At 69.7% G+C, this 56,593-nt stretch carries 53 protein-coding genes and 2 riboswitches (1 of these 55 only partly in view); of the genes, 26 read left to right on the top strand and 27 right to left on the bottom strand.

Annotation, left to right across the window (positions count from 1 at the left end; all coding sequences use genetic code 11):
* The first annotated feature begins 133 nt into the window (after window positions 1–133).
* A complete protein-coding gene (locus ABIC47_RS18685) occupies window positions 134–469 on the top strand; it encodes a hypothetical protein (protein WP_354482962.1) in 336 nt (111 codons plus the stop codon).
* A 268-nt stretch (window positions 470–737) separates the two neighbouring features.
* A complete protein-coding gene (locus tag ABIC47_RS18680; RefSeq protein WP_354482960.1) occupies window positions 738–1,082 on the top strand; it encodes a hypothetical protein in 345 nt (114 codons plus the stop codon).
* A 56-nt stretch (window positions 1,083–1,138) separates the two neighbouring features.
* Here ABIC47_RS18680 and ABIC47_RS18675 read toward each other — a convergent pair whose 3' ends face one another.
* Entirely contained in the window at window positions 1,139–3,001 is a 1,863-nt protein-coding gene (locus ABIC47_RS18675; RefSeq protein WP_354482957.1) for an ABC transporter ATP-binding protein, read from the bottom strand.
* A gap of 50 nt (window positions 3,002–3,051) precedes the next feature.
* Here ABIC47_RS18675 and ABIC47_RS18670 point away from each other — a divergent pair, with 50 nt between their 5' ends.
* The gene (locus ABIC47_RS18670) at window positions 3,052–3,678 is read left to right on the top strand and encodes a PH domain-containing protein (protein WP_354482954.1); all 627 of its coding nucleotides are present in this window, start codon (window positions 3,052–3,054) and stop codon (window positions 3,676–3,678) included.
* A 32-nt stretch (window positions 3,679–3,710) separates the two neighbouring features.
* Here ABIC47_RS18670 and ABIC47_RS18665 read toward each other — a convergent pair whose 3' ends face one another.
* From ABIC47_RS18665 to ABIC47_RS18655, 3 genes are all read right to left on the bottom strand, one after another.
* On the bottom strand, window positions 3,711–4,721 hold the full coding sequence (locus ABIC47_RS18665; protein ID WP_502910270.1) for an ABC transporter permease: 1,011 nt from the start codon (window positions 4,719–4,721) through the stop codon (window positions 3,711–3,713).
* Window positions 4,721–6,253 carry an ABC transporter permease gene (locus tag ABIC47_RS18660; protein ID WP_354482952.1) on the bottom strand — a complete coding sequence of 511 codons (1,533 nt, stop codon included), beginning with the start codon at window positions 6,251–6,253 and terminating at the stop codon, window positions 4,721–4,723. Before ABIC47_RS18660 ends, ABIC47_RS18665 begins: the two co-directional genes overlap by 1 nt.
* 192 nt (window positions 6,254–6,445) lie before the next feature.
* A complete protein-coding gene (locus ABIC47_RS18655) occupies window positions 6,446–8,233 on the bottom strand; it encodes an ABC transporter family substrate-binding protein (protein WP_354482949.1) in 1,788 nt (595 codons plus the stop codon).
* 230 nt (window positions 8,234–8,463) lie between these two features.
* On the opposite strand from ABIC47_RS18655, the gene ABIC47_RS18650 reads away from it, so the two are divergent.
* Window positions 8,464–9,258 carry a CPBP family intramembrane glutamic endopeptidase gene (locus tag ABIC47_RS18650; RefSeq protein ID WP_018191496.1) on the top strand — a complete coding sequence of 265 codons (795 nt, stop codon included), beginning with the start codon at window positions 8,464–8,466 and terminating at the stop codon, window positions 9,256–9,258.
* 106 nt (window positions 9,259–9,364) lie between these two features.
* Here the strand turns inward: ABIC47_RS18650 and gcvP are convergent, their stop codons facing one another.
* Genes gcvP through gcvT form a run of 3 tightly spaced genes read right to left on the bottom strand, consistent with a single transcriptional unit; the run spans window position 9,365 to window position 13,861 of the window.
* A complete protein-coding gene (gene gcvP, locus ABIC47_RS18645) occupies window positions 9,365–12,280 on the bottom strand; it encodes an aminomethyl-transferring glycine dehydrogenase (RefSeq protein WP_354482946.1) in 2,916 nt (971 codons plus the stop codon).
* Between the two features lie 16 nt (window positions 12,281–12,296).
* Window positions 12,297–12,671, bottom strand: coding sequence for a glycine cleavage system protein GcvH (gcvH, locus tag ABIC47_RS18640; protein WP_018191498.1), 375 nt, complete (start codon window positions 12,669–12,671; stop codon window positions 12,297–12,299).
* A gap of 2 nt (window positions 12,672–12,673) precedes the next feature.
* The gene (gene gcvT, locus ABIC47_RS18635; RefSeq protein WP_018191499.1) at window positions 12,674–13,861 is read right to left on the bottom strand and encodes a glycine cleavage system aminomethyltransferase GcvT; all 1,188 of its coding nucleotides are present in this window, start codon (window positions 13,859–13,861) and stop codon (window positions 12,674–12,676) included.
* A 63-nt stretch (window positions 13,862–13,924) separates the two neighbouring features.
* A riboswitch (glycine riboswitch) is annotated at window positions 13,925–14,030 on the bottom strand.
* Window position 14,031: 1 nt separating this feature from the next.
* A riboswitch (glycine riboswitch) is annotated at window positions 14,032–14,120 on the bottom strand.
* A gap of 214 nt (window positions 14,121–14,334) precedes the next feature.
* Here gcvT and ABIC47_RS18630 point away from each other — a divergent pair.
* The 11 genes from ABIC47_RS18630 (at window position 14,335) to ABIC47_RS18580 (ending at window position 25,473) form a co-directional block, all read left to right on the top strand.
* Window positions 14,335–15,063 (top strand): NUDIX hydrolase, encoded by a 729-nt coding sequence (locus ABIC47_RS18630; RefSeq protein ID WP_354482942.1) that lies wholly within the window; start codon window positions 14,335–14,337, stop codon window positions 15,061–15,063.
* Window positions 15,060–16,355, top strand: coding sequence for a quinolinate synthase NadA (gene nadA, locus ABIC47_RS18625; RefSeq protein ID WP_354482939.1), 1,296 nt, complete (start codon window positions 15,060–15,062; stop codon window positions 16,353–16,355). The genes ABIC47_RS18630 and nadA overlap by 4 nt, the downstream gene beginning before the upstream one ends.
* 1 nt (window position 16,356) lies before the next feature.
* The gene (gene nadB, locus ABIC47_RS18620; RefSeq protein ID WP_354482936.1) at window positions 16,357–17,955 is read left to right on the top strand and encodes an L-aspartate oxidase; all 1,599 of its coding nucleotides are present in this window, start codon (window positions 16,357–16,359) and stop codon (window positions 17,953–17,955) included.
* On the top strand, window positions 17,949–18,803 hold the full coding sequence (gene nadC / locus ABIC47_RS18615; RefSeq protein ID WP_354482934.1) for a carboxylating nicotinate-nucleotide diphosphorylase: 855 nt from the start codon (window positions 17,949–17,951) through the stop codon (window positions 18,801–18,803). Before nadB ends, nadC begins: the two co-directional genes overlap by 7 nt.
* Entirely contained in the window at window positions 18,800–19,942 is a 1,143-nt protein-coding gene (locus ABIC47_RS18610; RefSeq protein WP_354482931.1) for a cysteine desulfurase family protein, read from the top strand. The genes nadC and ABIC47_RS18610 overlap by 4 nt, the downstream gene beginning before the upstream one ends.
* A 140-nt stretch (window positions 19,943–20,082) precedes the next feature.
* Window positions 20,083–20,772, top strand: a complete 690-nt coding sequence (locus ABIC47_RS18605; protein WP_354482928.1) for a hypothetical protein — start codon at window positions 20,083–20,085, stop codon at window positions 20,770–20,772.
* 118 nt (window positions 20,773–20,890) lie between these two features.
* Window positions 20,891–22,378: an MDR family MFS transporter gene (locus ABIC47_RS18600; RefSeq protein ID WP_354483058.1), complete on the top strand. Its 1,488-nt coding sequence runs from the start codon at window positions 20,891–20,893 to the stop codon at window positions 22,376–22,378.
* 153 nt (window positions 22,379–22,531) lie between these two features.
* Window positions 22,532–23,101 carry a carboxymuconolactone decarboxylase family protein gene (locus ABIC47_RS18595; protein WP_018191507.1) on the top strand — a complete coding sequence of 190 codons (570 nt, stop codon included), beginning with the start codon at window positions 22,532–22,534 and terminating at the stop codon, window positions 23,099–23,101.
* Window positions 23,098–24,132: an ADP-ribosylglycohydrolase family protein gene (locus ABIC47_RS18590; protein ID WP_354482925.1), complete on the top strand. Its 1,035-nt coding sequence runs from the start codon at window positions 23,098–23,100 to the stop codon at window positions 24,130–24,132. Before ABIC47_RS18595 ends, ABIC47_RS18590 begins: the two co-directional genes overlap by 4 nt.
* Window positions 24,125–25,054: a PfkB family carbohydrate kinase gene (locus tag ABIC47_RS18585; RefSeq protein WP_354482922.1), complete on the top strand. Its 930-nt coding sequence runs from the start codon at window positions 24,125–24,127 to the stop codon at window positions 25,052–25,054. The genes ABIC47_RS18590 and ABIC47_RS18585 overlap by 8 nt, the downstream gene beginning before the upstream one ends.
* A gap of 23 nt (window positions 25,055–25,077) precedes the next feature.
* Window positions 25,078–25,473: a DUF488 domain-containing protein gene (locus tag ABIC47_RS18580; RefSeq protein WP_354482919.1), complete on the top strand. Its 396-nt coding sequence runs from the start codon at window positions 25,078–25,080 to the stop codon at window positions 25,471–25,473.
* Between the two features lie 117 nt (window positions 25,474–25,590).
* On the opposite strand, the gene ABIC47_RS18575 is transcribed toward ABIC47_RS18580, so the two are convergent.
* The 3 genes from ABIC47_RS18575 to aceA all read right to left on the bottom strand — a co-directional run bounded on the left by ABIC47_RS18575 (window position 25,591) and on the right by aceA (window position 29,631).
* Complete coding sequence (locus ABIC47_RS18575; protein ID WP_354482917.1) at window positions 25,591–26,418, bottom strand: LysM peptidoglycan-binding domain-containing protein; 828 nt, start codon at window positions 26,416–26,418, stop codon at window positions 25,591–25,593.
* A gap of 136 nt (window positions 26,419–26,554) precedes the next feature.
* Window positions 26,555–28,198 carry a malate synthase A gene (gene aceB, locus ABIC47_RS18570; RefSeq protein ID WP_354482914.1) on the bottom strand — a complete coding sequence of 548 codons (1,644 nt, stop codon included), beginning with the start codon at window positions 28,196–28,198 and terminating at the stop codon, window positions 26,555–26,557.
* Between the two features lie 116 nt (window positions 28,199–28,314).
* Complete coding sequence (gene aceA / locus ABIC47_RS18565) at window positions 28,315–29,631, bottom strand: isocitrate lyase (RefSeq protein WP_354482912.1); 1,317 nt, start codon at window positions 29,629–29,631, stop codon at window positions 28,315–28,317.
* A gap of 125 nt (window positions 29,632–29,756) precedes the next feature.
* Here aceA and ABIC47_RS18560 point away from each other — a divergent pair, with 125 nt between their 5' ends.
* Window positions 29,757–31,244 carry a helix-turn-helix domain-containing protein gene (locus ABIC47_RS18560; protein WP_354482909.1) on the top strand — a complete coding sequence of 496 codons (1,488 nt, stop codon included), beginning with the start codon at window positions 29,757–29,759 and terminating at the stop codon, window positions 31,242–31,244.
* A gap of 89 nt (window positions 31,245–31,333) precedes the next feature.
* Here the strand turns inward: ABIC47_RS18560 and ABIC47_RS18555 are convergent, their stop codons facing one another.
* From ABIC47_RS18555 to ABIC47_RS18530, 6 genes are all read right to left on the bottom strand, one after another.
* Window positions 31,334–33,265: a cellulase family glycosylhydrolase gene (locus ABIC47_RS18555; RefSeq protein ID WP_354482907.1), complete on the bottom strand. Its 1,932-nt coding sequence runs from the start codon at window positions 33,263–33,265 to the stop codon at window positions 31,334–31,336.
* A 37-nt stretch (window positions 33,266–33,302) separates the two neighbouring features.
* Window positions 33,303–34,142: a carbohydrate ABC transporter permease gene (locus tag ABIC47_RS18550; RefSeq protein ID WP_354482904.1), complete on the bottom strand. Its 840-nt coding sequence runs from the start codon at window positions 34,140–34,142 to the stop codon at window positions 33,303–33,305.
* Entirely contained in the window at window positions 34,135–35,121 is a 987-nt protein-coding gene (locus tag ABIC47_RS18545; protein WP_020077269.1) for a carbohydrate ABC transporter permease, read from the bottom strand. The genes ABIC47_RS18550 and ABIC47_RS18545 overlap by 8 nt, the downstream gene beginning before the upstream one ends.
* A gap of 78 nt (window positions 35,122–35,199) precedes the next feature.
* Entirely contained in the window at window positions 35,200–36,504 is a 1,305-nt protein-coding gene (locus tag ABIC47_RS18540; RefSeq protein WP_020077268.1) for an ABC transporter substrate-binding protein, read from the bottom strand.
* A 320-nt stretch (window positions 36,505–36,824) separates the two neighbouring features.
* Window positions 36,825–37,856 carry a LacI family DNA-binding transcriptional regulator gene (locus ABIC47_RS18535; protein ID WP_354482901.1) on the bottom strand — a complete coding sequence of 344 codons (1,032 nt, stop codon included), beginning with the start codon at window positions 37,854–37,856 and terminating at the stop codon, window positions 36,825–36,827.
* Window positions 37,857–38,007: 151 nt separating this feature from the next.
* Window positions 38,008–39,654: a PucR family transcriptional regulator gene (locus ABIC47_RS18530; RefSeq protein ID WP_354482898.1), complete on the bottom strand. Its 1,647-nt coding sequence runs from the start codon at window positions 39,652–39,654 to the stop codon at window positions 38,008–38,010.
* A 182-nt stretch (window positions 39,655–39,836) separates the two neighbouring features.
* Between ABIC47_RS18530 and ABIC47_RS18525 the strand changes: the two genes are divergently transcribed.
* From ABIC47_RS18525 to ABIC47_RS18510, 4 genes are all read left to right on the top strand, one after another.
* Entirely contained in the window at window positions 39,837–41,333 is a 1,497-nt protein-coding gene (locus tag ABIC47_RS18525; RefSeq protein WP_354482895.1) for a CoA-acylating methylmalonate-semialdehyde dehydrogenase, read from the top strand.
* A gap of 14 nt (window positions 41,334–41,347) precedes the next feature.
* The gene (locus ABIC47_RS18520) at window positions 41,348–42,766 is read left to right on the top strand and encodes an aspartate aminotransferase family protein (RefSeq protein WP_354482893.1); all 1,419 of its coding nucleotides are present in this window, start codon (window positions 41,348–41,350) and stop codon (window positions 42,764–42,766) included.
* A 108-nt stretch (window positions 42,767–42,874) separates the two neighbouring features.
* Window positions 42,875–43,969 (top strand): NYN domain-containing protein, encoded by a 1,095-nt coding sequence (locus ABIC47_RS18515; RefSeq protein WP_354482890.1) that lies wholly within the window; start codon window positions 42,875–42,877, stop codon window positions 43,967–43,969.
* Between the two features lie 56 nt (window positions 43,970–44,025).
* On the top strand, window positions 44,026–44,976 hold the full coding sequence (locus tag ABIC47_RS18510; RefSeq protein WP_354482887.1) for an NADP-dependent oxidoreductase: 951 nt from the start codon (window positions 44,026–44,028) through the stop codon (window positions 44,974–44,976).
* Between the two features lie 31 nt (window positions 44,977–45,007).
* On the opposite strand, the gene ABIC47_RS18505 is transcribed toward ABIC47_RS18510, so the two are convergent.
* The 3 genes from ABIC47_RS18505 to ABIC47_RS18495 are packed head-to-tail and all read right to left on the bottom strand — an operon-like array spanning window position 45,008 to window position 46,015.
* Entirely contained in the window at window positions 45,008–45,298 is a 291-nt protein-coding gene (locus ABIC47_RS18505) for a DUF4287 domain-containing protein (protein WP_018191525.1), read from the bottom strand.
* A 2-nt stretch (window positions 45,299–45,300) separates the two neighbouring features.
* On the bottom strand, window positions 45,301–45,636 hold the full coding sequence (locus ABIC47_RS18500; RefSeq protein WP_020077261.1) for a DUF7882 family protein: 336 nt from the start codon (window positions 45,634–45,636) through the stop codon (window positions 45,301–45,303).
* A gap of 1 nt (window position 45,637) precedes the next feature.
* Complete coding sequence (locus ABIC47_RS18495) at window positions 45,638–46,015, bottom strand: DUF7882 family protein (RefSeq protein WP_089876497.1); 378 nt, start codon at window positions 46,013–46,015, stop codon at window positions 45,638–45,640.
* 85 nt (window positions 46,016–46,100) lie between these two features.
* On the opposite strand from ABIC47_RS18495, the gene ABIC47_RS18490 reads away from it, so the two are divergent.
* From ABIC47_RS18490 to ABIC47_RS18480, 3 genes are all read left to right on the top strand, one after another.
* Entirely contained in the window at window positions 46,101–46,346 is a 246-nt protein-coding gene (locus ABIC47_RS18490; RefSeq protein WP_089876499.1) for a hypothetical protein, read from the top strand.
* A gap of 27 nt (window positions 46,347–46,373) precedes the next feature.
* A complete protein-coding gene (locus ABIC47_RS18485; RefSeq protein WP_354482883.1) occupies window positions 46,374–47,774 on the top strand; it encodes an MFS transporter in 1,401 nt (466 codons plus the stop codon).
* 490 nt (window positions 47,775–48,264) lie between these two features.
* A complete protein-coding gene (locus ABIC47_RS18480; RefSeq protein WP_354482881.1) occupies window positions 48,265–48,942 on the top strand; it encodes an alpha/beta hydrolase family protein in 678 nt (225 codons plus the stop codon).
* A gap of 9 nt (window positions 48,943–48,951) precedes the next feature.
* Here the strand turns inward: ABIC47_RS18480 and ABIC47_RS18475 are convergent, their stop codons facing one another.
* Window positions 48,952–49,413 carry a DUF8821 family protein gene (locus ABIC47_RS18475; protein ID WP_354482878.1) on the bottom strand — a complete coding sequence of 154 codons (462 nt, stop codon included), beginning with the start codon at window positions 49,411–49,413 and terminating at the stop codon, window positions 48,952–48,954.
* Window positions 49,414–49,524: 111 nt separating this feature from the next.
* On the opposite strand from ABIC47_RS18475, the gene ABIC47_RS18470 reads away from it, so the two are divergent.
* The gene (locus ABIC47_RS18470; protein WP_354482876.1) at window positions 49,525–50,064 is read left to right on the top strand and encodes a sugar O-acetyltransferase; all 540 of its coding nucleotides are present in this window, start codon (window positions 49,525–49,527) and stop codon (window positions 50,062–50,064) included.
* Window positions 50,065–50,204: 140 nt separating this feature from the next.
* Here the strand turns inward: ABIC47_RS18470 and ABIC47_RS18465 are convergent, their stop codons facing one another.
* The gene (locus ABIC47_RS18465; protein ID WP_354482873.1) at window positions 50,205–50,705 is read right to left on the bottom strand and encodes a hypothetical protein; all 501 of its coding nucleotides are present in this window, start codon (window positions 50,703–50,705) and stop codon (window positions 50,205–50,207) included.
* Window positions 50,706–50,829: 124 nt separating this feature from the next.
* Between ABIC47_RS18465 and ABIC47_RS18460 the strand changes: the two genes are divergently transcribed.
* Entirely contained in the window at window positions 50,830–51,480 is a 651-nt protein-coding gene (locus ABIC47_RS18460; protein ID WP_354482871.1) for a hypothetical protein, read from the top strand.
* A gap of 265 nt (window positions 51,481–51,745) precedes the next feature.
* Here the strand turns inward: ABIC47_RS18460 and ABIC47_RS18455 are convergent, their stop codons facing one another.
* From ABIC47_RS18455 to ABIC47_RS18440, 4 genes are read right to left on the bottom strand one after another with little or no spacing between them, the layout of a single operon-like run.
* Window positions 51,746–52,138, bottom strand: a complete 393-nt coding sequence (locus tag ABIC47_RS18455) for an ADP-ribosylation/crystallin J1 (protein WP_354482869.1) — start codon at window positions 52,136–52,138, stop codon at window positions 51,746–51,748.
* Between the two features lie 38 nt (window positions 52,139–52,176).
* The gene (locus tag ABIC47_RS18450) at window positions 52,177–52,602 is read right to left on the bottom strand and encodes a DUF6228 family protein (protein ID WP_354482868.1); all 426 of its coding nucleotides are present in this window, start codon (window positions 52,600–52,602) and stop codon (window positions 52,177–52,179) included.
* A gap of 43 nt (window positions 52,603–52,645) precedes the next feature.
* Entirely contained in the window at window positions 52,646–53,125 is a 480-nt protein-coding gene (locus tag ABIC47_RS18445) for a hypothetical protein (protein ID WP_354482865.1), read from the bottom strand.
* Window positions 53,126–53,136: 11 nt separating this feature from the next.
* Window positions 53,137–53,385, bottom strand: coding sequence for a hypothetical protein (locus ABIC47_RS18440; protein ID WP_354482863.1), 249 nt, complete (start codon window positions 53,383–53,385; stop codon window positions 53,137–53,139).
* 100 nt (window positions 53,386–53,485) lie between these two features.
* Here ABIC47_RS18440 and ABIC47_RS18435 point away from each other — a divergent pair, with 100 nt between their 5' ends.
* Entirely contained in the window at window positions 53,486–53,950 is a 465-nt protein-coding gene (locus tag ABIC47_RS18435; protein ID WP_354482860.1) for a hypothetical protein, read from the top strand.
* Here ABIC47_RS18435 and ABIC47_RS18430 read toward each other — a convergent pair.
* Together ABIC47_RS18430 and ABIC47_RS18425 are read right to left on the bottom strand one after the other, a co-directional pair.
* Complete coding sequence (locus tag ABIC47_RS18430; RefSeq protein ID WP_354482858.1) at window positions 53,909–54,412, bottom strand: DUF4279 domain-containing protein; 504 nt, start codon at window positions 54,410–54,412, stop codon at window positions 53,909–53,911. The two genes, ABIC47_RS18435 and ABIC47_RS18430, sit on opposite strands and share 42 nt — an antisense overlap.
* A gap of 86 nt (window positions 54,413–54,498) precedes the next feature.
* Window positions 54,499–56,593: the 3' portion of a winged helix-turn-helix domain-containing protein gene (locus ABIC47_RS18425; RefSeq protein ID WP_354482856.1), read on the bottom strand. 140 nt of this gene lie beyond the right edge of the window; 2,095 of the gene's 2,235 nt are visible here — the last part of the coding sequence; its start codon lies off the right edge, out of view — the gene reads right to left on this strand; the stop codon is at window positions 54,499–54,501.

The raw sequence follows: 56,593 nt of genomic DNA, 5'->3' as shown, positions 1-56,593 counted from the left end.
TGTCAGCGAGCCCTTCAGCCCTGCACGGACAGTTCAATGCATGCATTGCAAATATTGACATTCCGCAGATTCAACTGAGATATATGTAATGCGGACGTTGTCCGCCATACAGATGGGAATGAAATTGGCAAAGATGAAGAAGGCGCTGATCGCAACCGCCGTGGCCGCCTCCGTACTGACGGGGTCCGTCCTCACCGCAGCACCGGCGAGCGCCATGTGGAACTCTGGTTCCCGCACGAACTCGTGTGGCGCGGGCAAATCAGTGCAGGTCAACTGGAAAAGCACCGGCAATGTCCGGCTTTTCAAGTACTCGAACAACACCGGCCTCGCTACCGAGAAGCTCGTGCGTGAAGTGTTCGCCAACGGCTCGTATGCATACAACAGCGGCCTCTCGACCTTGACTTGGCAGTTCGGCACAGCGCCGGGAAACGTCACCAGCTACAGCGTGACCTGCGTCGGCCAGTTCTGACACGCAAAGGAGGGGGTCGCGGAGTCTTGGCGATCCCCTCCGACCGGCTTACCTGCGCGCGCACCCTCAGTCGACTCTCATAGTCCGACGAGAGGATGCCCATCGTGTTGCGAGTGTGCTCGCCTCTTTTTCCCCGGCCGGCGAGCCGCTCGGATCGCCGGATCATAGGGTAGACGACGCGTTCTGCATAGGATTGATCTCCTCCGTCCGCCATGAAATACAGGTAGTGGCATCGCAAGATCGAGGTGCCAGGACAGAGGGGAATCCGATGAAGAAGCTAACACGGGCTATTTCTACCGCGGCCGTCACCGCCGCACTGGTGGCGGGCAGTGCTGTCGCTGCTGCGCCAGCGAGCGCGATGTGGTACTCCGGGGCGAGGACCAATTCATGCGGGGCTGGCAAGTCGGTACAGGTCAACTGGACGAGCACGGGGGACGTCCGTCTGTTCACCTACTCGAACAACACCGGCTTGGCGAACGAGACACTGGTGAGAGAGGTGTACTCGAGCGGTTCTTACGCGTACAACAGTGGGCTCACGACGCTCACCTGGCAGTTCGGAACATCATCGGGGAACGTTTCCAGCTACTACGTGTCGTGCGTCGGGCAGTTCTGACGAAATAGAGCGAGGGCAGCCCGCTAGGGCTGCCCTCGCTCTCACGTCCTGAAGATCTACAGTCCCTGAGCGACCGGCGGCTCCGGCTGCTGCGGCTCCGGAACGGCCGTCGGCGTCGGCTCCATGTCGTCGGAACCGGCGGCGAGCAGCTCCAGGCGCAGGGCGCGACGGGCGCGCTGCTGCTCCGGGTCCGGAAGCGGCACGGCGGCGAGCAGTCGCTGCGTGTACGCCTCCTTCGGGTAGCGGAGGATCTCGTCGCGCGTGCCCACCTCGACCAGGCGGCCGTGGTGCATCACCGCGATGCGGTCGGCGAGCACGTCGATGACGGCGAGGTCGTGAGTGATGAACAGACAGGCGAAGTTCATCTCCTTCTGGAGGGTCTGCATCAGCTGCAGCACGCGCGCCTGCACCGACACGTCCAGCGCGCTCGTCGGCTCGTCGGCGATGAGCACCTGCGGCTTCAGCGACAGGGCGCGGGCGATGCCGACGCGCTGCTTCTGGCCTCCCGACAGCTCGTGCGGGAACCGGCTGCGGTAGGCGCGCGGAAGCTCGACGCTGTCGAGCAGGCGGTCGACCTCCTTCGAGAGCTCCGCGCCCTTGAGGTTCTTCGCGAGGCGCAGCGGCTCGGCGATTGAGTCGGAGATCTGGAGGCGCGGGTTCAGCGACGACGACGGGTCCTGGAACACGATGCCGACGTTACGGTGCAGCTTGCGGATCTCGTCCCGGCTCGGGCTGCTGATGTCCTGCCCGGCGACGACGAGCTGACCCGAGTGGATGGGAAGCAGGCCGATCGCGGCGCGGCCCAGGGTCGTCTTGCCGGAGCCCGACTCGCCCACGAGGCCGACGACCTCGCCCTCGTGGATCTTCAGGTCGATGTCGCTCGCCGCGCGGAACGCGGGCACGCGGCCGTGCTTCGGATACTCGATCGCGACGTTGCGGAAGTCGACGACGACCTCGCGCTTGTCCATCTCGGCCTTCTCGTGCTCGGCCTGCGCCGCCCGCTCGTTGGCGCGGATGCGCTCGGTGAACGACGCGTCCGGGTTCTCCGTGCCGGCGGCGAGGGCGGCCGTCGTGTCGATCTCCTCGTCCTCGCGCTGGCCGAGGTGCGGAACGGCGTCGAGCAGGGCGATCGTGTACGGGTGCTTCGGCTCGGCGAAGACCTCCGCCACCGTCCCCGACTCGACGATGTCGCCCTTGCGCATCACGACGATGTTGTCGGCCAGGTCGGCCACCACGCCCATGTCGTGGGTGATCAGCAGGATCGCGCTGTCGAGACGGTCGCGAAGACTGCGCAGCAGCTCCAGGATCTCGGCCTGGACCGTCACGTCGAGCGCGGTGGTCGGCTCGTCGGCGATCAGCAGCTTCGGGTCGCACGAGATCGACTGGGCGATCATCGCGCGCTGGCGCTGGCCGCCGGAGAGCTGGTGCGGGTACGAATTGAACGCCTTCTTCGGGTCGGGCAGCTCGACCATGGCGAGCAGCTCGAGCGCACGCTCCTTAGCCTCGTGCGGCGACATCCCGAAGTGGATGCGCAGGGTCTCGACGATCTGGAAGCCGACCGTGTACACGGGGTTCAGCGCCGTCATCGGCTCCTGGAAGATCACGGCGACCTGACGACCGCGCACGCGCCGCATCTGCGGCTGGCTGAGGCCGGTCAGCTCGCGGCCGTCCAGCTTGATGGAGCCGCGGACGCGCGAGTTCTTCGGCAGGAGGTCGAGGATCGCCATCGAGCTCGCACTCTTGCCCGAACCGGACTCACCCACGATCGCGAGCACTTCGCCCGCCTTGATCTGGTAGTTCAGGGTCTTCGCGGCGGGCACCCAGACGCCGTCCACACCGAAGTCGACGGAGAGGTCGTTCACCTCGAGGACGGGGCCGCCGGCCTGCGCCGTCGCCCGGACCGGGTTGGTCTCGGTCATGATTCGTGGTTCCTTTCGGGGGCGTTCCGGCGGGATGAGAGCATGGACACATGCCCTACGTCTCCCCCGCCGAACGCGAGGTTTTCGTGTCCCGGTTCAACCGGGTCCTTGCCGTTCTGATCTGGGCGGCCGCTGCCGCCCTGACCATCGGCCTGCTGTTCAGCGTCCACGACGCCCGACTGCTCTACATCGTGCCGGGCGCGCTGTTCGCGTTCGTCGCGTGGGCGATGCTCTGGCGCCCGCAGCTCACGGTCGCCAACGAGGGCATCACGGTCGTCAATGTCACGCGCACCGTCCGCATCCCGTGGGAGGCGCTGATCGCGGTCGACACCAAGTACGCGCTCACGCTGTACACCCCGGGCCGCAAGATCCCGGTGTGGGCCGCTCCGGCGCCCGGCACCGGCAGCACGCTCCGCGCCACCCGCAACGAGACGAAGGGCCGCATCGGCCGCCCGCGCGTCGAGGACAGCGTGCGCCGCCCCGGCGACCTGCTGAGCACCGAGTCCGGCGCGGCGGCCGAGGTCGTGCGCCGCCGCTGGGGCATGCTGCAGGACGCGGGAGCCATCGACGCGGGTCGTGCCGACGAGACGCCGGTCACGGTGCGCTGGCACCTGGTCGAACTCGCGGTGCTGGTGCTCCTGCTCGCGGGCACCGTCGCCGCGCTGCTCCTGGCCTGAACCGGCCGAGAGCAGCGCGACGCGGGCGGGCGTCACAGCACGTCCTCCGCGAGGGCCGCTCCGGTCTTCGGGCTCCGGCCGTCGCCTTCGCCCTCCTCCGGCTCCTGCTCCCGCATCTTGCGGAGGTTGAACCGGCGGTGGCGCGGGTCGAACGCGTCGCGCAGGCCATCGCCGACGAAGTTGACGAGCAGCGCGAGCGTCACGATGAACGCACCGGGCCACCAGAACAGCCACGGCCGTGTCTGGAACGCGGACTGGTTCGAGCTGATCAGGAGGCCGAGCGAGACGTCCGGCGGACGGATGCCGTAGCCGAGGTAGGACAACGCGGTCTCGAGCAGGATGGCCGAGGCCATGATCAGCGTCGAGGCCACGATGACGACGCCGATGGCGTTCGGCAGGATGTGCTTGAAGATGATGCGCGCGTCCGAGGCACCCGCCACGCGGGCCGCCTCCACGAACTCCCGCTCACGCAGGGAGAGGAACTCACCGCGGACCAGACGGGCGATGCCCATCCACGAGAAGAACCCGAGCATCAACGCCAGGAAGAACGCGCCGAGGCCGCCGAAAATATGCCCGACGACCGAGCCGATCACCAGCGCCGGGATGACGATGAACACGTCGGTGATGCGCATCAGGATCGCGTCGATAACGCCGCGGAAGTAGCCCGCGACCGCACCGACCACGACACCCACGACACTCGCGATGAGTCCAAGGACGACCATCACGAGGATGGAGTTCTGGACGCCGCGCATCGTCAGGGCGAAGTAATCCTTGCCGATGCGGTCCTGGCCGAACGGGTGGTCCCACGTGGGTGCCCCCTGCTGAACCTGGACGTTCAACTCTTTGTAGTCGTACTTCCACCAGCCGGGGATCGGCCCCAGCCCGATCGCTGAGATGGAGAACAGCAGGATGAGGATGAACAGGATGGCGCTGACGACAGCGACCTTGTTGGACAGGAATCGCTTCCAGACCAGTTTCCCCTGGCTAACCGGGGGCGTAGTCGGAGCTTCGAGTTCGTCGGCGATCCGGGTGTTGTCGGTCACTATCGGACCCTCACTCTCGGGTCGAGCGCGGCGTAGGAGAGGTCCGCGAGGAAGTTGAACAGGATTGCCATGATCGCGATCACGAGGAAGTAGCCCATGACCGGATTCAGATCGCCTCGATCGAGTCCACTCGCGAAGAGGAACCCCATTCCGGGGATTGCGAAAACGCGTTCCGTGATGATCGCCCCTCCGAGAAGAGCTCCCACGTCGAACGCGACGAGCGTCGTGATTGGGATGAGCATGTTACGGAAAGCGTGCCGCACAATCACAGTGCGCTCGGGCAGTCCTTTCGCCCGCGCGGTACGGATGAAGTCCTGGTTCAGCACCTCGAGCATCCCGGCCCGCGAGTAGCGGGTGTAGGACGCGAACGAGATGAGCAGCAGGGCGATCGTCGGCAGCACCAGGTGCGTGAACGTGTCGAGGCCGGTGACCCACATATCGCCCTCGAGGCCCGGGGTCGAGGACCCGACGGTCGCGATGGGACGGCCGTTGGTGTCCTGGAAGTACTGCGGCCACGCCTGCATGAAGCGGTCGACGATGATCAGGAAGCCCGAGACGATCGTGACGATCACGGAGATCCGCATGTTCTGCCCGCGGTCGTAGCCGCCGACGAACCAGCCGATGGCAAGGCTCACAATGATGGCCACGATCGCCAGGATCACGATCGTGCCGATCGTCGACACGTCGAAGAGCGGCTGGAGCGCGAAGTAGCAGACCAGGCTGACCGCTCCGGCGATGGCCGCCGAGATGAGCGCACGCCGGTTCTGCAGCCCCGAGATGAGGGCCGTCGCGCCGATCACGGTCGCGACGATCAGCAGGATCATGACCACCGGTCCGAGGCCCGGCACGAGGAACCAGTTCGTCGCCGACATGAGCAGCAGGACGCCCGCCGTCGCGACACCGGAGATGACGAAGGTCAGCAGGCGCCGCCTCCGGTCACCCCCGATGAGCGACTGCCAGATGAGTCCGGCCACCACCCCGATCAGCACGGCAACCCACCAGGGGATGGTCGGGTGCGCGAGGAAGTTGTTGAAGCCGATCGCGATGAACTCCTTGAGCAGAACCGCCACGAGGAACGCAGGAAGCGAGTACAGGAAGAAGCTGAGGAACGTGACGACGTTGTCGAGTCCGCTGTACTGCCGCAGGGCGGTGACGATGCCGATGGTGACACCGAGGAGGATCGCGAGGATGAGAGCGAGGGTGACCAGCTGCACCGTCGACCCGAGGGCCTGCGGGAGGATGTCGGTCACCTTGGCGTTGGAGACGGTGGACCCCAGGTCGCAGGCATTGGCGAACGGGATGAGGCACTTGGCCGCACCGCCCAGCCAGAGCAGCCAGCGCAGCGGCGGCGCGACGTCGAGCTGCAGGAGCTGGATGCGCGCGTTGATGAGCTGCGTCTTGTTGGGGGAATTGCTGCTTCGAAGGTCCTGCAGCGGGTCGGCGCTGTAGGCCACCAGCATGTACATCAGGAACGAAGCGGCGATGATGATGAGTACTGAGACCAGAAGGCGTCTCAGGATGAAACTCGCCATAGGTTGAAAACCTTCACTGACAGGACGCGCCGATCGGGGGTGCGGCGGAGGGGGGTTTGCCGCCAGGCGCGTATCTCACGGGGTGGACGGATCACATCCACCGACTACATGATACGGGGCGCCGGCCGGAACCGACGCCCCGCCGCAGGAGAGTGCCCGGGGTTCACCCGGGCACTCTCACTTGCGGAGCTGTTACTTCTTGGAGGACTTGACCGACCACTCCCAGAAGTTCCAGAACGGACCGGACTGCCCGCCGTTGTACTTGACGCCGTCAACCCGCGCGGTGGTCGCGAAGACACCCGGGAGCTGGAACAGCGGCAGACCGTAGCCGTCGGTGAAGGTCTGCTTGTCGATCTGGTACTCGATCTTCGTCAGCTCATCCTTGTCCAGGGTGGTCTGCGACTTGAGGGCCAGGTCGTTGGTGCCGGTGTAGCGGTTGTAGTTGCCGCCACCCTGCGAAGCGAACACCTGCGGCAGCTGCGTGGTGCCTGCACCCGGGCTGATCCAGCCGAAGAGCGAGGCGTCGTAGTCGCCACCCGGGAGCAGCGTGCTCCACTGGGGCGAGCCGGCGTCGACGACCTTGATGCCGGCCTTGGCGGCCGAGGCCGAGATCGCCTGGAACTCGTCGACACGGTTCGGGTTGTTGGTGTTGTAGAGAATGCGCACGGTCGGGGTGGCACCGGCGAGCAGCTGCTTGGCGCCGTCGATGTCGACCTTGTCGTACTTGTCAGAGCCGTTCTGCTTGACGCTGCCCTCGTACTGCTCCTGGTTCGGCAGGAAGATCTGCGAGTTCAGGACCTTCGCCTTCGAGTCGACCGGGGTGACGATCGAGTCGAGGATCTGCTGACGCGGGATCGTCTTGAGGAACGCCTCGCGGACCTTCTCGTCCTTGAACACGGGCGAGCCGAAGTTCAGGTCGAGGTGGTCGTACGACGCCTGCGCACCGGTGAGGATCTTCGCGCTGGTCTGCTTGAGCGCGGTGATCGTGTCGGCGGACGCCTGCGGGTTGATGATGTCGACCTCACCGTTCTGGAGAGCGGTGACCTGCGCGTTCGCGTCTGGGATGATGCGGAACACGATCTTGTCCACGTTCGGCTTCAGACCGCCGGCGTAGTACTTGTTCGGCGTCATCGTGAGCGACTGGCCGGGGGTCCACGACGAGACGACGAACGGGCCGGAGGAGACCAGCAGGTCCTTGTCGGTCGGGAACGCGGTCACGTCGTAGCCGGTGTTGACGAAGTCCGCCGCCTTCTTCAGCGTCGGGTCGGCCGGAGCCGGGTTCGCCGGGTCGCCCTTCGGCAGGCCCTTGAGCAGCTTCGTCAGGTCGGCGGCCGAGGAGAGGCCCGCCTTCTTGGCGACGATGTGCGCGGGCTGCGCGATCGGGTTGACGAGCTCCCAGTCGACGTACGGGGTGGCGTACTTGAGAGTGATCGTGCGGTTGTCGTTGCTGACCGTCGGGAAGTCGGTCGCGTCCACACCGGCGGTCGAGCCCGCGATCTGGAAGTACTGCGTGCCGCTCGTGACCTTGCCGTCGTCGTCGAACTTCGCCGAGTCGTAGTGGCCGGAAGCGATGGCCCACGCGAGGATCATGTCATCGGCGGTGACGGGCTCGCCGTCAGACCACTTGTCGTCCTTGTTCAGGGTGTACTTGACGGTCAGCGGGTCGTCCGAGGTCTTCTCGAACGTGCCGAACTTGTCGTCGTGGACGATCTTGTAGTTGTTGTCGATGTACTGGAAACCGGTCCCGTACGAGCCGTTGAGGTATCCGACCTGGCCGTTGGTGTCCAGGTTGCCCTGCGGCGTCTGCGAGTTGAACGAGGTGAAGTCGTTCACGACCGCCACCGTCACGGTGCCGCCCTTGGCAGCGGACGAGGTGCTGGTGCTCCCGGACGTGGTGCAGGCCGACAGCGCGAGTGCTGCGACGCCTGCGACGGCGACCGCGCTGACCGCGAACCTGCCCTTTCTTCCGTTGATGTGCAATGTTCCTCCTGTGCGAAGTGTGCGTCGGAACGGGCATGCGAGAAGCCTGGTCCGCGCGGGATAAGAATGACCCTAGGTATCGCTGCCAGTGATTGCAAAACAGCGCGGGAAAACGTTACAGAGTGGTAACTCAGTCGGAGGATTCGTGCACGATGCGCACAAAAACGGTGGATTTGATCGTGCAATGCAACGATTGAATGGTTTGCGGTCCGGGCTGGCAGGATGCCGGTATGGCTGACGCGCTGACCTGGGCCGGAGAGACCCCCGTGGAGCGCGCCGCGCGCCCCCGCCTCTGGTGGGAGGTCGCGATCGTGCTCGGCCTGTCGCTCGGCCAGTCGGCGATCTACTCCATCGTCACCATCATCGACCGTGCGACTCAGAGTACGCCCCTGGCGGACCAGAAGGCGGAGGTGAACCCCGCCCAGTCGAGCCGGGAGGTCTTCGACTTCCTGTACCAGGTGCTCGGCAATCTGTTCCCGCTGTTCGCCGTCGCCCTGGTGATCTACCTGCTCTGGCAGCCGCAGCGCAGCGGCTTCCGTCGCATCGGCTTCGACCTCACGCGTCCCGCCCGCGACCTCGGCGGCGGGGCGCTGCTGTTCCTCGTGATCGGCATCCCCGGCATCCTCTTCTACGCCCTCACCCGGCTGCTCGGGATCACGGTCACGGTGGAGGCGTCGACGCTCGACGCGCACTGGTGGACGGTGCCGGTGCTCATCCTCGCCGCGCTTCGTGCCGCGCTCCAGGAGGAGGTCATCATCGTCGGCTACCTCTTCACGCGCCTGCGCCAGCTGGGCTGGGGAACGTGGTCGATCATCCTGGGCGCCGCGGTGCTGCGCGGCAGCTACCACCTGTACCAGGGCTTCGGCCCGTTCGTCGGCAACGCGATCATGGGCATCGTCTTCGGCTGGTGCTACACCCGCTGGGGCCGCGTGATGCCGCTCGTCGTCGCCCATACGATCATCGACATCGTCTCGTTCGTCGGCTACCCCCTCGCCGTCGCCCTCTTCCCCCACATCTTCGCCTGACCCCCCCCCGTCGAGTCCGCAAACTTTGCACGGAATCGCGGGGCGAAGCGTGCAAAGTTCGCGGACTCGACGGTGGGGGTGAAGGGCGGAGGCGGTTAGGGGTGGGTCAGGCGAAGGCCTCGGGCGGCGGGCAGGCGCAGAAGAGGTTGCGGTCGCCGTAGGCCTGGTCGATGCGGCGGACGGGGGGCCAGTACTTCGCGCGGACGAGGGCGGGGACGGGGTAGACCGCCTGCTCCCGCGAGTACGGGTGCGTCCAATCGGACGAGACCGCCGACTCCGCGGTGTGCGGAGCGTTCCGCAGAGGGTTGTCGTCGGACGGCCAGTCCCCCGCCGCGACGGCGTCGGCCTCCTCGCGGATCGCGATCATCGCGGCCACGAAGCGGTCGAGCTCGGCGAGGTCCTCGCTCTCGGTCGGCTCCACCATCAGGGTGCCGGCGACCGGGAACGACATCGTCGGCGCGTGGAAGCCGTAGTCGATGAGCCGCTTGGCGACGTCGTCGACCGTGACCCCGGTGCGCTCGGTCAGCGGACGCAGGTCGAGGATGCACTCGTGCGCGACGAGGCCGTCCTCCCCCGCGTAGAGCACCGGGAAGTGCTCCCGCAGCCGTGCAGCGACGTAGTTCGCCGACAGCACGGCCGCTCCCGTCGCATCCTTCAGCCCCTCTGCGCCCATCATCCGGACGTACGCCCAGCTGATGGGCAGGATGCTCGGGCTGCCGTACGGGGCCGCCGAGACCGGCGCTCCGCCGTGCTCGACGCGGCCGCCGCCCGCGATCGGGTGCGTCGCGTCCTGCGCGAGCGGGTGGCCGGGGAGGAACGGCGCGAGGTGCGCCTTGGCTGCGACCGGGCCGACACCCGGGCCGCCGCCGCCGTGCGGGATGCAGAACGTCTTGTGCAGGTTGAGGTGGCTGACGTCGCCGCCGAAGTCGCCGAACCGGGCGTAGCCGAGCAGGGCGTTGAGGTTCGCGCCGTCCACGTACACCTGGCCGCCGGCGTCGTGCACAGCCTGGGTGATCGCTACCACCTCGTGCTCGTACACGCCGTGCGTCGACGGGTAGGTGATCATCAGAGCGGCGAGAGTGTCGGCGTGCTCCGCGATCTTGGCGCGCAGGTCGTCGAGGTCGACGTTGCCGAGCTCGTCCGTCGCCACGACGACGACGCTCATGCCGGCGAGCACCGCGGAGGCCGCGTTCGTGCCGTGCGCCGACTGCGGGATGAGGCACACGGTGCGCTGCAGGTCGCCGCGCGACCGGTGGTATCCGCGGATCGCGAGCAGTCCGGCGAGCTCGCCCTGGCTGCCGGCGTTCGGCTGCAGCGAGACGGTGTCGTACCCCGTGACGTCGGCGAGCCACTCCTCCAGCTGGTCGATGAGCTCCAGCGAGCCGGCCACGTCGGCGGCCGGGGCGAAGGGATGCAGCGCAGCGAACTCCGGCCAGGTCACGGCCTCCATCTCGGTCGCCGCGTTGAGCTTCATGGTGCACGAGCCGAGCGGGATCATGCCGCGGTCGAGGGCGTAGTCGCGGTCCTGCAGCAGGCGCAGGTAGCGCATCATCGCGGTCTCGGAGTGGTGCGTGTTGAACACCGGGTGGCTGAGGTATTCGGACTCGCGCGCGAGCACCGGGTCATAGGACGCCTCGCCGGAGAGCGTGAGCGCCGGGACGCCGTCGACCGTGCCGCCGAGCACCTCGATGAGGTCGCCGAGCGGGAAGTCGCCGTCGCGGAGGTCCTCCGCCGACTCCTCGTCGATGCTCAGCGAGACGAGACCGGCGTCGGTCGCATGCAGCAGCAATCCGCGGTCGTGCGCGCGGGCGACGACGGTGGCCGCGTCGTCCACCTCGACCTGCAGCGTGTCGAAGAACGAGCGCGACACGACCTCGACACCGGATGCGCGGAGCGCCTGGGCGACGGCGGCCGTCGTCAGGTGCACCTGGCGACCGATCGCGCGCAGCCCGGCGGGGCCGTGGTAGACGGCGTACATCGCCGCCATGACGGCGAGGAGCACCTGCGCGGTGCAGATGTTGGAGGTCGCCTTCTCGCGGCGGATGTGCTGCTCGCGGGTCTGCAGCGTGAGCCGGTAGGCGGGCTTCCCGACCGCATCCTGCGACACCCCGACCAGACGGCCGGGGAGCTGCCGCTCGAGGCCCTTGCGGACCGCCATGTAGCCGGCGTGCGGGCCGCCGAACCCCATCGGGACGCCGAAGCGCTGGCTGGTGCCGACGGCGACATCCGCTCCGAGCTCGCCGGGGGCGCGCAGCTGAGTGAGGGCGAGCAGATCGGCGGCGGCGACGATGACGGCCCCCGCCTCCTTCGCCGTGCGGATGACGGCGCTCGGATCCCACACCCGCCCGGAGGCGCCCGGGTACTGCACGAACAGGCCGAAGGCGTCGCTCAGCTCCGGGGCATCCGCCGGGAGGCTCGCCAGGTCGAGCACGACCAGCTCGATGCCGACCGCGTCCGCCCGGTTGCGCAGCAGCGCCAGCGTCTGCGGGAACGTGTCGACGTCGACGACGAAACGCGGCGACTTCGCCTTGGATGCGCGGCGCGCCAGCAGCATCCCCTCGACCACTGCGGTCCCCTCGTCGAGCATCGAGGCGTTCGCCGTGTCGAGGCCCGTGAGGTCGGAGACCATGGTCTGGAAGTTGATCAGCGCCTCCAGCCGGCCCTGCGAGATCTCCGGCTGGTACGGCGTGTACGCGGTGTACCAGCCCGGGTTCTCGAGCACGTTCCGCTTGATCACCGCGGGCGTGATCGTGCCGTAGTAGCCGAGGCCGATCAGGCTGCGGTTGACGGTGTTGCGGGCGGCCAGCGCGCGCAGCTCGCGGAGGGCGGCGCGCTCGCTCAGCGGAGCCGGAAGCACGGACTCGCGCCCGGCGTCCACGCGGATGGAGTCGGGGACGGCCGCGAGGACGAGGTCCTCCACGGAGGCCCACTCGCGGGAGGCGGCCGCGCCGATCGCGGACAGCATGGTGCTCTGCGCGTCGCCGTCGGTGCCGATGTGACGCGCTGGGAAGATGTCGGTCATGTGAGGTGGGGGAACCTTACTCGCCGGTCAGGGCGGCGTACTCGTCGTAGCTCAGGAGGTTGTCGGGCAGCTCGGTGAAGCGGACCTTCACCAGCCAGCCCTCGCCGAACGGGTCGGAGTTGACGAGTTCGGGGGCGTCGACCACGGCACTGTTGGCCTCGGCGACGGTGCCGTTCACCGGGGCGAACAGCTCGCCGACCGACTTGGTCGACTCGATCTCGCCGACCACGCGGCCGGCGGTGACGTCGCTGCCCTCCTCGGGCAGCTCCACGAACACGACGTCACCGAGCTTCTCGGCGGCGTAGGCCGTGATGCCGACGGTCGCGACGTCGCCATCGACCAGGAGCCACTCGTGCTCGGGCGTGTACTTCAGGTCTCGTTCTGCGGCCATGGCTAGCGCTTCTTTCTGCTGTAGAAGGGGAGGGCGGTGACGGTGAACGGGAGGCGGGTGCCTCGCACATCCACGTGGAGCACGGTGTTCTCGCGGGCGAAGCGGGGGGCGACGTAGGCCATCGCGATGGGCATGCCCAACGTCGGGGAGAGCGCGCCGGAGGTGACGACGCCGACCTCGGCGTCCTCGCCGGTCGTGTCGTCGTGCGCGAAGACCGGGTAGCCGGCGCGGGCGGCGCGCTTGCCCTCCCCGGCGAGGCCGACGAGCACACGGGCCTCCGGGTCCGGCCCCTCCTCGCTGGCGGCGCGGCCGACGAAGTCGGTGTCCTTCGCGAGGTTGACGACCCGGCCGAGTCCCGCCTGCGCCGGCATGGTGTCGAGGCCGAGCTCGTGACCGTACAGCGGCATCCCGGCCTCAAGGCGCAGGGTGTCTCGGCTGGCGAGGCCGGCGGGGACGAGGCCCTGCTCGGCTCCGGCCTCGAGCAGGGCATCCCACAGGGCGCGCGCGTTGTCGGGCGCGAGGTAGAGCTCGAAGCCGTCCTCGCCGGTGTAACCGGTGCGGGCGATGAGCACGGGATGCGTCTCGAACTCGGCCGGGAGCGACCAGTAGTACTTGAGGGCCGAGAGACGCTCCCCGAAGTCGGAGCCGCCGAGAGCCCCGGCGTCGGCCGACAGGCCCGGCGTCGCGAGCAGGATGGAGAGGGCGGCCGGACCCTGCACGGCGATCAGGGCGATGTCGTCGGACTCGTCGAAGACCTCGACGTCGAACGGCGCGGTGCGGTCGCGCAGCTCGGCGGCCACCGCATCCCGGTTCGACGCGTTCGCGACCACCATGTAGCGGTCGTCGCCGGTGCGGTACACGACGAGGTCGTCGACGATGCCGCCGGAGCGGGAGAGCAGGAGGCTGTACTTCGCCTGGTCGACGTTGAGGGCGGAGAGCTTGCCGGCGAGCGCATAGTCGAGCGCTTCGCCGGCCTCCGGGCCGAGGAGCACGATCTCGCCCATGTGCGACAGGTCGAACAGGCCGGCTGCGGTGCGCACGGCGTGGTGCTCGGCGAGATCGGAGGAGTACCGGACCGGCATCTGCCAGCCGGCGAAGTCGGTGAAGGAGGCGCCTGCCGCCGTATGGGCGTCGTGGAGCGGGGAGGTGCGCTCGGCGTTCGTACCGTCTGGCGTGCTCTGCGAGGTCATGAGTTCTCCGATCGCCGGCCGTCGGCCGGGGGCTGCGGGGGCGTCGCCGCTCCCGGGAAGAACTCCCCCTCTGTCATCCGGCCTGAGAGTTTCACCTCGCCTCCCCGGGGGGATGCGCGGCTTTCACCGTGGGCGAGGACGGCGGGCGCCATCCTGCTTTTCAGAGTGGCCAGTCCGATGCGGTACGCGTACCTGAGAGATTGTCGGGGAGGATTGCTCCTTCGGTGTCGCGCTCGCGCGACTCTCCCGCATCGACCTCGTTGGCCCGGTATTCGGTTGTCCGGCCAGCATATCCGCTCCCGCCGTCCCGTGCGCACGCGAAGATTTGCGCCATATCTCGGTAATGCGCCCGTCATAACAGAGATTTGGCGCAAATCTCAGCGAGTAGGGAGGCGTTTGGTGTTCTGGTCGAGATGACACTAAGATGATCAGCACGTTAGAGTCATGTTGACCTTTAGGTGACGGGAGCGGCCATGACGGCACGGCACGAACGCGCGAGTGCGATCCTCGCCGTGTCGACGGTCATCTTCGCGCTGCGCACCGACGACGAGACCGACGGCGTCCCGCAGGTGTGGCTGCCGCTCGTGCGCCGCATCCGCGAACCCTTCGAGGGACGCTGGGCCCTGCCGGGCGGACCGCTGCGGGTCGGCGAGGACCTCCCCTACGCCGCTGCCCGCACGCTCAACGACATCACCGGCCTGACGCCCAGCTACCTGGAGCAGCTGTACGCCTTCGGCGACGCCGACCGCTCCCCCGGCGCCGAGCGCGTCGTCTCCGTCGTCTACTGGGCGCTCGTCCGCAGCGAGGAGGCCGAGCGTGCCAGCGTCGGCGAGAACGTTCGCTGGTTCCCCGCGGACGACCTGCCCGTGCTCGCCTTCGACCACAACGTGATCGTCGAGTACGCCCTCTGGCGCCTCCGCACGAAGATGGAGTACTCCCGCATCGCCCACGCCTTCCTCGGCGAGCGCTTCACGCTGGCCCAGCTGCGCGGGGTGCACGAGGCCGTGCTCGGCCGCGCCCTCGACCCGGCCAACTTCCGCCGCACGATCGAGTCCTCGGGGGCCGTCGTCGCCACCGACGAGTACCTCACCGGCACGCCGCACCGTCCGCCGCGGCTGTACCGCTACAACGACCAGATCGACCTCGCCGACGCGGGGCCGCTCCCCCGCCAGCAGCATCCGTTCGAAGGAAGAAACGCATGACCATCGCTTCGGTCGACACCACCATCCGGCTCATCGCGTCGGGGCAGCTCGACGGCGACACCTGCACCCCCGACCTGGTGGAGGCGCCGTGGACGTTCGACAGCGCGACGCCCTCCTACGGGCCCGGCGCGTCGCTCGGCGACCCCATCCCGGCGAACGCGCCTCGGCAGGGCGAGCTGCCGGAGGAGTACCGCACCGCCACGGCCCAGGAGCTCGGCGACCGCATCCGCGCCGCCAAGGAGACCCTCGGCGACCGCGTCGCGGTGATGGGCCACTTCTATCAGCGCGACGAGGTCGTCCAGTACGCCGACTTCGTGGGCGACTCCTTCCAGCTCGCCAACGCGGCCAAGGCCCGGCCGGAGGCGGAGGCGATCGTGTTCTGCGGCGTCCACTTCATGGCCGAGACGGCCGACATCGTGTCGCGTCCCGAGCAGAAGGTCATCCTCCCCAACCTCGCCGCCGGCTGCTCGATGGCCGACATGGCCGACCTCGACTCGGTCGAGGAGTGCTGGGAGCAGCTGGAGGAGCTGTACGGCACCGAGCCGGACGCCGACGGCCGCGTCCCCGTCATCCCGGTCACCTACATGAACTCGTCCGCCGCCCTGAAGGCCTTCTGCGGCGAGCACGGCGGCATCGTCTGCACCTCGTCGAACGCGGCGACCGTGCTGGAGTGGGCGTTCGAGCGGGGGCAGCGCGTGCTGTTCTTCCCCGACCAGCACCTGGGCCGCAACACGGCGAAGGCCATGGGCATCCCGGTCGAGCGGATGCCGCTGTGGAACCCGCGCAAGGCGTGGGGCGGGACGGACGCCGAGACGCTGCAGGACGCCCAGGTCATCCTGTGGCACGGCTTCTGCTCGGTGCACAAACGCTTCACGGTCGGCCAGATCGAGCACGCGCGCGCCGAGTTCCCCGGCGTCCGCGCGATCGTGCACCCCGAGTGCCCGATGGATGTGGTGGATGCGGCCGACGAGTACGGCTCCACCGACTACATCGTCAAGGCGATCCAGGCGGCGCCCGCAGGCTCCACTTTCGCGATCGGCACCGAGATCAACCTGGTGCAGCGGCTGGCGGCGCAGTTCCCGCAGCACACGATCTTCTGCCTCGACGCGGTGGTGTGCCCCTGCTCGACGATGTACCGCATCCACCCCGGGTATCTCGCCTGGGTGCTGGAGGGGCTCGTCCGCGGCGAGGTGCTCAACCAGGTGACCGTTCCGGCGTCCGTCGCGGAGCCCGCCCGGGTGGCGCTCGAGCGGATGCTGGCGGCGCGGCCCGACACCACGATGGCGGCCTGACATGAGCCGCGTGGTCGTGGTCGGGAGCGGCATCGCGGGGCTGACCGCGGCGCTGCGAGCGCACACGCTCGGCCATGACGTCACGGTCGTGACCAAGTCGTCGTCCGTCGCCTCCGGAAGCACGCCGTACGCCCAGGGCGGCATCGCGGCGGCGCTCTTCCCCGACGATTCGGTGGAGGCGCACGTCGCCGACACCCTCCGCGCGGGGGCCGGGCTCAACGTCCGCGAAGCGGTGGAGGCGCTCTGCTCCGACGGCCCCGACCGCGTCCGCGAGCTGATCGCCCGCGGCGCGGCGTTCGACCGCGACGGCGACGCGCTCGCCCGCGGCCTCGAGGCCGCCCACTCCTCCGCCCGCGTGCTGCACGCCGGTGGGGATGCGACCGGCGCCGAGCTGGAGCGGGCGCTGGTCGCCGCGGTGACGGCGGCGCGCATCCCGGTCGTCGGGGGCGCGTTCCTCCGCGACGTCATCGTCGAGGACGGCCGGGCCGCCGGGGTGTCGCTGAGGGTCGACGGCGAGGCACTCACCATCGACGCCGACGCGGTGGTGCTGGCCACTGGAGGCTGGGGCCAGCTGTACGCGCACACCACCAACCCGTCGGTCGCGACGGGCGACGGAGTGGCGGCGGCCTGGCGCGCCGGGGCGATGCTCGCCGATCTGGAGTTCACGCAGTTCCATCCCACCGCGCTGTACGCGGGCGATGGCGCGGCGGGCGACGCGGGCGCAGGCGCGTTCCTCGTCTCCGAGGCCGTGCGCGGCGAAGGCGCGGTCCTGCGGAACGCCGCCGGCGAGCGCTTCATGCTCGATGCCCACCCCGACGCCGAGCTCGCGCCCCGCGACGTCGTCGCCCGCGGCATCGCGGTCGAGATGGCCGCGCAGGGCGGTCGCCCCGTGCTGCTCGACGCGACGGCGCTCGGCGCGGCGTTCCTCGCCCGGCGGTTCCCGACGATCGACGCCGCCTCGCGCGCCGCCGGCCATGACTGGGCCCGCCGTCCCCTCCCCGTCACCCCGGCCGCGCACTACGCGATGGGCGGCGTCGCGACGGACACCGAGGGGCGCACGAGCGTCCCCGGCCTGTTCGCCGTCGGCGAGGTCGCCTGCACCGGGGCGCACGGCGGCAACCGACTCGCCTCCAACTCCCTGCTCGAAGGTCTGGTGTTCGCCCACCGGGCGGCCGGGGCGATCGATGCTCCGTGGGCCGAGCCTCCCGCGTGGACGCAACGCGCGGTGCGGGTGGAGGCGGACGCCGCACGATCTGTCGCGGCCGGCTCGCCGCATCCCGTTCTCCGCACCTTCGACCGCGACCGGTTGCGCGCGCTGATGTGGGAGGCCGCCGGCGTGCACCGCGACGGGGCACGCCTCGCCGCGGCTGCCGACGAGCTCGCGGCCACCGCGATGCCTGACGCCGAGGCCGGGGCGAGGTCCGGAGAGGATGCGAACCTCCTCACCCTCGCCCGTCTCGTCGTCGCCGCGGCGCTCGCCCGCGAAGAGTCGCGCGGGGCGCACTTCCGCTCCGACTTCCCGCTCGCCGGCTCCGGCGAGCCCGCCCACACCGTCCTGCTCCCCCAGCCGACCCGTCTCGAGGTTCCCGCAGCATGCTGACCCGCCAGCTCATCCACACCGCCGTCCAGGCCGCCCTCGTCGAGGACGCCCCCTGGGGCGACGTGACCAGTCAGCTGCTCATCCCCGAGACGGCTCGCGCGACCGCGCGCCTGGTGGCCCGCGAGCCGGGCACCTTCGCGAGCGGCGAGGTCTTCGCGGCCGCGATGACGCTGACCGATCCGGCGATCGCCGTGACCGTGCACGTCGCCGACGGCGCGACGTTCGCGGCCGGGGATGCGCTCGCGACGGTCGAGGGACCGGCCCGCTCGGTGCTCCAGGCCGAGCGCGTCGCCCTCAACTTCGTCCAGCGCATGAGCGGCATCGCCACCCTCACGGCCGCGTTCGTCGCCGAGGTCGCCGGCACCTCCGCCCGCATCGTCGACACCCGCAAGACCACCCCGGGCTTGCGCGCGTTCGAGCGGCACGCCGTCCGCGCCGGCGGCGGCCACAACCACCGCTACTCCCTCTCGGACGCGGTGATGGCGAAGGACAACCACCTCGCCGTCCTCACCGCCCAGACCGGCCTGTCGGTCACGGATGCGCTGCTGCGGGTGCGCGAACAGCTGTCGCACACCACGCACCTGGAGGTCGAGGTCGACCGCATCGACCAGATCGAGCCGGTGCTCGCGGCCGGGGTGGACACGATCATGCTCGACAACTTCACCCTCGACGAACTGCGCGAAGGCGTCGCCCTGGTCGGCGGTCGGGCCATCGTCGAGGCCAGCGGCAACGTCAGCCTCGCGACCGTCCGCGCGATCGCGGAGACCGGCGTCGACGTGATCTCGTCCGGTGCGCTCACCCACAGCGTCCGGTCGCTCGACCTCGGACTGGACGTGGTGGTGGAGTGATCTACCTCGACGCGGCCGCCACCTCCCCGGTCCGCCGGGAGGTGTTGGAGGCGATGTGGCCGTACCTGACGGGCGACTTCGGCAACCCGTCGAGCCACCACGCCGTCGGCGAATCGGCCGCCCGCGGGCTCGCCGACGCCCGCTCGGCGGTCGCGGACTGGCTGGGCTGCCGCGCGTCGGAGGTGACATTCACCTCGGGCGGGACGGAAGCCGACAACCTGGCCGTGAAAGGCATTGCGCTGGCGAACCCGCGCGGACGCCACATCGTGACGACGCCGATCGAGCACGAGGCGGTGCTCGAGTCGGTGGACTACCTGGTGCGGCTGCACGGCTTCGAGGTGACCTTCGTGCCGGTCGGACCGGACGGCCTGGTCACGGCCGAAGCGTTCGCCGCCGCCGTACGGCCCGACACGACGCTGGCGAGCGTGATGCTCGCCAACAACGAGGTCGGTACGGTGCAGCCCATCGCCGAGCTTGCCGCTATCGCGCACGAGCACGGCATCCCCTTTCACACGGATGCAGTACAGGCGGCCGGTTGGCTGCCGCTCGACGTGCGGGCGCTGGGGGTGGATGCGCTGAGCGTCTCCGGCCACAAGCTCGGAGCGCCGAAGGGCGTCGGTGCGCTGTACGTGAGAGGGCGCATCCCACTGGAGCCGGTCATCCATGGCGGAGGTCAGGAGCGCGGCCGCCGGTCGGGAACGGAGAACGTCGCCGGCGCGGTGGCCCTGGCGACGGCTGCGCGGCTCAGCGTCGCCGGGCTCGAGGAGCGGGCGACGGCCGTTGCCGCAGCGCGGGACGCGTTCGTCGCCGCCGTGCTCGCTGAGGCGCCAGGCGCATCCCTGACCGGGCATCCCACGTCGCGGCTGCCCGGGACGGCGTCGTTCGTGTTCCCCGGGATCAACGGGGAGGCGGTGCTGCTGGAGCTGGAACGGCGCGGTGTCGTGTCGTCCAGCGGCTCGGCGTGCGCCGCCGGCAGCGAGGACGCGTCGCACGTGCTCCTCGCGCTCGGGTACCCGGAGGACGTCGCCCGCACGGCGGTGCGGTTCTCGTGGGGGCCGGAGGTGACGGCCGAGCAGCTCGCCGCGGTGGCGCCCGCCGTGGGCGAGGCGGTGCGGGCCGTGGCGGGGCTCGGCGGGTAGGGGCTGGTCCGCGGGAGCGCGGGATGATCCTCCCGCTCGGGGCGGAAATCAAGCGCCTATGGAACGCTTGAGGGTCGGCCTACCGTGCTCATCGACCGACGACCACCCGCCATGCGCGGGCGAACCGGAAGAGGCACGCCATGACCGATCGACCGTTGCCGCCCGAAGACCGGGCGGCCGCTGAGGCACCTGCCACCGCTGCGCCGCCGACGGCTCCCGTCGACGGCATCCACCCGGATGGGACGTACGGGGACGGGACGCACACCCTCCGTGAGGACGTGGTCGCCCGCGAACGCAGCGAGTTCGGCGGGATGAAGTTCGGATCGGCCTTCTTCGGCTGGCTCACCGCGACGGGCACGGCTGTGCTGCTGACCGCGCTGGTCGCAGCGGCCGGCGCAGCGGTCGGCCTCGGCACCGCGGGGAGCGCCGACCGCGCGATCGACCAGGCCAACGCCAATGCGTCGACGGTCGGGCTCGTCGGCGCGATCGCGCTCGTCGTCATCCTGCTCGTCGCCTATTTCTGCGGCGGATACGTCGCCGGGCGGATGGCGCGCTTCGACGGCGTCAAGCAGGGCATCGCGGTGTGGCTGTGGGCGGTGATCATCGCCGTGGTCGTCGCCGTACTGACCCTCATCTTCGGCAGCCAGTACAACATCCTCGGCAGCCTGAACAGCTTCCCGCGCATCCCGCTGGGCGAAGGATCCGTGACGCTCACCGGCATCATCACGGCCGTCGTGGTCGCGGTGGTGAGCCTCGCCGGCGCCATCCTGGGAGGCGTCGCGGGGATGCGGTACCACCGCCGGGTGGACCGGGCCGGCCTGGGGCGCTGAGCGGGCGTTTTATTCCCCAGTTCTGCGGTGAGCGAACTCATCCACAGTCCAGGTCACGGACACTCCCAGCGTCGGTGGTCCCCGATAAGTTGTACCGGTGACTGAGAAGACCTCACCAGTGCCTTCGGTCGATGCCGGCGCCATCGGGCAGCCGGCCGCGCCCGCCGCCGCGCCGCATATCGCCCCGCGCGACCAGCGCGTGATCTGGCTGCTGCTCGCGGCCACGTTCGTCGTGATCCTCAACGAGACGATCATGACCGTCGCCATCCCGAAGCTGATGGACGACCTCCACGTCGACGCCCTCGCTGCGCAGTGGCTCTCGACAGCGTTCATGCTGACGATGGCCGTGGTGATCCCGATCACGGGCATCCTGCTGCAGCGGTACACGACGCGTCAGATGTTCATCGCGGCGATGTCGCTGTTCTCGCTCGGCACCCTGTCGGCGGCCCTGGCTCCCGGGTTCCTGGTGCTGGTCGCGGCGCGCGTGATCCAGGCATCGGGCACCGCGATCATGATCCCGCTGCTGATGACGACCCTGATGACCCTGGTGCCGCCTGCGATGCGCGGGCGCACGATGGGCAACGTGTCGATCGTCATCTCGGTCGCGCCGGCCATCGGGCCGACGATCTCGGGCCTCATCCTGAACTTCCTGCCCTGGCGCTGGATCTTCCTGATCGTGCTGCCGATCGCGCTCGTGATGCTGCTCATCGGCATGAAGTTCGTCGAGAACGTGACGGAGACCCAGAAGGTGAAGATCGACGTGCTGTCGGTCATCCTCTCGGCACTGGGGTTCGGAGGACTGGTCTACGGGCTCACGCTCTCCGGCGAGTCCGGCGGCTCGTCCGCGAGCCCGGTCATGCTGTGGGGGTCGCTGATCGTCGGAGTGCTCGGTCTGGCGGCGTTCATCACGCGCCAGCTGCTCCTGCAGCGCAAGGATCGGGCCCTGCTCGACCTGCGGACGTTCAAGTTCCCGATCTTCACCATCTCGATCGTGCTGATGGCCATCACGACCGCGTCGATGTTCGGCGTGATCATCGTTCTGCCGCTGTACCTGCAGCACGTGCTGCACCTCGACACGCTGGCGACCGGGCTCATCCTGCTCCCGGGCGGGCTGATCATGGGGCTCGCGGCGCCGTTCGTCGGCCGCCTGTACGACCGCTTCGACCCGCGCGTGCTCGTCGTTCCCGGCTCGATCCTGGTCAGCCTCGTGTTGTGGTCGCTCACGATGGTGACGGAGCACACGCCGGTCGGACTCGTCATCGCCGCGCACGTCACCATGAGCCTCGGCCTCGCGATGATGTTCACGCCGCTGTTCACGGCCGGTCTCGGTGCGGTGCCGCCGCACCTGTACTCGCACGGCAGCGCCATCCTGGGCACCATCCAGCAGGTCGGCGGAGCGGCGGGCACGGCCCTGCTCATCGCGGTCCTGACGCTGCAGGGCACAGCCCTGGCCGCGGGCGGCGCGGGAGTGGACGCCGCGCAGGCGGGAGGCATCCGGGCGGCGTTCGTCGCGGGCGCGATCATCTCCCTGTTCGCGGTCGCAGGCTCCTTCTTCCTCCGGAAGCCCGCCGACTCCCCCTCCGAGGACGTCGCCTTCGCCCACTGACCCGATCCCCACCGTCGAGTCCGCAATCTTTGCACGCTCGCCCCGCGCGGCGTGTGCAATGTGCGCGGACTCGACGGGGATGGATGCGCAGGGCAGTGGTGCTCGGCGGGCGAGCGCGTGAGAATGAGGCGGTCCGTATGGGAGGAGACCACCGTGTCCATCATCGAGAGCCCGGAGCCGTCCGAAGCGACCGGAGCCGTCGCCGAACTGTATGCCGAAGACATCGACGACCTCGGATACGTCCCCGAGTACACCCGCGTACTGAGCACGAACCCCGAGGCGTTCCGCGCGTTCGAGGATCTCGTCCGCACGATCGTGCCGACCCTCGGTAAGCGCCGGTACGAGCTGGTCACTCTCGCGGCCGCCCAGGCGCTCCGCTCGCAGCACTGCCGTCTCGCTCACGGTCGCAAGACCCTGACGATCATGGATGAAGCCGAGCTCGAGCGCATCGCCCGCGACTACCACGACGCCGGACTGAGCGAGGCGGACGTCGCCATGATGGAGTACGCCGAGCGGCTCAGCACGGACTCCTCCGCCATGACTCCCGACGATGCCGGCCGCCTGCGCGACCTCGGCTTCACGGACCGCGAGATCGTCGACATCACGTTGGCCGCCGCAGTGCGCAACTACTTCAGCCGCGCCATCCAGGCCCTCGGCGTCGCCGTCGAGGTCCCGCCCGACCTGAGCGAGCGACTGCGCGGGGCGCTCCTGGCGCCGCTGTGAGGGACACCACCCGCGCCCGGGCCCTGAGCGCGCTCCAGGGCCTGGCGCTCGGCGACGCCCTCGGCATGCCCACCCAGTCGATGTCGCGCGAACGCATCTTCGCCGACCACGGCACCCTCCGCGGTCTCGTCGCGGCCGGCCCGCACCAGCAGATCGCCGCCGGGATGCCCGCCGGCTCGATCACCGACGACACCGAGCAGGCCGTTCTGCTCGCGCGCCTCCTCATCGACGGGCGTGGAACCGTCCGTTCGAGCGTCTTCGCCGCCGAGCTGCTCGCCTGGGAGCGGACCATGGAGTCCCGCGGCTCCCTCGACCTGCTCGGTCCGAGCACCCGCGCGGCCCTCCAGCGCCTGCAGGACGGCATGCCGCCCGAAGAGGCCGGCCGGTTCGGGGCCACGAACGGCGCGGCGATGCGGATCACCCCGGTCGGCATCGCCGTGCCGGTCGAACCGCTCAGCGGGTTCGTCGACGCCGTGGTGTCCGTGAGCGCGCTCACCCACAACACGGGCATCGGCATCGCGAGCGCCGCCGCCGTCGGAGCCGCTGTGAGCGCCGGCGTCGACGGAGCGGACACCCCGGAGGCGCTGGATGTGGCGGTCGCGGCAGCCCGCGAAGGAGCACGGCGCGGTCATTGGGTCGCGGGCGGCGACATCGCCGCCCGGCTTGAGTGGGCCATCCCCTACCTCCTCGGTCTGGCGCCGCGGGAGCAGGACGACGCCCTCTCCGAGGTCATCGGCACCTCGGTCGCCGCACAGGAGTCCGTGGTGGCCGCGCTCGCGCTCGTCGCGGTGACCGTCGCCGGGTCCGAGCCCGCGCATCCCGACCCGGACGCCGCCTGGGACACGCTCTGCCGCGCCGCCGCGCTCGGCGGCGACACCGACACGATCGCGGCCATGACGGGAGCCGTGCTCGGCGCCACCGGAGCGGCCGCCTGGCCACGCACCGCGCTCGAGACGGTCCGCCGCGTCAACGCCCTCGACCTGGAACCCCTGGTCGACGGACTGCTGGAGCTGAGGAGACGACATGGCTGACGGACGACTCATCTTCACCGGGACGGTCGTCGTCGACCTTCTCCTCACCGTGGATGCGCTGCCCGAGCGCGGCGGCGACGTCCTCGCCTCCTCGGCGGGCATGTCCGCCGGCGGCGGCTTCAACGTCATGGCCGCAGCGGCCCGCGACGGCGCGGACGTCGTGTTCGCCGGCCGCTCCGGCACCGGCCCGTTCGGCGAGGTCGTCGCCGAGGCGCTCTGGAGCGAAGGCATCTCGGTCGCGAACCCGCCGCTCGACGGCGTCGACAACGGCTACAGCGTCGTCCTCCTCGACAGCGCGGCCGAGCGCACGTTCGTCACCGCGCCCGGCGCCGAGGGGATGCTGAGCCGAGCCGACCTGGATGCGGTGCAGCCCCGTGCGTCGGATGTCGTCTACGTCTCCGGCTACAGCCTCGCGCATCCCGGATCCGGCCCGGCGGTCGCCGGCTGGCTGGGCGCTATCGGTCCGGAGACGCGCGTCGTCTTCGACCCGTCTCCGCTCGTCGGCTCGCTCGACCCGGAGCTCCTGGAGACAGTGCTGCGCCGCACCGACGTACTCAGCGCCAACGCACGCGAGGCGCGCATCCTTCGCGCCCACGCCCATCCCGCGCCCGCTGCCGGGTCGCTGCGCGGCAGCCTGCGCGAGGGTGGGGTCGCGGTCGTCCGCGACGGCTCCTCGGGCTGCTGGGTCGCCACTGACGAGCCGGCTCCTGCGCACCTGCCGGCCTTCCCGGTCGACGCGGTGGACACGACGGGAGCGGGCGACGCGTTCGGCGGGGTGCTCGCCGCGGCCCTGGCCCGCGGCGCCGCACCGATCGACGCCGCGCGGCGGGCGAACGCGGCCGCGGCGATCGCCGTGACGCGGCGCGGGCCGGCGACCGCGCCGACCGCCGCAGAGACCGACGCCCTGCTGGCCTCGGGCTGACCGCACGAGGCACACTCGGAAGGATGAACGAACCGACCGCCGACCGAAGGAGGCCTCCCGTGTTCACGGTGAAACGCATCTACGACGCGCCCGCACCCGACGACGGCTACCGCGTGCTCGTCGACCGGCTGTGGCCGCGCGGCGTCAGCAAGGACCGTGCCGACATCGACGAATGGCTCAAGGAGGTCGCGCCATCGACCGAGCTGCGACGCTGGTTCCATCAGGACCCGTCGGGCGAAGCCGAGGTGTTCGACGAGTTCCGTCGCCGGTACGAGAGCGAACTGGACACGAACCCTGCCGTGGATGTGCTCCGCGGCCTGGGCCGGACCCACCCCACCGTGACCCTGCTCGTCGGCGCTCGCGACCCCGAACTCAACCACGCAAACGTGCTCCGGCAGTACCTAGAGCACCACCCCTGACCCCCCGCCGTCGAGTCCGCAAACTTTGCACACGACACGCGGCTGAAGTGTGCAAAGTTCGCGGACTCGACGGCGGGCGGTGGTCCGGCGCAGGGCGTCGGTCAGCGCGGGCGACGGTCAGCGGCGGGCGGGGTCCAGATTGACGCCGATCCCGCTCGTCAGTTCAGGATCCGGCGAGTCCATGAGGAGCTCGGGATTGAGCCACACCAGCTGGGCCTCGGTCAGGCCGAAGCGGCGCGACACCTGGTAGAGCGTGTCGTAGGGGTTGGGGATGTAGTAGGCAAGCGTCCCGCTCTCGACGACCGTCCGCCCGTGCGCGTAGCTGACCACGCCGTGATCCACGGGCTTCAGGCCCGGGTAGGCGGAGGGGAGCGTCCAGGTGATCGACGCGGCGGCCATCACCCGCCCGTCCCCGTCAGGCGACTCCTCGATCGAGTGCAGGAACGACGGGTCGCCGAGGGACGCCTGGTCGAGCAGCACGGGGAGAACGAGTTCGCCATCCGGATCGACGCTCTGAGCGCCGGAGGTCACCGGGAAGTAGGCCTCGTCCTGAATATTCTCCGGCAGGCCGTCGTACCGTTTCCCGGTCAGCATCAGGTCGATCCCGGCGAGGCTCGCGCGGGCCGGGTCGTCGGGTCGGATGCGCACCTCGATCCCCCGATCGGGACGGACGACGATGCGAACGACCCCGGTCACGGGATGCTCGGCCACCGGATCACCGATCGGTTCATGGTCGATGACGCTCAGCCGGCCTGAGCCGATCGTCTCGCCGGCGACGAGCAGGTTCGGGATCTGCTGCGCGATGGGCTCGGACGCTTTCGCCGTGGCCCGCGGCGTCCCACTCGAACGAGCCGGAGGAGCGACCAGCGCGCATCCTGACATCAGCCCCACGACGCATGCTGCGACCACGGCCGCGGCGACGCGACCCATCCCCCGCTCCACCATGGTGCGACCCTACCAACGCGATCCCGCCTCCCGCGCACGCCGCCCACCGTCGAGTCCGCAAACTTTGCACACGGCACGCGGCGGAAGTGTGCAAAGTTCGCGGACTCGACGGCGGGGGACGACGGATCGAGGAGGGCTAGCCCGCGAGCGGGAGCTGCTGCGAGGCCGGCTCGGCGGTGTCGACCAGGTACCGCGCGTACGCGGGGATGGTCAGGAACGTCGGGAACTCCTCCCCCAGCGCCACCTCGCGAAGGAGCTCCGCAGCATCCGCGAACCGTGCGTCCGCGCCGGCCTCCGCGCTCAGACGCTCGAGCTCCGCGTTCAGGATGCGCGTCACGGCTTCCCGGTCGACGGCCGTCCCCTCCGCCGTGACGATCCGGTTGTCGATCCACTGCCGCAGCAGCGACCGCGAGATCTCGGCCGTCGCCGCATCCTCCATCAGGCCGTCGATGGCGACCGCGCCCGTCCCGCGCAGCCACGCCTCGATGTAGCGGAGCGCGACGGAGACGTTCGACCGCACCCCCGCATCCGTCACCGTGGCGTCCGCGCCGCGCACGTCGAGCAGGTCGTCCGCGCTGACGTCCACGTCGTCCCGCTGGCGTTCGACCTGGTTCGGCCGCTCTCCGAGCACAGCGTCGAACTCGGCGAGCGCGGTCGGGATGAGGTCGGGATGAGCCACCCAGGTGCCGTCGAAGCCGTCGCCGGCCTCGCGCCGCTTGTCGTCCGCGACCCGGGCCAGCGCCCGCTCGGTCGCCTCCGCATCCCGCCGGTTGGGAATGAAGGCGCTCATCCCGCCGATCGCGTGCGCGCCGCGACGGTGGCACGTCGCGACCAGCAGCTCGGTGTACGCCCGCATGAACGGCACCGTCATCGTGATGCGATCGCGGTCGCCGAACGCGAAGCGGCGTCCGCGACCCTGGAACGTCTTGATCATCGAGAAGATGTAGTCCCAGCGGCCGGCGTTGAGGCCCGCGCAGTGGTCGCGCAGCTCGTAGAGGATCTCCTCCATTTCGAACGCGGCCGGGATCGTCTCGATCAGCACGGTGGCGCGGATGGTGCCGACCGGCATCCTGATGCGCTGCTGGGCGAACACGAAGATGTCGTTCCAGAGCCGCGCTTCGAGGTGCGACTCCAGCTTCGGCAGGTAGAAGTACGGTCCGCGGCCGTTCGCGACCAGTTGCTCGGCGTTGTGCCAGAAGTACAGGCCGAAATCGGTGAGGGATGCGCTGGCCGGCGCCGTGCGTCCGGCCCGGTCGGTGAAGGCGAGGTGCTTCTCGACCAAGTGCCACCCGCGCGGTCGCATCACGATCGTCGGCGTGTGCTCGAACGGCGTGGTGACCCGGTACTCCTTGCCCTCTGGACTGGTGAAGGCGAGGCGTCCGCGGACCGCCTCGCGCAGCGTCCGCTGGCCGCCCACGATGTTCGCCCAGGTGGGGCTGGTGGCGTCCTCCAGGTCGGCGAGCCAGACGCGGGCGCCCGAATTGAGGGCGTTGATCGCCATCTTCGGGTCGGTCGGGCCGGTGATCTCGACGCGGCGGTCCTCGAGCCCGGGTCCGGCCCCGGCCACGCGCCACGAGCGGTCGTCGCGGATGGCGGCGGTGGCGCTCAGGAAGCGCGGGTCACGGCCGTTGCCGGCCTCCGCTCGGTGCTGCTGGCGCTCGGCCAGCAGCTCCTGCCGCCGGGCGGCGAACGCCTGGTGCAGGTGGTCGACGAAGGCGATGGCCTCCGGTGTCAGGATGGTGTCGGTCGCGTCGTCGCGCGTCCCGCAGATCTCGATCATGTCTTTCTTCTTTCTGTCGTCGTGGTTTCTCGCGCCGCCCGCAGCTCCTGAGTTTTTCCGCTCTGCGACGGCGTGTCGGCCGAAAAACTCAGGAACGGATGGCTGGGGCACAGGGGTCAGAACTGGTGCTCCTCGGTGGAGCCGGTGAGGGCGAGCGTCGCGCTGTCGGGGTTGAGCGCGGTCGCAACCCGGTCGAAGTAGCCGGTGCCGACCTCCCGCTGGTGGCGGGTGGCGGTGTAGCCGTCGCTCTCCGAGGCGAATTCCGCCTCCTGCAGGTCGACGTAGGCGCTCATGTGGCGCTGTCCGTAGTCCCGGGCGAGCGTGAACATGGAGTGGTTGAGGGCGTGGAAGCCGGCCAGCGTGATGAACTGGAAGGCGTATCCCATCGCGGCGAGCTCCCGCTGGAACCGCGCGATCGTCTCGTCGTCGAGGTGCCGACGCCAGTTGAACGACGGCGAGCAGTTGTACGCGAGCCGCTTGTCCGGGTGCTCGGCGTGGACCGCCTCGGCGAAGCGGCGCGCGAGCTCCAGGTCGGGCTCGGCCGACTCCACCCAGAGCAGGTCGGCGTACGGCGCGTACGCCAGCCCGCGGGCGATGACCGGCTCGATGCCGTTCTCGACCTCGTAGAACCCCTCGGCGGTGCGCGTCCCGATCACGAAGCGGGCGTCGCGCTCGTCGTGGTCGCTGGTGAGCAGCGTCGCGGCGAGGGCGTCGGTGCGCGCGATGACGATGGTGGGCACCCCGGCTACGTCGGCTGCCAGCCGCGCGGCATTGAGGGTGCGGATGTGCTGGCCGGTGGGGACGAGCACCTTGCCTCCCATGTGGCCGCACTTCTTCTCGCTGGCCAGCTGGTCCTCCCAGTGGACGCCGGCGGCGCCCGCCTGGATCATCGCGTGCATGAGCTCGTACGCGTTGAGCGGGCCGCCGAAGCCGGCCTCGGCGTCGGCGACGATGGGCGCCATCCAGTCGCCGACCGGCCCGTCGACGCCCTCGACCTGGCCGGCCCTCAGCAGGGCGTTGTTGATGCGGCGGACGACGGCCGGCACGGAGTTCGCCGGATACAGGCTCTGGTCGGGATACGTCTGGCCGGCGAGGTTCGCGTCGGCGGCGACCTGCCAGCCCGAGAGGTAGATCGCTTCGAGCCCGGCGCGGACCTGCTGAACGGCCTGGTTGCCGGTGAGGGCTCCGAGGGCGGCGACCCAGCGCGGGGCGTCGGCGGTGCTGTCACGCTGGATCAGCTCCCAGAGCCGGTCAGCGCCACGGCGGGCGAGGGTCTGCTCCTCGCGGACCGGGCCTCGCAGGCTGACGACGTCGTCGGCGGTGTAGTCGCGGCGGATGCCCGACCAACGGGGATCCGCATCCCACTCGAGCTGCAGCTCGGCGGCGGTCTGGGTCGTGTCTCCGGGGCGGGGCTCTGTCGTCCGGTTTTCCATGTCGGGACCTCCATCGGTCGGATCGGATGACTCGATCCTTTGCCCGCCGCAGCCCGCCGGACCCGGATCCGCGGACAGAAATCCGCCGGTTCTTCTGTTTGCCAGAACTTCGCAGGAGTGTCAGCATGGCCACCATGACCGTCATCGACGACGTGTACGACGACGCGCACGCCGACCAGCCCGCAGCCGACGCACTCACCCTGGGCCGGCGCATCCGCGCGTTCCGGCAACGGCGCGGGATGACTCTGGAGGCGCTCGCCACAGCCGTCGACCGGGCACCGTCACAGGTGTCGACCATCGAGAACGGCAACCGCGAGCCGCGGCTGGCGCTGCTCCGGGCGATCGCGGATGCCCTCGGCGTGAGCGTCGACGACCTGCTCGCGCCGGAGCCGCCGGACGAACGCTCGGCCCTGGAGATCGCGGTCGAGCGGGCGCAACGCGGGCCGGTGTTCGCGTCCCTCGGCATCGACCCGGTGCGGGTCAGCCGGACTGTCCCCGACGCGACATTGCAGGCGATTCTCGCGTTACACCAGGAGGTGGAGCGGCTGCACCGCGAGCGCGCGGCGACGCCGGAGGAGGCCCGCCGCGCAAACGCGGAACTGAGGGCGACGATGCGGGCGCGCGACAACCACTTCCCGGAGCTCGAGGCCATCGCGGCCGACCTGCTGGCCGCCGTCGGCCACACCGGCGGGCCCGTCTCGCACCAGACCGTGACCGACATGGCCGATCACCTCGGCTATGAGCTGCACTACGTCGGCGACCTGCCGCACTCCACCCGTTCGGTCACCGATCGGCGGAACGGCCGCATCTACCTGCCCACCGAGCAGTCGGCGTCGCGCGACTCGCGCTCGCCCATCCTGCAGGCCTTCGCGTCGCACGTGCTCGACCACGATGAGCCGCGAAACTACGCCGATTTTCTGCGGCAGCGGATCGAGACCAACTATCTGACCGCGGCGCTGCTGCTGCCCGAGAAGGATGCGGTGGCCTTCCTGACCGAGGCGAAGAACTTCCGGCGCATCTCGATGGAGGACCTCCGCGACGCGTTCGCCGTGTCGTACGAGACGGCGGCGCACCGCTTCACCAACCTCGCCACCGCGCGCCTCGGCATCCCGGTGCACTTCATGAAGGTGCACGAGTCGGGCACCATCATCAAGGCGTACGAGAACGACGCCGTGGCCTTCCCGTCGGATGCGCTCGGCGCTGTCGAGGGGACGCCCGTGTGCCGCAGCTGGACCGCGCGCACGGTGTTCGACGTCGCCGACCGGTTCAGCCCGTACTACCAGTACACGGACACCCCGAGCGGGACGTTCTGGTGCACGTCACGCGTCGAGAAGGCGAAGGAGGGCGACTACTCCGTCAGCGTCGGGGTGCCGTTCGCGCACGTCAAGTGGTTCCGCGGGCGGGAGACGACGCATCGGGCGGTGTCGCGCTGCCCTGACGAATCCTGTTGCCGACGGCCGCCCGGTGCGCTGGCCGAGCGCTGGGAGGGGATGGCGTGGCCGGCGGCGCGCACGCCGACGTCGCTGCTCGCCGCGCTCCCGACCGGAACCTTCCCCGGAGTGGACGCCACCGAGGTCTACGCCTTCCTCGACCGCCACGCCCCCGCATCCTGAGACATCCAAGCCAACAGCTCCTGAGTTTTTCGCACGAAAGAGCCTCGAAAGGCAGAAAAACTCAGGAGCTGTTGGCTTGGGTGGAGGGGTCAGTCGAGGGCGAGGAGGCGGATCGCGACGCCGTAGGGATCGAGCGCGACGGACGGGGATGCGTCGCCGTCGAGCGTCCGCAGTTCGCCGCCGGCGACGGTCGGCTCGACCGTGACCGCGGTGTCGTGCTGCGACACGAAGAACACGAAGCGGCGGCCGTCCTCGTGCACCAGCGCGTCGGCGAACACCCGCGGGTCGTCGAGCCGCACATCCCGCTCCACATCAGCGACCACGGCGAGCGCGTCGTACAGCCGCCAGGTCTCCTCCGGGTTCACCCGCCCCTGCGCCGACGCGAAGAACTCGAGTGGATACGTGCACAGCACCGCGCGCCCCGCACCGTGATCGCGCACCACGACAGCCGGCCGGCCGTGCGCATCCACCGCGACGACGCGGCCCGAGGTCGCGCGCACCGGGAGGTACGTCCGCCCGTTCTCGTTGCCCGCCGCCGCGAACGACAGCTCCGTCCCGGCCGCGATCGACCCGAAGTCCTCGGTGAACCGCAGCGTGACCGTCGCGTCCGTCACCGGCTCGGCGAGCCCGTACGCGCTGTCCATCCGCACGCCGAAGAGTTCCTCCGTGTGCGCCCACCAGGGCCCGCGCTGCACGCCGCCCGACCCGTGCGAGTACGACGCGTACACGGTCGCCCCCTCGCCCGCCAGCGACACCAGCTGCTCCCACGAGGTCGCGCACAGCTGCTTGACCGACGGCAGCAGGTACAGGCCGTACCCGGTCGGCAGCCCGCCGTCCTCCTTCTCGCGCACCACCGCGACGGGGATGTGCGCCTCATGCGCCGCGACGTAGGACTGCTCCCCCGTCGCCACGATGTGCGCGCGCTCCTCCTCCTGCGTGAACGGGTAATCCTCGGCGAGGTGCGAGGGGACGACGAGCGCCGCATCCACCGGCGCCCGCCGCACCGACGGCAGCTCGATCGCGGCCAGGTCGGCAGCGAACCGCGCCAGCTCGCGCAGCGGCGGCTTGGGGTTGCCGTGACGGTCGGTGATCCCGAAATGCATCTCGAAGGGATGGTGCGAGTACGGCCGCTGATCGGCGAGGTCGTCGTAGTCGGTGTTGTTCCACGCGATCCATCCGGTAGCACCGGCCAGCAGCGTCGAGTACAGCAGCTGCCGGTAGTAGGAGGCGGCGCCCGCGTCCGAGACGAAGTCGCTCGTCAGGCCGAACTCCTCCATGATGACGGGCAGTCCGTCGGTCGCCGCGAGCTCCGCGATGAACGCCGCCTTGAGGTGCTGCCGCACCTGGTCGGTCTCCATCCGGTACACGTGCGGGCCGATGAAGTCGGTGAATTTCGCCAGGTCGCGCACCGAGAACCCGTTGTCGTGACCCGTCGTCTCGATGCCCCAGGCACCGTCGCCGACGGCGACCGGCTGCGTCCCGCCGCCCGCGCGCACCGCATCCACCAGCAGCGAGGCCCACGCGTCGACGATGGGACGCGGCGCCTCCCCTCCGTAGATCGGCACCTCGTTGGTGAGCAGCCATCCGGCGACGGCGGGATGCGCGGCGAACCGCGACGTCAGCTCCCGCACGTACCAGGCCTGCCGTCCGACGAACCAGACGTCGCTGTACAGGTCGCGGCCGTCGCGCCACGCCGGATCCCAGTTCTCGCCCGACATGTGCCCGACGAGGAACGTCGGGACGGTCGTCATCCCGACCTCCGTGTGCGCGTCGAGGAAGTCGGCGAAGTTCGCCATGCACTGCTCGTCGAGGGAGTCCGGCGTCGGATGGAAGTCGGGCCAGTAGAAGAAGGAGCGGGTCATGTTCAGGCCGTGCTCGGCGAGCACACGCAGTTCCTCCCGCACGACGGCCGCGTCGTAGCGCGTCCACATCAGCGGGCCGCCGGTGCGCGACCAGAAGTTGGCGCCGAGCCACACCACGGGGGCGTCGTCGACCTGCAAGACCGGGGATGGGCGATCCATGGTGCCTTTCAGAAGGAAGAGGGGATGCGGTCGAGCGTCACTTCACCGCGCCGGCGGTCAGACCGGCGACGAAGTTGCGCTGCAGCAGGAGGAACGCGACGACGATCGGGATGGACACGACCAGCGACGCCGCCATGATCTGGTTCCAGTACACGTTCGTCTGGGTCGAGTAGAGCTGCAAGCCGACCGCGAGCGTCCTGTTCTCGTCCGTCGTCATCACGGATGCGAACAGCACCTCGCCCCAACTGGTCATGAACGAGTAGATCGCGACCGCGATCAGACCGGGGCGGGCGGCCGGCAGCACCACGTGCCACAGTGCGCCCATGGGCCCGGAGCCGTCGACCTTCGCGGCCTCGTCGAGGTCGCGCGGGATGCCGTCGAAGTATCCCGCGAGCATCCAGATCGAGAACGGCAGCACGAACGTGAAGTACGTGATGATGAGGCCCCACCGCGTGCCGACCAGCTGGATGCCGGTCGCCTGGTTGATGTTCACGAAGATGAGGAACAGCGGGAGAAGGAAGAGCACTCCGGGGAACATCTGCGTCGACAGCACGGTCGTGGTGAACACGTTCCGGCCCTTGAACCGGTAGCGCGACACGGCGTACGCGGCGAACACAGCGATGACCAGCGAGATCAGGGTCGCCGCGCTCGACACGATGAGCGAATTCACGAAGTACGACGCCAGCGGGACGGTCGACCACATGTCGATGAACGGCTGGAACGTGATCGTCTGCGGCCACCAGGTGAATGCCGCCTGCACTTCGGACAGCGGCTTCACCGACGACGTGATCATGACGTAGAGCGGCACCACCGTGAAGACGGTGAGCACGGCGATGGTGATCCAGCGGAAGACGTGGGAAGAGCGGGTCTCACGCATTGCGGTTCCTCCGGTTGACGACGAGCAGGTAGGCGCCGGTCACGACCAGCAGGAACAGCAGCAGGAGGACGCTCATCGCGGCTCCGGAGCCGAAGTTCCAGGTCAGGAAGGAGGCGTTGTAGATGTGGAACGAGATCAGGTCGCCTGCCGCGGGTTGGGCTGTGCTCCCGAACAACACGAACGGTGTGTTGAAGTCGTTGAAGGTCCACAGGAACATGACGAGCAGCAGGACCGAGTTGACCGGCCGCAGCATCGGCAGCGTGATCGCACGCCACTGCCGGAAGGGCTTGGCGCCGTCGACCGCGGAGGCCTCGTACACCTCCGACGGGATGGACTGGAGACCCGCCATCAGCATCAGGAACGCGAACGGCCAGAGGCGCCAGATCGCGACGATGACGATCGACCAGAAGGCGTTGCCGCCGATCAGCCAGAACGGCTTGTCGCCCGGAAGCCCGAGGTTGTCGAAGAGGAAGTGGTTGATCGCGCCGGTGTCCTTCTGGAACATGAACTTCCAGGTGATGATGCCGGCGTACAGCGGCAGCGCGTACGGCACGAGGAACAGCGTGCGGAAGAACGCGCGCCCCCGGAACCGGCCCTGCAGGGAGACGGCTGCCGCCATCCCGAGCACCCAGGAGAGGCCGACGACCAGGATGGTGAAGCCGACGGTGACGAGGAACGACCGGAGCAGTCCGGCGCCGACCGACCCGTTGAAGTCGAGCGCGACGGCGTAGTTCTTCAGGCCGACGAACGGCGCCTCGCCCCAGTTGGCGATGTAGAACTTCGTCAGCTGCGTGAAGCTGATCCAGATGCCGGTGAGCATCGGGACGACGTGGATGAGGAGCTCGAACACGATCGCCGGTGCGAGCAGGATGAACGGCAGCCACCATCCCTTGGGGCGGCGGCGCTTGGGCTGGGGCGGTGCAGCTGCGGCAGCCGGCACGGTGCGCGCTGGGCCGCGGACGTCTGTCGTCGTCGACATGGGTCTCCTTGGGGGTGTGACTGTCCGCCGGGCGGGACGCGGTGGCCGCGCCCCGCCCGACGAGCTGGTTTCCGGGTGTCAGCCGCCGAGCGACTGCTTGACCTGGTCCTGTGCGTTCTTCAGAGCCGCCTTGATGTCGGCGTCGGAGACCGTGCTGCCGGTGGCGATCTTGGCGAACATATCGTTCATCGCCTTGCCGACGGTGTTCTCGAACTGGTCCTCGGCCGGCACCAGCGGGAGCGGCTTGGACATGTCGTTGTAGATCTTCTGGAACGTCGCCGCCTCTTCGGCGTTGTCGGTGAACACCGGCTTGGCGTCGTTGAGCACCGGCAGGCTGGCGTACGGCTTGCCCAGGGTGGTCTGGACGTCCTCGCTCGTCATGTACTTGACGAACTTGAGCGCCGCATCCTTCTGCTTGGTGTTCTTGAAGATCGACAGGTTGATGCCGGCGATGAAGGTGGCGATGTCCTTGCCGCCCTCAGGAGCCGGGAATGGGACGACGCCGTACTGGTCGTTCTTCATGCCGTTGGCGACGATCGAGGCGTCCGCGTTGTTCTGGCTGAGGATCATCGCGACCTTGCCGGTGGCGAAGTCGTTGACCGCCTGCACGCCGTTGTCGTACTGCGCGTTCGACGGGTTGACGACCTTGTCGCTCTGCATCAGGTCGAGGTAGCGCTTGATGCCGTCGATGTTGGCCTGGCTGTCGAACGTCGGGTTGCCCTTCTTGTCGAACCACTCGCCGCCGTTCTGGGCCGAGTTGATGAACGCGAAGTGGACGTTCTCGGTGTAGCTGCCCGCTGCGAGGGCGAAGCCGTACTGGCTGCCGTTGGTGAGCTTCTTCGCCGCGGCGACGAGCTCCTCCCACGTCGTCGGCGGCTGCACGCCGGCGTCCGTGAACATCTTCTTGTTGTAGTACAGGCCGTAGGCCAGGCCGTACAGCGGGACGCTCGTGACGGGCTTGCCCTCGGCGCCGCCGGTGTCGAGCGCGGCCTTCACGAACTTGTCGCTGCCGCCGATCGCCTTCATGTTGGCGTCGTCGAACGGCAGGAACGCTCCGGTCGCCTGCAGGGAGGCGGCCCAGGTGTTGCCGATGTTCAGAACGTCCGGGCCCTGGCCCGAGGTGACGGCCGTCTGGATGCGGGTCTGCAGGTCGTTCCAGCCGATGACCTCCAGCTTGACCTTGATTCCGGTCTGCTTCGTGAAGTCGTCCAGGACGGGGGTGAGGACCTGCTTGTCGTTGTCGAGGCTGGTCCCCTGGTTGCTCGCCCAGTACGTGAGTGTCGCCCCGCTGGACGACCCTCCGGATCCCGAGCTGCTGCAGCCCGCGACCACGAGCGAGACCGCTGCGGCCAGTGCCGCGACGGCGATGGCGCGTTTCCTCATTGTGACTCCTTCGTCTCTTGATGGGGGCGATCCCGGCCCTGGTGCGAGAGCCGGACGCGGGAGCGCCACGCTGAGCCTAACTTAACCGGTTCAGGTGTCAATCCTTGACTTCACCTCGTCCGAGGGTATACCGGCCGGTCGCCCCGCCCGTGCCGCCCCGCGCGCCCCGCGCGCTGCGCGCCGCCCTCCGCGCTGCGCTGGCCGCCAGGATCTGGCCGTGAGGTGCACGTAGTGGCGGTCGGCTACGGCGTGTCGCCCGCAACTACGTGCACCTCGGCAGGCGGCAGAGCGAGCGGCGAGCGACGAGCGCAGGATGCGCGTTAGCGCGCGGCGTGCTCTCCGGCGCGGATGCTCGTGGCGCGGGGCACGAGGCGGCTCGGCCGCGCGCGGCGGTCGAACGCCGGGCGGCCGGCGAGCTGGTCGAGCAGCAGCCGCGTCGACCGCCGCCCTTGCTCCTCCGGGTACCGGTCGAGCGCGGTGATCGGGCGGGTTCCGAGGCGGCAGAGCAGGGAGTCGTCCCAGCTGACGATGGCGACATCCTCACGGCCGGCATGGTTGAGCGCCGTCTGTGCGCCCAGGGCGAGCAGGTCGTTCGAGGTCAGCACCGCGGTGATGGATGTGTCGGTCGCCAGCAGCTCGGCGGCGACCCGCTCCCCCGACTCCATCGAGTAGTCGGAGACCGCGAACGAGAACTCGACGCCGAACTCCCGCCCGTGCGAGGCGACGGCGTCGCTCCGGTCCTGCTCGTGCTCGAACTCGGCGGGTCCGGCGATGTGCAGCGCGCGCCGGTGGCCGAGGGAGGCCAGGTGCTCGACGAGCAGTCCGGCGTCGGCGCGCGCGTCGTAGAGCAGCACCTTTCCGGGCGCGACCGCCTCCCGGTTGCCGTGGAGTACGAACGCGAGGCCGAGCTCTTCCAGCAGCTGCGGGCGCGGATCGTCGAAGGTGATGTCGAAGAGCATGACGCCGTCCACACGCGCCTCCGCGCTCCAGCGACGGTAGGCGGCGACCTCCTGACCTGCGTCCGTGCCGACCATGCGCAGCAGCAGCGACTGCCCGGTCTCGGACAGTTCCGACTCGACCCCGGCGAGCAGGCTCATGTAGTACGGCTCAGCGCCGAGCAGGCTCGGATCGCGGCGGAGGACGATGCCGATCGTGTCGGACCGCGCCCGCGACAGGGCACGCGCGGACGAGCTGGGATGCCATCCCAGCTGCTCCGCCAAAGCCAGCACCCGCTCGCGCGTCTCGTCGCTCACTCCGGGCAGCCCGTTGAGCGCGTACGACACGGACGCCTTCGAGAGCCCCAGCTGGTCGGCCAGCCCCGCGATGGTCACGCGCCCCGCTCCGTTGCTCACGGCCGCCTCCCTTCATGGTGCGCGGCCAACAATACTTGTTCGCGCGTTTCGCGCACCCGTCGCATCGTGCGAGAGCGCTCAGGCGGCGAGGGGATGCGTTCCCAGGCACGACACGCGAGACTCGGCACGGATGCTGCAGCAGCGGCCGCCGTCAGGTCGCCGCGCGACCCCGCGCCAGCACCGCGGCGTGAAGGGCCGCGACGGTCTCGCCGTCGTCCAGATCCATCCCGAGCAGCTCCTCGATCAGGGCGATCCGCTGGTAGAAGACCGACCGGGACAGGTGGCTCGCGGCAGCCGCGCGCGTGCGGTTCCCGGGGTGGCTGAGGTAGGCGCGCAGCACCTCGACGAGGTCTCCGCCGGTCACCAGGTCGTACTCGATCAGCGGCCGCAGCAGCTGCTCGGTGTGCTCCAGCAGCCGCGGATCGCTGCCGAGCGCGTTGACGAGCCGCAGCAGTGGCCGATGCTGAACGCGCTGGATGTGCGGCGTCCGCCCGAGACGCGCGTCGGCCCGCGCGGCAGAGCCGGCCGCCAGTTCGACCGCCTCCTCCAGCGACGACAACAGCCCGGTGATCCCGCGCGCGTCCGACCCGACGGCGACGACCGCGGCCGGGTCGTCGAGCCGCACCGACCCGACGGCGTCCGCGATCGACGCGAACAGCCCATCCGTGAGCTGGCGCCCCGGCCGCGCGGACACAGCGACGACGAGTGTTCCCGGCTGCTCGGGATGCCGTCCGGCCACCGCGTCGGCACCCGCCGTCCGTGCCGCCTCCACGGCTCGCGCTGCGGCCGACACGGGCAGCGTCCCGGAGCGCAGCCGCACCGCCACCCCGGCGACCAGCCGGCCGGAGAGCGGGAAGCCCGCCGCCTCGAACCGGGCGGTCACGCCGCCCTCCCCGGAGAACCGCCGGCCGATCAGCGCCGCGAGCAGCGCGTCGTGGCTGCGCCGCGTCCACTCGTCGTCGTCGCGGTCGGAGAGCCGGCTGAGCGCGAGCGCGACCGCGGCCTGCTCCAGCACATTGGAACGCCCGGCGGGATGCGGCTCACCAGGCAGTGCGACGAGGTGCCCCCAGCGCATGCCCCGCGCTTCGACCGGGACGATCGTCCACCCACTCGCGCCCGACCGGTGGGCCGCCCGCGAACGCTGCTCCCAGTCGGCGAGCTCGTCCTCGCCCGACGTGTTCGCCCCGCCCGAGACCGGGCCGCCGGCCCCCACTCCGCTGGCTGTCACCCCGCTGGCCGTCAGTCCGCTGGCCGCGATCACCCGGTGGCCGGTGTCCTCCAGCACGACCGGCGAACCGAGCACCCGCGCCGCCTGCTCCACGATGAAGTCGGCCGGGCTCCCGCGCAGGCTGAGCCCGGTGAAGAGCGCGTGGATGTCGTCCCGCGCCCGCAACGCCACCATCTGCTCCGCGATGATGCGCGAGTGAACGGCCTCTGTGATCGCGACGAAGCGCGCCTCCCGGTGGAGGACGACGAACGGCAGCCCGGCCGCCTGGAACTCCTGGACGAGCGCGGCGGGCGCGCTCGGCATCAGGGGTCCGAGTTCCAGCACGAGGCCGGCGACGCCGGCATCCACGAGCACGCGTCCGAGCCGGCGCAGAGCCGCGGCGTCGGCGGGCCAGCCGACGCCCGTGGCGAGCAGCAGTTCGCCGCCGGAGCCCAGCCGGGCCGCTTCGGCCGTCTCGGCGACGTGCACCCAGCGCACCGGCGCATCCAGTCGATCCCGGCCGGTCAGCACTTCGGGCAAGGCGACGGCGACCGGCTCCATGCGGAGCACCTCGCGCACTGTCGGCAGCACCGACGACGACCCTACGGCCGGCTGCGCCGCGCCGCCCGACCCGTTCGGACGAACTGTTCGGACCGCGTGCGGGTCCCGACGATCTGGCATCGCTCCTACCGCCTCCGCTCTGTGATCATTGGGAGGAAAGCTTACTGTCACCGCCGGGCAGAACGTCCGGCGAAACCGCGAGGAGGATCCCCGTGGCCCTGATCCGCCACTTCATCGCCGGCGAAGAGACCGCCGCAGACTCGGCCGGCGCCCTGCGCACCGGCCCGGTGTTCAACCCGGCAACCGGCGAGCGCCAGCACGAGGTCGCCCTCGCCGACGCCGCCGAGACTGAGCGGGCGATCGCCGCAGCGCGCGCCGCCTTCCCCGCCTGGCGCGCCACCAGCCTGACCAAGCGCGCCGATGTGATGTTCCGCCTCCGTCACCTGCTCACGGAGCGCCGCGACGAGCTCGCCGCCATCGTCACCAGCGAGCACGGCAAGGTGCTCTCCGACGCTGCGGGCGAGATCGGCCGGGGGCTCGAGAACGTGGAGTTCGCGAGCGGCCTGATCGACAAGCTGAAGGGCGAGTACAGCGAGCAGGTGTCCACCGGCATCGACGTGCACAGCGTCAAGCAGCCGGTCGGCGTGGTCGCCTGCATCACCCCGTTCAACTTCCCGGTCATGGTGCCGCTGTGGATGGTCGCGAGCGCCATCGCCTGCGGCAACACCGTCGTGCTGAAGCCGAGCGAGAAGGACCCGAGCGCCTCCGTGTTCCTGGCGAAGCTGTTCCGCGAGGCCGGACTGCCGGACGGCGTGCTCAACGTCGTCCACGGCGACAAGGAGGCGGTGGACACCCTCCTCGACTCCCCCGACGTCGCCGCGGTCAGCTTCGTCGGATCCACGCCGATCGCCCGCTCGATCTACCAGCGCGCGTCGGCGAACGGCAAGCGCGTCCAGGCGCTCGGCGGCGCCAAGAACCACATGGTGGTGCTGGCGGACGCCGACATCGACGCCGCCGCCGACGCCGCGGTCTCGGCCGCCTACGGCTCCGCCGGCGAGCGCTGCATGGCGGTCAGCGTGGTGGTCGCGGTCGGCGACGTCGGCGACCGGCTGGTGCCGGCCATCCAGTCGCGCCTCGGCGCCCTGCGCATCGGGCCGGGCACGGATGCGGCCAGCGAGATGGGCCCGCTCATCACGCGCGAGCACCGCGACAAGGTGGCGTCGTACGTCACCGGCGCCGCGGCGGAGGGCGCGACGGTCGTGGAGGACGGCACCGCGCGCTCGTTCGACGGCGACGGCTTCTTCGTCGGCGTCAGCCTGCTCGACAACGTGAAGCCGGGCATGAGGGCGTACGACGACGAGATCTTCGGCCCGGTGCTGTCAGTGGTGCGCGTCGACACCTTCGACGAGGCGATCGAGCTCATCAACGCCAACCCGTACGGCAACGGCGTCGCGCTGTTCACCCGTGACGGCGGGGCGGCCCGCCGCTTCGAGTTCGAGGTGGAGGTCGGGATGGTCGGCATCAACGTGCCCATCCCCGTGCCGGTCGGCGCCTACTCGTTCGGCGGCTGGAAGAACTCGCTGTTCGGCGACTCGCACATCTACGGACCGGAGTCGTTCCACTTCTACACGCGCAGCAAGGTGGTCACCACGCGCTGGCCCGACCCCCTGCACTCGCGCATCGAGCTGGCTTTCCCGGGCAACGCGTGAGCGAGGAGACGACGATGACGGACACCATCCCGACCACCGGCACGCGGACCGGCTACCTCGACCGGCACGGCGTCGAGCATCCGTTCGGGGATGCGGCGGCCGAGCGCCAGGTGCGCAGCGACGACCGCGCGCACGTCTTCCACTCGTGGAGCGCCCAGGCGAAGATCGACCCGCTGCCGATCGCCGCGGGCGAGGGCTCCACGTTCTGGGACTACGACGGGAATGCGTACCTCGACTTCAGCTCGCAGCTGGTCAACCTGAACCTGGGGCACCAGCATCCCGACCTCGTCGCCGCCATCCAGCAGCAGGCGGGCCGCCTCGCCACGGTGCAGCCGTCCATGGCGAACGACGTGCGCGGCGAGCTGGCTCGGCGTATCGCCGAGGTGGCTCCGGGGACGCTCAACAAGGTCTTCTTCACCAACGGCGGGGCGGATGCGAACGAGTACGCGGTGCGCCTGGCGCGCGCGGTGACCGGCCGCCGTAAGGTGCTGTCGATGTACCGCTCGTATCACGGCGGCACCTCGACCGCGATCGCCCTCACCGGCGACCCGCGGCGCTGGGCGAACGAGCCGAGCGACCCGTCGGTCGCGCACTTCTTCGGCCCGTACCCCTACCGGAGCGCCTTCCACTCGACCTCGCCGGAGGAGGAGACGCAGCGCGCGCTGGAGCACCTCGAGAACGTGATCGTGCTGGAGGGCGCCGGCACGATCGCGGCGCTCATCGCCGAGACCGTCGTCGGCACGAACGGGGTGCTGGTGCCGCCGCCTGGGTACCTCGCGGGCGTGCGGGAGCTGTGCGACCGGTACGGGATCGTGTACATCGCCGACGAGGTCATGGTCGGGTTCGGGCGGATCGGCGAGTGGTTCGCCGTGGATGCGTTCGACGTCGTGCCCGACCTGATCACCTTCGCGAAGGGCGTCAACTCCGGGTACGTACCGCTCGGCGGCGTCGTCATCTCGGACGCCATCGCCGCGCGGTTCGACGATGTGGCGTTCCAGGGCGGCCTCACCTATTCGGGACACCCGCTGGCCTGCGCCGCCGGGGTCGCGACGTTCGACGTGTTCGAGCGGGACGGCATCCTGGAGCGGGTGCGCGACCTCGGCTCGCGCGTGGTCGAGCCGGAGCTCCGGTCGTGGCAGGAGCGGCACCCGTCGCTCGGCGAGGTGCGCGGCCGCGGCCTGTTCTGGGCGCTGGAGCTGGTGCGCGACCGCGAGACGCGGGAGCCGCTGGTGCCGTTCAACGCGGCGGGGCCGGATGCGGCGCCGATGGCCGAGGTCGCGGCGGCCTGCAAGGCCGCGGGCGTCTGGCCGTTCACCCACTTCAACCGCGTGCACGTCGCGCCGCCGCTGGTCATCGCGGAGGACGAGCTGCGTCGTGGTCTCGCCGCGATCGACGCGGCGCTCGACGTCGCGGACCGCTACGCGCGCGTCTGACCGGCGAGTGGATGGGCGGCACCTGGTGTCGTCCATCCACAGCCGCAGCTTGTCCACATCCTGCTTCCCGCCGGTCGGCTCACGGCGGCCGCAAGCTATCGTGGCAGCATGAGTGAACCCGGAGACGGCCGTGTCGCTGTCTACATAGACTTCGACAACATCGTCATATCCCGTTACGACCAGGTGCACGGTCGTGGCTCCTATATGCGCGATCGGCCCAAGTCGAGTTCGACCGCGCCCAAGGCGGGCTTCGCCGAGAAGCTGGCGGAAGCGCGCGTCGACCTGGGTGCGGTGATCGACTTCTCCTCGTCGTTCGGCACGCTGGTGCTGACGCGGGCGTACGCCGACTGGTCGTCCGCCGTCAACGCCGAGTACCGCGGCCAGCTCGTGGGCCGCGCGGTCGACCTCGTTCAGCTCTTCCCGGCCGCCGCCTACGCCAAGAACGGCGCCGACATCCGGCTCGCGGTCGACGCGGTCGAAGACCTCTTCCGGCTTCCCGAGCTCACGCACGTCGTCATCGTCGCGGGCGACTCGGACTACATCCCGCTGGCCCAGCGGGTGAAGCGCCTCGGGCGCTATGTGATCGGGATCGGCGTCGCTGGCTCGACTGCGAAGTCGCTCGCCGCGGCGTGCGACGAGTTCGTCAGCTACGACGACCTCCCCGGCATCGCCCGTGACGAGGCGGAAGACGCGGACGACGTCGAGGTCGCGGCCGGCACCGAGCCGGTGACCGCGGTCGCCGCGGAGCCTGCGGGCGACCGGGCCGAGACGGATGGCGCCGCTGCCGAAGCCGGGGCGGTGGATGCGTCGGCTCCAGCCGCCGAGCCTGCCCAGCGGCCGAAGCGCGGCAGCCGCAAGCGCGCGGCGACCACGACCAGCGCCGACGACGCGGACGAGGAGCAGAGCGAGGACCCGCAGCACGTGGCCACCCGCCTCCTCGCCCGAGCCATGCAGCTCGGCCACGAGAAGGACGACTCGCCGTGGCTGCACAGCTCGACGGTCAAGGGCCAGATGAAGAGGATGGACCCGTCCTTCAGCGAGAAGGCCCTCGGGTACCGCTCGTTCAGCGACTTCATCAAGTCGCGCGGCGACCTGGTCGAGCTCGACGACAGCTCGACCGCCCAGATGCTTCGCCTCGCACCGACCCGCCCGCGCCGTGCCCGGCACAGCGGCCGCGCTGCGGACCGCGTCTCCGCCACCTGAGACGGCATGGTGGGGGTCTTGAGCCGGCGCACAGCCGACGGGAGTTGACTGCGAGCATGGCGAGCCAGAAGACAGCACGACAGTGGCGAGCGACCCGCTGGGGCGGGCCGGAGACATGGGAGTTCGCGGAGGTCGAGGTTCCGGAACCTCGGCAGGGCGAGGTCACGATCGAGGTCCGCGCCGCGGGCGTCAATCCGGCGGACTACAAGCACGTGTCCGCACCCCGAGAGGGCCTCGAGCTCCCGGTCCCGATCGGCTACGAGGTGGCCGGCGTCATCGCGGCCATCGGTCCGGATACCGAGATCGCGTCCGGCGGCGGGGCCGTCGGCGACGCGGTCGTCGCGTTCCGCATCCAGGGCGGCTATGCCACCGCCGTCACCGTCCCGGCGAAGGACGTCTTCGCCAAGCCCGCTCGACTGGCCGACGAAGAGGCCGCGAACCTGCTGCTCGTCGGCACGACGGCCGCCCAGATGCTCGACGTGACCCACGTGCGCGCGGGCGAGACCATCCTCGTGCACGGAGCATCGGGCGCGGTCGGCGTGAGCATCCTCCAGCAGGCGGCCGAGATCGGCGCCCGCGTCATCGGAACGGCGAGCGAAGCGAGCTTCGCCCGCGTGCGCCGCTTCGGTGGCCTGCCGATCGCATACGGACCGGGGCTCGCAGAGCGGGCGACGGAAGCCGCCCAGGGCCCCATCGCCGCGGCGCTCGACACGGTCGGAACCGACGAGGCGATCGACGTCTCCCTCGAACTCGTCCCCGACCGGCTGCGCATCGTCACGATCGTCGCGGCCCAGCGCGCACAACAGGAGGGCTTCCACGCCGTCTTCGGCGCGCAGCCGGAGAGCCAGGCGTTCCGCGATTCCGTGCGCGGCCCGCTCCTCGAGCTGGCCGGCAGCGGCCGCCTCCAGGTCCCAATGGCGCGGACGTATCCACTCGCCGATGCGCCGGAGGCCCTCGCGTTCCTGAAGGAGGGACACCCGGGCGGCAAGCTCGCGCTGCTGCCCTGAGTGCGGCCAGGCGGGCCGCGAGGCGAAGGAATCAGCCGGCGGGCTTGGTCGCCTTCCCGTCGAGCCACAGCGTTGCCGACTCGTCCCGGTGCACGCCGTCCGTCCCGACGAACTTCGTGTCGATCTGCGGGCCCTTGGTGATCACATGCACCATCGCCATCCCGTGCCCGCGCCCCAGCCCGTAATCGTCCTTCAGCCAGGCGAGGATCTCACCCGCCTTGGTGCCCGGGCCGAACCCGCGCTCCCCCGCCTCCGCGACCAGTTCGCGCGGTGTCTTGCCGGTCTTGTCCTCGACCGCGTCGAGATAAGCCTGGAACGACATCCTCAGTCCCCTCTCTCGTCGCGCTCGACGATGGCCTCCGCCTCCGCTTCGGAGACGACCACCATTCCACCGGTGCGCTGGCTCGTGCGCAGGAGCACATCCATCCACTTGTCGTTGAGTCGCGGCGGCTTGGTCCCGCTGAACACGAACGCCAGCGGGATGTCCCGGCTGATCCAGAGGCTCACCCGGCCTCCGCCGAGGTCGGCGGGGATCTGCCAGTTCAGCAGGAAGCTCTCGTGGCGGCGCAGCTTCGTGACGACGGCGATCTTGACGTGCGCCAGGGTGCGGTCGTCGAACTCGTACTCCTGCGGCGCGGTCCCGTAGACCAGCCTTCCCACGTCACGCCCCCTCGCGGCGCTTGCCGTTCCTCGTCCGGCTCGCCCGATAGGTGCCCTCCGGGACCTCTTCGCGGATCTCCGCGCGCAGGTCGTCCTCGAGCATCAGCCCGGAGTTGCTGTTGGCCCGCTCGCCGAGGATGGTCAGCCAGTCGCGGTTCAACTCCGGCAGCTCCGGTCGCGCGAACACGAACTGCAGCGAGATGGAGGGGTCGAGCCAGATCGACCGCAGCACGCCCTCGGAGCCGGCCGTGCGATCCGTCCAGATGAGGAGGAAGCCCTCCCGGCGCCGCAGCTTGGTCTGGACCACCGCTTGGAGGTGCGCGAGCACCCGGTCGTCGAACGTGAAGCCGTCGGCCCCGTCGTAGATCAGCGTTCCCACGCGAATCCTTCCTGTCTGGATCACTTTCTCCAAACCACCGCGCGCCGTCAAGTCACGGTTGGGCGAATCGCCGTAAAGTCCGGTCATGGACGCACTTACGCGAACCATCAAAGCGGCCCTCCTCTACGAGGACGGCCGAACCCTCGACAGCGTCGTGGTCGTGCCCCTGATCGGCGGGTGCCCTCCCGGCGAGATCCGCGTCGCCACCCTGTTCGCCGGGGCCCTCGCCTACGACGTGTACGAGCTGGCCGACGAGGAGGAGTACTCGTCGATGCCCGCCTACCCCTACCGCTCCACCATCCCCGTCACGACCGAGGACCTCGACGACTGATCGCGCGATCCGGGTAGCGTGGACGGGGTGACCCGCTCCGACGATCCTGCGCGCCCGCGCACGGGGGCGGCCGTCGCCGCGCTCAGCCTCGGCACGCTGCTGAACCCGCTCAACTCGTCGATGATCGCCGTGGCCCTCGTGCCGCTGCAGCACGACTTCGGTGTGGATGTGACGGCCGTGACCTGGGTCATCACGTCGTTCTACCTGGCGTCGGCCGCCGGCCAGCCGCTGATGGGTCGACTCGGCGACCGCTTCGGCCCGCGCCGTCTGTTCCTGTTCGGGATGCTGGTCGTCGTCCTCGCCTGCGCGCTCACGCCGTTCGCAGGCTCCCTCGCCGCCGTCTGCGTCGGCCGAGTGGCTCTCGCGGTGGGGACGGCGACCGCGTTCCCCTCGGCGATCGCCCTGCTGCGACCGCTCGCGGCGGCCTCCGGGGTGGGGACGCCGCGACTGCTCGGCCGCATCCAGATCGCCAACACCTCCGGCGCCGCCATCGGACCGGTGCTCGGCGGCGCGTTGATCACGTTCCTCGGCTGGGAGTCGATCTTCTGGGTGAACGTGCCGCTGGCCCTGATCGCCTTCGTCGGCGTGTGGTTCTTCGCACCGGCGGACGCCGAGCGGGAGCGGGTGCCGCTGGGGCGCACGCTGGCCGAGTCCGACATCCCGGGCATCCTGCTGTTCATCGCGACCCTCACGTCGCTGCTTGTCTTCCTGCTCGACCTCGAACCGCAGCCGCTCTGGTGGCTGCTGCCGGTGTGCGCCGTGGCCGCCGCGCTGTTCGTCTGGCGGGAGTTGCGCACAGCGCACCCGTTCCTCGATCTGCGGCTGCTGGCGGCGAACCGGCGTCTGCTGCTGGTGTACCTCAGCTTCGCGATCTTCAACGTCGTCTACTACTCCGCCTTCTTCGGCCTGCCGCAGTACCTGCAGACGCACGGAGGCTACAGCGCGGGCGTCGCCGGACTGCTCATGTTCCCGCTCGCGGCCGTGACCATCGTCGTCACGCCGCTCGCCGCGCGCGCGATCGAGTCCGTCGGGCTGCGGCCGACGTTGATCACCGGTGCGATCGCGCTCGTCGTCGGGGCCGCCCTTCTCGCCGTCGCCGCCGCGACGACGGCACCCTGGGTCGTGCTCGTGCTCACTGCGGCACTCGGCATCCCCTACTGCGTCGTCAGCATCGGGATGAATCAGGCGCTCTACTCGGCGGCTCGCCCGGAGGACAGCGGCGTCGCCGCGGGCATCTTCCAGACGTCGCGCTATGTCGGAGCGATCGTCGCGACGACGGTGCTCGGGCTGCTGTTCAGCGGTGGGACGACCGCGGGCAGCTGGCTGGCGGCCGTCGGCGTCGCGACCGTGCTGGCGGTGGTGCACCTGGCGCTGCTGGTGTTCGTGCGGCCCGGGCGTGCGAGGCGTGCCGCCGCCGCTGCCTCCTGACCGCGGCTGCTGGCGTTTTGGCCTGTGGGTCGCAACACGCCGTCATGGGCGCGCCAGAACGGCGTATTGCGACCCACAGGCGGTCGGCCGGTCGCCTGCGCTCAGGCGACCAGGGTGGTGCCGGGGGGCACCATGCGCTGCTGGGCGATCGACGACGCGCGGCAGAGCGGATTTCGGCAGCCCACCGCGACCGTCACCACTGCCCATGCCCCGCGTGACGTCGGCACCAGCCGCCGTTCCGCGGAGATCGGCCCTCCGCACACTCTGCACACCCGTGAGTCCGCGACCATCGTGATCATCCCCATCCGACCCGTGGCGCCCGCATCGCCTCTTCCATGGTCCGCCCGGCGGCGTGCGGAAGCAAGAGTTGCGACGAATGCCGGGCGGTCGGGATGTGCGCAATTCCGTCCCCAGCGGACGTCCTCTCCCCCTTTTCCACAGTTCCCTCGCCGACCGTCCCCCGCTGAACCGAACGGGTAGCGTCGACTCCATGCAGATCGACGTCCCCACCACGGTCGGCCCCGGCCGCCTGACCGTCTCCGCGGCCGAACGCCCCACCGCAGTGCTCTGGCTGGGCCACGGCGCCGGCGGCGGCATCGAGGCGGCCGACCTCGCAGTGCTGGCCTCCCGGCTGCCCGGGGAGGGCATCACGGTCGTCCGCTACGAGCAGCCGTGGCGGGTCGCGGGCAAGCGCGTGGCCGCCCGTCCGGCCACCCTCGACATCGCCTGGCAGGAGACCGCGCCGCGGGTCCGGGAGCTCGCGGGCAACCTCCCCCTGGTGACCGGCGGCCGCAGCGCGGGCGCGCGCGTCGCTTGCCGGACGGCGACGGCCCTCGGCGTTCGAGCTGTCGTCTGCCTTGCGTTCCCGTTGCACCCGCCGGGCAAGGCCGATCGGTCGCGGCTCGACGAACTGCTCGAGCCGGTCGTCCCTGTGCTCGTCGTCCAGGGCGGAGGCGACCCGTTCGGATCAGCGGCTCTCGTCGCCTCCGAAGTGGAGGCGGAGGAGGCCGGCGCCTCCTCGGCCGAGGCAGCCGATCGCATCCAGGTGGTGGAGGTCCCGGGCGCCGACCACGGCATGAGGGTGCCGAAGGCGTCCCCGCTGGGCGCAGCCGGTGTGCGAGACCTCATCGCTTCGACCGTCGCGGAGTTCGTCCGCGCCGTCGTGTGACGGAGGAGGTCAGTACTCGCCCTTGATCACGAAATAGGACCCGCGGATGGTCCCCGCGAGCCGGGACTTCTGGCGCGCGAACTTGAACGACGACAGCTCCTCCGGCACGTCCATCCCGTCGGAGAGCTTGAAGCCGACCGCCCGCTTGCCGCCCTCGGCGAGCGTGTACATCACGTTGATCGACAGCCCGGACTCGTAGAAGACGTACGTCATCCGCATCCCGTCGGCCTCGAAGTCCGTGGCCTCGAGCGCCGGAGAGCCGATGACGATGCCGCGCTCCTCCTTCAGGACGCGCGCGACCCGGTCCACCGCATCCTGCTCTTCCTCCGCGGTCCCGACGGTGAAGACGTGGTCGTACTTGTTGCGGTAGTACCGCGCTTCGTTCGCGCGGAGGCCGGCGAGCGCGTCCGCGACCGGCGACGATTCGAGCCCGACGGTGGAGACGTTCTCGAAGTCGACGACGTACGGCATGGGTCCTCCTGGATGTGCGGTGTCGAGCCTTACCGTAGCGTGCGTCGCGCTCTGGGCGCGCGCTGGCGTGTCCGCTGCCCGCACGCACCGCGTCCGCGTCAGGATCGTGGGGTGTCCGAGCTGCTGATGCGCATCCACAGTCCCGAGTTCCAGGCGATGTCCGAGCGGGTGCTGGAGGTGACCGCGCTGACCTCGCGGCTGAACGTCCTTCCCTTCGACGACGAGGACGGCAAATCCGCCCTGTTCGAGCAGATCCTGGGCCGCCCGCTCCCGCCACGCGTGACCATCTACCCGCCGTTCTTCACCGATCACGGCCGCAACCTGGAGCTGGCGGAGCGGGTGTTCATCAACCAGAACTGCACCTTCCTCGACTACGCGGGCATCACCCTCGGCGAGCGCGTGATGGTCGCCCCGAAGGCGACCTTCATCACCGTCGGCCACCCCGTCGACACCGACGACCGCCGCATCTGGCTGACCGGCGGCCCCATCACGGTCGAGGAGAACGTGTGGATCGGCGCGGGAGCCACCATCCTCCCCGGCGTCACCATCGGCCGCGACTCCGTGATCGCCGCCGGCGCGACCGTCGCGGAGGACGTGCCCGCGCGGACGCTGGTCGCCGGTCCGAAGGCGGCGGTGCTGCGGAGCTGGTGAAGGGGCCGGCGGCCGCGGAAACGGAGGATTCCCGCTCCGACGCGCCGCGAGCCCGCAGGAAACGGAGGATCGCTCGCTCCCGAGGTGGCGCTCTAGCCTCCGTTTCGGCCGAATCCGGCGCCCCGATGCATCCCGAGTCGTCAGAAACGCACGCTCGACTTTCCCGCGCGCCGACGGCTCCACTCCCGTGGCCAGCGAACGTGAGCGCACGAGAACGCGAGCAGGAGCCAACCGGCGAGCAGTATCCATGGATTCGGCTCCAACACGTCGAAACGCCCCCCGAAGTCGTCACTGATCGTGGTCCGCCCCGCGAGAACGAGGGAACCGACGATCAGCACCGCGCCTACGGATATCCCGACGAAGGCGAATTCGGCATGGGCGCGCCAGAAGTTGCGGGCACGGGGAATCAGGCGGAGTGGGAGGCCTCCCGCCATGACGATGACCGTCGTCACGAAGGCCGCCGCGGCGCTCAGCATGAACCACCCGATCATCGTCGGAATGCCGTCATAAGAGCCCGCCGCGATGCAGACGACCAGCCCTGCGAAGCCCATGACGGCGAGGGTCAATGCCGACTGTCCACCCGCCTCCAGGAGCCCGCGCAGTATGCCGGCCGTCACGCCGTTCTGCTGCCCGCCACGCATGCGTCCACGCTAGTGAGGCGCAGCCCCGGAGGGATCATCCCTCAGAGGGATTCTCGGCGGGACGACGAGCACGCGTCCGCGCGCGAAGGTCACGTCGAGCGGCATGAGATGACAGGATCGACCCGTGACCGCCGAATCGACCGACGAGCCGCTGGAGCGAGCCGCCGGCTCCGGGCGGACGACCGAGGTCCGGCTGCGGCAGTCGAGTCGCGGTGCACGCGTGGCGGCCATCACCACGCTGATCGTCTTCCTGCTCGCCTGCCTGGCGGGTCTGCTCTATCCGTCCCCGGATGTGTCAATGGTCGATCGGAGTCTGGCCCCGCTCATCTGGGTTGCCGTCTGCCTGCTCGCTGTCGCTGTGGTGCGGTCGCTGTTCGTCGGGGTATACCTGTCCGACCGCCACATCCGGGTTCGGAGCTGGTTCCGCACCTACACGATCCCGCTCGATGCCGAGACCCGGTGCCGACCCGACAGGTGGCACAGTTGGTTCGTCACCCGCGGCACCCCGTACCGGTCGGTGCAGGTGCTGTTTCTCTCCTGGATGCGCGAAGGAAGAGGCACCTCCCGCTCGTTCCCGGCGACGGCCGTACGCCGCTCCCGCGCCATCGCCCAGGCGGATGTCGTCAACGCGTTCATCGGCGCCACCGCAGCGGGCGCGGCGCCGGCTGTCCGGGACTTCGCTCGCGGATCCGAATGGCTTCGGATCACCGCCGACTCCCGGCGAAGGCTGGCTGAGCGGGACGCCGAACGGGACCACCGCGGCGTGCGCGCATGAATGGCGCGGCTGCTACTTGGTGAAGACCGCGTCGAGGACGCGCCCGTCGACGAGGTTCAATCGCACGCGCCAGCACGACCACGTATGAGCGACGACGGCGTCATCTACCAGCCGAGCATCCGTCCATGCGTCATCGGAGCCGAAACCGGTCGGAGTCGCAGTCCAGAGGACGGCCCCATCGGGCTGGACAAGTGAGACGGACTCGAACAGATTCCCATCCGGGTGTGGGTCCAGCCGGAGGGTGACTCCTCCGCCGCTGTCATGGTCACTCACGGTCGTGGGCCTCCACCACATCGCCGTCCGGCCCGCGCCGGAAGCTGCGCGTCACCTCGATGCACCCGACGATGTTGCCGTTGAGCTCCTCGAGCTGCTCGGCGGGAATCCAATACTCGAGGATGGTCTCACCACCGACCTGCTGCACCTCGAAACGGTCCAGAAAGTCCTTTCGCACGCGGAAGCGGGTGACGTGCCCGACGCCGGACGCTTTGACGTTCCAATCTCGCGCAATGCGGACCGCGTAGTCCTCGTTGAGCACCGGATAGAAGATCGGCTGGTCCGGCAACCGCGGAGGCCATCGCGTCCAGCCGGATTCCTCCACCAGCACCAGCTCTTCGGGCCCCGTCGGACGCCAAAGCGTGACGGTTTCGACGTCGGTCATGGCTCATATGCTAAACGGACGTTCGAGCCTCGCTTCGACTATTGCGACCTGCGATCTGCAAAGAGGTCCGCGACATCCCTCGCAGCCCGGCTGAGTTCTTCCCCGGGCTCGATGAGCAGCGTCGACCGAGCGGACCAACGACGGTGCGGTCCCCCCTGAAGGCGCACATCGAGCTCGACGTGGCCACGGTGCGCCGCTGCGATCGACACCTCGCCCTCGACCGACTCCCACACGCGTTCGCCGGTCCATCCGCGCCAGTCCTGAGCCAACTGCCTGAAGAACTCGACCAAGTCGTCGAACCCCTGCGCGTAGTTGGCGACGACTTCCGCGCGGGCGTTCAGGCCTTCGACTTCCAGGACGGCAGTCACGTATTCCGCTGAACCATCTCCTGCGCGACGCACGTCGCCGAACCGCAGCGCACCGCGTTCGTTGCCGATCGTCGCAGCATCCACGAGATCGATCATGGCGCAGGACCGGTGGATGCGCGTGCCCGCGCGCCGCAACGGCTCAGCTCAACGGGCGGACGCGGAGATGCGGACCAGCCCAGGTCACGAAGAGCTCGTCCGCGCCGTGCGTCTCGAGGATGATGATCAGCTCTTCGAATTCGAGGATCACGCCGTCCAACGCCTCGCGGGAGGTGCGGGTCGTGCGATAGCCGAGGAGTCGCTCGCCGACGACGGCGCGATAGGGGTCCTCCCGCGTCACATCGAACTCGCGCCACGCGCCAGACGCCCGAACGAACCTGCGGTTCTCGTCCGATAGCGGTTCGGCGAAAGGATCCTGCCAGCGGGTGACGCCGACCGCGAGCCGCTCGCCATCACCCCCGGCGTCGAAGCGGCGAACCTCACCGGAGTCGAAACAGAATTGAAGGGGACCGTCGTCCGACGGCGCCGAGCGCCCGTCGACATAGCGAAGGCGCTGGATGCTCTCGACCCGCGACCCAACCACCTGATCGATCAACGTGAGTCGACCGTCGAGGTAGTCCATCTGATTCCTGCTCAACGATCCAGCGTCCGGATGGATTCGGTGCGAGATGCGGCGGGGTCCACCCTCTGGAAAGCGATGAATTCCGCATCGGCGTCATGGAAGACGAAGACACTGCGGGTTGGATCTGGCTGCATCAGCTCTGCACCGGCCTGCCACAACTCCGGCAGCACGTGCCAGCTGATCCGTTCGCGCTGGTGCGCGACCAGCCATTCACGGGTGGATGGCGAGACGGCTTCCCACCATCGAGGCACCTCGGTCATACGGGAGACCATACCTGGCGGAGTCGTGCGGGCCGGCGACACGACGCAAGGGAAACTCCACCGCGTTCCGTCACGGATTGGCGTTCAGTATCCTGACCGGGTGATCGAGCGAACGGACGTGACCCCGGAGGAGACGGACCTGCTCGCGGGAACTCGATACGACGACGTCTCGCTTGTTTGGGCCCTGATCCACCTCGGAATCAGGACCAATCCGCCGCCGACTCCCGACTGGCGACCAAGCGACGACGATATTGCCGCGGCCTTCGGCAGCTTCGAGAAGCTCAGCGCCCTGGGTCTCATCAGCGTCGGACGCATGGAGTATATCGACGGAGGTCCGCCTGGCCGCCATGCGCCCGTTCGTCACGTTCCGGAAGCCCTCGAGGACGTCAGAGCACGGGTTCAGAGCGAAGTGGCGGCCTCGGAGGTAGCGACCGATTGGGAGTTCGCCTGCTGGATCGTCGCGACAGAGGCAGGACTGGGCGTCGCGGAGGAAGCCAGCGTAGAGATTCGGCCACGGAAACGGTCACTGCGGGAGATGTTTTCGAGACGCTCTCGCGCTTGGTGAATTCGGAGAATCCGCGTCGGGCTCGCCGTCATTCAGATACGCCGTCCCTCGGAACTCGCACCCGAGCATGGCGAGGTCCGCCAGCAAGTCCGGTGGGATGACGAATGTCCCTTGAGTGCTGTCGGACGAACCGGACCACCATATGACCGTCTCGCACTCCGGCCTCAACGATTGGAGCGCATTGGCCCTCTGCCGAAACACGTCGACGAGCGCTCTCAGGGAGGCGACCCCTTGGTCGTCTCTCACATCCAGGGTCGATGCACCCACGTCGAAGGACCACTGAGCGCGCTGATGGATCATGTACTCGGCGGCGAGCACTCGGCCAGCCACGGCCGCTCTCGTAGGATCGCCCACATCCGCGCTGCTGCTCGGCTCAAGCCCGAGGGCGGCACTGATCTCAGACACCGTTCGTTCGTGACTGTAGACCGAGAGAGTGGACCGGTTCGCGAGGATCACAGCCATCTCTCTTTCGCTCAGAACGCGGGTGATCCATCACCCGGCTACCGAACCGAATCTAGCGTGCTGACAGGGAATTTCCGCCGCCCGCGTCAGACCGGCGTGAGCTCGGTCGCCTTACCGAGGAGCTCCAACTCGACCCCCCGCCGCACCGCTTCCGAACGCGACGACACCCCGAACTTCTGGAAGATCGCGCTGATGTGGGTCTTGACGGTGTTGGGCGAGACGTAAAGGCGCTGTGCGATCTCCGGTCGGGTCAGGTGAGTCTGCAGGTAGGGAAGCACACGCTGTTCGGCTTCGGTGAGCGCCACGGAGTCGGCACGACGCTCCCGTGTCCGCGTGTGCTCGGCAAGCAGATTCCGGGCGAACGCGCTCCGTGTGTCCAAGGCGTCGCCTGGGAGCCCCGGGGGAAGGACTTCATCGATCTCATCGAGGAGGATCCGGGCCGCATCCGCATCCCCGACGGCCAATTGCGCACGGACGAGGAGCAGCCGGGTCGGGATGCTGAGGAGCGGCACGGCGCTCCCGCATCGTTGGCGTTCTGACATGGCCCTCGCCAGGTACCGTCTCCCTGACAGGGTTCGGCCGGCATGGAGTTCCAAACAGGCGGCGGACGCGTGCGCGTACGCGGACATGACGTAGCCTTCGATGCCTCCCGCCCGGATGGTGTCCAAGGCTCTCTGGATGTGCAGCGCCGCCTGCTCCCACGCTCCGGCCTCGATCGCGAGGAAGGCGAGCTCGGACTCGCAGATCACGATGGAGGCGGGATTGCCGTGGACGCTGGCGATGTGGATCGCCTCACCGAGCACGATCCTGGCGCGCTCTTCATGGCCGGCATGGAGCAGGGTGCTTCCGAGTATCTGAACGGCGGGGTCTCGCCACGGACTCTCGAGCGGTTCGACCTCAGCCGCGAACTCTGCGTCCTCGAGGGCTGATTGGATGCCGTCGGGCATCATGATGGCCCGGATCATCGCCTTCGCCGAAGCGACATTGATTCCGGCGGCTGCAGCGTCATCGGGAACCATCCCCAACAGGGTGCCCCACTTGCGGGCGTCGTCATCCGATCCCGCGAGGACCGCGAACCAGGCGAAGACGACAACGGCTGACGGGTTCGCCAGGAGGTTGGCGTCGCCGATCTCACGCAGCCATCGGCCGAGTGTCGCGCTCTGGCCCGCCTCGTAGGCCGGGAGACCGGCGGCGGTCACCAGAGCCGTCGCGGTGGGGAAGTCCCCCGCGGCGATGGCATGATCGATGGCCGCGGGGAGTTGGCCGCGCTCGGCGAACCACTGCGATGCTCGAGCGTGCAAGGCCGGCACCAGCGAGGCGGACTCGAGCTGCAGCTCATCCGACAGGTACTCCCTGAACAGGGGATGCAGGCGGAACGCGCGGCCGTCCACGTCCGCGGTGACGAAAAGCTGGCGCGATTCCAGGTCCCGAAGGATCCGGATCGAATCGTCACGTTCCAGTACGGCATCGCACAGGTCCGGGATGTGGGTGGTGAGGATCGAGGTGCGGAGCAGAAACTGGCGGGTGTCCTCCGGGAGGTCGCGCACGCATTCTCGATAGAGGTAGTCGGCGAGTGCGCTGTGGTCGCTCGTGACGGCGAACGGCCTGCTTCTCGAGAGCAGTGCGTACATGTGCAGCCCGGCCGCCCAGCCCTCGCACCGGTCCACCCAGTCCGCAAGGATGCTCTGGTCCACGTGAGCACCCGCTTCGTCGGCGATCCGCGCCGCCCCGTCGAGGTCGATGCGCAGCTCGGCCGCCCCGACCCTGGCTGCCGACATCTCGACGCGACCTCGGGCCAAGGCCGCCAGATGCTGCCGGCTCGCCAGTACCACCTGCGATCCCGCCGGCACCCGAGCCAGAGCCACCTCCAAGGCGTCGATGCATCCGACCGTTCTCAGCACGTGGACGTCGTCGATGAACAGGACGAACGGGCGTTCGCACCGTGAGAGCGCAAGAGCCAGCGCCGGGGCGAGCCTGCTCAGCACTCCCGTCTGGGTGGTCGCGATCTGCGTGAAGACCGACTCGGCCTCCGATGCGAACGCCGTGCACACGCGGGCCAGGAGGCGGATCAGCGCCGCCGGATCGTCATCGTCTTCGCGGAGTGTGAGCCAACCGGTCGCCCGATCTTCGTCGTGTTCCCATTCGGCGAGGAGCGACGTCTTCCCGTAGCCGGCGGGCGCC

It is taken from the genome of Leifsonia sp. 563, from assembly GCF_040545055.1.
Classification (GTDB): domain Bacteria; phylum Actinomycetota; class Actinomycetes; order Actinomycetales; family Microbacteriaceae; genus Leifsonia.
Note: the sequence above shows the minus strand (reverse complement) of the source record. Positions and strands in the feature narration are given on the sequence as shown.

Coding starts and splice junctions, on each gene's coding strand:
- ABIC47_RS18685 (WP_354482962.1), top strand. CDS start 134: ATGAAGAAGGCGCTGATCGCAACCGCCGTGGCCGCCTCCGTACTGACG.
- ABIC47_RS18680 (WP_354482960.1), top strand. CDS start 738: ATGAAGAAGCTAACACGGGCTATTTCTACCGCGGCCGTCACCGCCGCA.
- ABIC47_RS18675 (WP_354482957.1), bottom strand. CDS start 3,001: ATGACCGAGACCAACCCGGTCCGGGCGACGGCGCAGGCCGGCGGCCCC.
- ABIC47_RS18670 (WP_354482954.1), top strand. CDS start 3,052: ATGCCCTACGTCTCCCCCGCCGAACGCGAGGTTTTCGTGTCCCGGTTC.
- ABIC47_RS18660 (WP_354482952.1), bottom strand. CDS start 6,253: ATGGCGAGTTTCATCCTGAGACGCCTTCTGGTCTCAGTACTCATCATC.
- ABIC47_RS18650 (WP_018191496.1), top strand. CDS start 8,464: ATGGCTGACGCGCTGACCTGGGCCGGAGAGACCCCCGTGGAGCGCGCC.
- gcvP (WP_354482946.1), bottom strand. CDS start 12,280: ATGACCGACATCTTCCCAGCGCGTCACATCGGCACCGACGGCGACGCG.
- gcvH (WP_018191498.1), bottom strand. CDS start 12,671: ATGGCCGCAGAACGAGACCTGAAGTACACGCCCGAGCACGAGTGGCTC.
- gcvT (WP_018191499.1), bottom strand. CDS start 13,861: ATGACCTCGCAGAGCACGCCAGACGGTACGAACGCCGAGCGCACCTCC.
- ABIC47_RS18630 (WP_354482942.1), top strand. CDS start 14,335: ATGACGGCACGGCACGAACGCGCGAGTGCGATCCTCGCCGTGTCGACG.
- nadA (WP_354482939.1), top strand. CDS start 15,060: ATGACCATCGCTTCGGTCGACACCACCATCCGGCTCATCGCGTCGGGG.
- nadB (WP_354482936.1), top strand. CDS start 16,357: ATGAGCCGCGTGGTCGTGGTCGGGAGCGGCATCGCGGGGCTGACCGCG.
- nadC (WP_354482934.1), top strand. CDS start 17,949: ATGCTGACCCGCCAGCTCATCCACACCGCCGTCCAGGCCGCCCTCGTC.
- ABIC47_RS18605 (WP_354482928.1), top strand. CDS start 20,083: ATGACCGATCGACCGTTGCCGCCCGAAGACCGGGCGGCCGCTGAGGCA.
- ABIC47_RS18585 (WP_354482922.1), top strand. CDS start 24,125: ATGGCTGACGGACGACTCATCTTCACCGGGACGGTCGTCGTCGACCTT.
- ABIC47_RS18580 (WP_354482919.1), top strand. CDS start 25,078: ATGAACGAACCGACCGCCGACCGAAGGAGGCCTCCCGTGTTCACGGTG.
- ABIC47_RS18575 (WP_354482917.1), bottom strand. CDS start 26,418: ATGGTGGAGCGGGGGATGGGTCGCGTCGCCGCGGCCGTGGTCGCAGCA.
- aceB (WP_354482914.1), bottom strand. CDS start 28,198: ATGATCGAGATCTGCGGGACGCGCGACGACGCGACCGACACCATCCTG.
- aceA (WP_354482912.1), bottom strand. CDS start 29,631: ATGGAAAACCGGACGACAGAGCCCCGCCCCGGAGACACGACCCAGACC.
- ABIC47_RS18560 (WP_354482909.1), top strand. CDS start 29,757: ATGGCCACCATGACCGTCATCGACGACGTGTACGACGACGCGCACGCC.
- ABIC47_RS18555 (WP_354482907.1), bottom strand. CDS start 33,265: ATGGATCGCCCATCCCCGGTCTTGCAGGTCGACGACGCCCCCGTGGTG.
- ABIC47_RS18550 (WP_354482904.1), bottom strand. CDS start 34,142: ATGCGTGAGACCCGCTCTTCCCACGTCTTCCGCTGGATCACCATCGCC.
- ABIC47_RS18545 (WP_020077269.1), bottom strand. CDS start 35,121: ATGTCGACGACGACAGACGTCCGCGGCCCAGCGCGCACCGTGCCGGCT.
- ABIC47_RS18540 (WP_020077268.1), bottom strand. CDS start 36,504: ATGAGGAAACGCGCCATCGCCGTCGCGGCACTGGCCGCAGCGGTCTCG.
- ABIC47_RS18520 (WP_354482893.1), top strand. CDS start 41,348: ATGACGGACACCATCCCGACCACCGGCACGCGGACCGGCTACCTCGAC.
- ABIC47_RS18515 (WP_354482890.1), top strand. CDS start 42,875: ATGAGTGAACCCGGAGACGGCCGTGTCGCTGTCTACATAGACTTCGAC.
- ABIC47_RS18510 (WP_354482887.1), top strand. CDS start 44,026: ATGGCGAGCCAGAAGACAGCACGACAGTGGCGAGCGACCCGCTGGGGC.
- ABIC47_RS18505 (WP_018191525.1), bottom strand. CDS start 45,298: ATGTCGTTCCAGGCTTATCTCGACGCGGTCGAGGACAAGACCGGCAAG.
- ABIC47_RS18490 (WP_089876499.1), top strand. CDS start 46,101: ATGGACGCACTTACGCGAACCATCAAAGCGGCCCTCCTCTACGAGGAC.
- ABIC47_RS18480 (WP_354482881.1), top strand. CDS start 48,265: ATGCAGATCGACGTCCCCACCACGGTCGGCCCCGGCCGCCTGACCGTC.
- ABIC47_RS18475 (WP_354482878.1), bottom strand. CDS start 49,413: ATGCCGTACGTCGTCGACTTCGAGAACGTCTCCACCGTCGGGCTCGAA.
- ABIC47_RS18465 (WP_354482873.1), bottom strand. CDS start 50,705: ATGCGTGGCGGGCAGCAGAACGGCGTGACGGCCGGCATACTGCGCGGG.
- ABIC47_RS18455 (WP_354482869.1), bottom strand. CDS start 52,138: ATGACCGACGTCGAAACCGTCACGCTTTGGCGTCCGACGGGGCCCGAA.
- ABIC47_RS18450 (WP_354482868.1), bottom strand. CDS start 52,602: ATGATCGATCTCGTGGATGCTGCGACGATCGGCAACGAACGCGGTGCG.
- ABIC47_RS18445 (WP_354482865.1), bottom strand. CDS start 53,125: ATGGACTACCTCGACGGTCGACTCACGTTGATCGATCAGGTGGTTGGG.
- ABIC47_RS18440 (WP_354482863.1), bottom strand. CDS start 53,385: ATGACCGAGGTGCCTCGATGGTGGGAAGCCGTCTCGCCATCCACCCGT.
- ABIC47_RS18430 (WP_354482858.1), bottom strand. CDS start 54,412: ATGGCTGTGATCCTCGCGAACCGGTCCACTCTCTCGGTCTACAGTCAC.